Annotated in this window: 9 protein-coding genes (2 of these 9 only partly in view); all 9 read left to right on the top strand. The window is 50.4% G+C overall.

Going from position 1 to position 57,671, the window contains the following annotated elements:
- On the top strand, positions 1 to 7,764 hold the 3' portion of the coding sequence (locus HAP68_RS11405; protein ID WP_024085571.1) for a type I polyketide synthase. 4,818 nt of this gene lie to the left of the window's left edge; only the last 7,764 of its 12,582 coding nucleotides appear in the window; its start codon lies beyond the left edge, outside the window; the stop codon is at positions 7,762 to 7,764.
- Positions 7,765 to 7,782: 18 nt separating this feature from the next.
- Positions 7,783 to 14,079, top strand: coding sequence for a type I polyketide synthase (locus tag HAP68_RS11400; RefSeq protein ID WP_024085570.1), 6,297 nt, complete (start codon positions 7,783 to 7,785; stop codon positions 14,077 to 14,079).
- A gap of 39 nt (positions 14,080 to 14,118) precedes the next feature.
- A complete protein-coding gene (locus HAP68_RS11395; protein ID WP_024085569.1) occupies positions 14,119 to 19,845 on the top strand; it encodes a type I polyketide synthase in 5,727 nt (1,908 codons plus the stop codon).
- Positions 19,846 to 19,896: 51 nt separating this feature from the next.
- Positions 19,897 to 35,508 (top strand): SDR family NAD(P)-dependent oxidoreductase, encoded by a 15,612-nt coding sequence (locus HAP68_RS11390; RefSeq protein ID WP_192580580.1) that lies wholly within the window; start codon positions 19,897 to 19,899, stop codon positions 35,506 to 35,508.
- A gap of 4 nt (positions 35,509 to 35,512) precedes the next feature.
- Positions 35,513 to 43,231 carry an SDR family NAD(P)-dependent oxidoreductase gene (locus HAP68_RS11385; protein ID WP_024085565.1) on the top strand — a complete coding sequence of 2,573 codons (7,719 nt, stop codon included), beginning with the start codon at positions 35,513 to 35,515 and terminating at the stop codon, positions 43,229 to 43,231.
- A gap of 22 nt (positions 43,232 to 43,253) precedes the next feature.
- Positions 43,254 to 49,409, top strand: a complete 6,156-nt coding sequence (locus HAP68_RS11380) for a type I polyketide synthase (RefSeq protein ID WP_041482375.1) — start codon at positions 43,254 to 43,256, stop codon at positions 49,407 to 49,409.
- Positions 49,406 to 55,621, top strand: a complete 6,216-nt coding sequence (locus tag HAP68_RS11375; protein WP_024085563.1) for a beta-ketoacyl synthase N-terminal-like domain-containing protein — start codon at positions 49,406 to 49,408, stop codon at positions 55,619 to 55,621. Before HAP68_RS11380 ends, HAP68_RS11375 begins: the two co-directional genes overlap by 4 nt.
- 81 nt (positions 55,622 to 55,702) lie before the next feature.
- On the top strand, positions 55,703 to 56,857 hold the full coding sequence (locus tag HAP68_RS11370; protein ID WP_024085562.1) for a cytochrome P450: 1,155 nt from the start codon (positions 55,703 to 55,705) through the stop codon (positions 56,855 to 56,857).
- Positions 56,858 to 56,913: 56 nt separating this feature from the next.
- Positions 56,914 to 57,671: the 5' portion of a hydroxymethylglutaryl-CoA synthase family protein gene (locus HAP68_RS11365; RefSeq protein ID WP_024085561.1), read on the top strand. The gene runs 490 nt beyond the window's last position; only the first 758 of its 1,248 coding nucleotides appear in the window; its start codon is at positions 56,914 to 56,916; its stop codon lies beyond the right edge, outside the window.

Below are 57,671 nucleotides of genomic sequence, written 5' to 3'. Positions count from 1 at the left end.
TTCCCTGACTCCTCCTTCCGTCTTGTGGAAGGCATTTACCGCAATAATATCATTTCTGATTTTTTCAATGACAAGCTTGCTGACACATTGATTGCAGTTTTGCGGGAGCGTCTGGAAAAAGACCCGCAGGCGAAAATCCGCATTTTAGAAATCGGAGCCGGAACGGGCGGGACGAGCGCCGCGGTCATGAGAAAATTGAAACCGTATGAAGCGCATATTGCCGAATATTGTTTCACGGATATTTCTAAAGCATTTCTTTTACATGCAGAAGACATATTCGGTCCGGAATATCCTTATGTCACTTATAAAATATTCAACGCTGAGCAGCCGGTATCAACAGAAGCGCCGGACATCGGCACGTATGACGCAGTGATCGCGACCAATGTGCTTCATGCGACAAAAAATATCCGCTCTGCGCTGCGCCATGCGAAAGCAATGCTGCAAAAAAACGGCCAGCTGTTTATAAATGAGATCAACAGCCGCACCGTATTCAACCATGTGACGTTCGGCCTTCTTGAAGGCTGGTGGCTGTATGAGGATCATGATTTACGGATTCCGGGCTGTCCGGGGGTTGAGCCGGCCGGTTGGTCGGAAGCGCTTTCACTTGAAGGGTTCGTCCATCCTCTGTTTCCGGCTGAAGCCGCACACGACTTAGGCCAGCAGATTATAGCGGCTGAAAGTGACGGAACGGTCAGGCTTGCCCTCCCGCAGGCGTCAGAAGAAAAACCGGAGCGCCGTCCGTATGACGCAGATGGTCTTTCGGATGATACATTGCATTTCAGCTTGAGAGAAAAAAGCGTTGAACTGATGAAGAAGGTAATCGGTGAAGCGCTTAAAGTGCCGGCGCATCGTCTTTTATCCCATGAACCTTTAACCGCATACGGATTGGATTCCATACTCGTCGTCAGACTGACCAACGCGTTAAAAGACGTCTTCGGTTCTGTCAGCAGCACTTTGTTTTTTGAATATCAAACCATTGATGAGCTTGCTGATTACTTTCTGTCTTCCCGTAAAGAAGCGCTCGAGCGGCAATTCGGGAATGGACGGGCTCATTCCGAAAACGCCGGACGGATGCAGGCTCCCGCAGAAAGCGCCGCGCCGATTTCAAACGTAAGGGAACGGGGCATCACATATCTGACGGAATTAATAGGAAAAACGCTGAAGATTCCGAGCGGGAGAATGGATCCGTCGGTTTCCTTAACCGCATACGGTTTGGATTCTATTCTGGTCGTCAGGCTCACAAATGCTTTTCGTAACGTGTTTGACCAAATGACCAGCACCCTCTTTTTTGAATATCAGACGATAGAAGAAATCGCGGATTACCTGCTTCTTTCTCAGCGGGGAGCATTTATGAAAGCGATGGGTGTGCGTGAGGAGCAGCTGTCTGATCACACAGATAACCTGAATGTAATTCCTCAAAACGAGGAAGAAAGCAGGACAAACGGAGATCCCTATATCCAGGATATCGCTGTCATCGGTCTGTCAGGCCGGTATCCGGGCGCCGATCACGTTGATGAGCTGTGGGAAAATGTAAAAGCCGGCAGGCATTCTATTACAGAAGTGCCGAAAGATCGCTGGGACTGGAAAACGTTTTATAACGAGGAACGCGGAAAATGGGGGGCCATTTATTCAAAATGGGGCGGTTTCCTCGATGACATTGATAAATTTGATCCGCTGTTTTTCCGTATATCTCCCGCGGAAGCTGAAAGGATGGACCCGCAGGAAAGGTTGTTTCTGCAGACTGCTTATTCAAGCATTGAAGATGCGGGGTACACCCCGGCCACGCTTTGTGACAGCCGGAAAATCGGAGTCTTTGTCGGTGTGATGAACAGCAATTACCCGACAGTTCCCAGCGACTGGTCTATCGCAAACAGAGTATCGTTTTTGTTCAATTTTCAAGGGCCGAGTATGGCTGTGGATACAGCCTGTTCTTCTTCTTTAACAGCTGTCCATCTCGCTGCAGAAAGCCTGCGGAGCGGAATGAGTGAAACAGCGATTGCCGGCGGAGTCAATCTTATCGTTGATCCGGCTCACTATGAGCGGCTGTCCGCTTTTTCAATGCTGTCTCCCGGTGATAAATGCAAATCTTTCGGAGACAGGGCGGACGGTTTTGTTGACGGTGAAGGAGTAGGGGCGATTGTGTTAAAGCCGCTTGCTCAAGCGGAGAAAGACGGCGATCATATTTACGGCGTTATCAAAGGAAGCATGCTGAACGCAGCAGGCAGGACAAACGCTTATATGGTGCCGAATCCGAAAGCGCAGTTTGATCTGATCGCAGAGACGTTGAAACGGACAGACATTCACCCGAGAACGGTCAGTTACTTGGAAGCCCACGGAACGGGCACTGCGCTCGGTGATCCGATTGAAATCGACGGGTTAACGAAAGCTTTTCGCATGACAACAGAAGACCGGCAGTTTTGTTCCATCGGTTCAATTAAATCAAATATCGGACATTTAGAAAGCGCTGCCGGGATTGCGGGAATCACCAAACTGCTTCTCCAATTGAAACATAAGAGGATTGCCCCTTCATTGCATGCGGCGGAATTGAATCCGAATATTGAGTTTGAGCACACTCCGTTTTTCGTACAGCAAAAAGAAACGGAATGGAAACGACCTGTCTTGAATATCACGGGTGAAATGAAGGAATATCCGAGAATTGCCGGTATTTCCTCTTTTGGAGCAGGAGGGGCAAACGCGCATATCATCATTCAGGAATATGTGCCGTCTGACAGCCTGAAACCAAGGGAAAACGCGTCTGTTTCTCCGCAAAAACCGGCTGTTATTATTTTATCAGCGCGAAATGAGCAGCAATTGACAGAGCGCGCCCGCCAGCTTCTGGATGATGTCATAAGAAAAAAACGTTCTGACGGGGATTTGGCCAAAATCGCTTACACGCTTCAGGCGGGAAGAGAACCGATGGCTGAGCGGCTTGCATTTACGGCCGAGTCGATAGAAGAACTGAAAATGAAGCTTATGAGTTTCTCAAACGATCATATCGAACATGCTCATATCTGGCGGGGCAGGACAGCCAAACATCATTCATTGGCGGCTTCGCTCACTTCTGATGAAGATATGGCGCTTACCATAAATGCCTGGCTGAAAAAAGGGAAATACGGAAAGCTGCTTGACCTTTGGGTTAAAGGACTTGACGTCGATTGGTCAGCTCTTTATCAGCGCAACCCGGGCCGCATCAGTCTCCCGGCTTATCCTTTTGCCAAAGACCGATATTGGGTCACAAAAGCTGATGTGTCACTTGACAAAACAGGCTCAGCGGAAAGTGAGAAAGCAGCCAGACTTCACCCGCTGCTCCACGCGAATACATCGACCTTTACCGCCCAGCGCTTTACTTCTGTTTTTTCAGGGCGTGAACCGTTTTTTGCCGATCACATCGTCAATGGAAAACCGGTGCTTCCGGGCGCGGCTGCTTTAGAAATGGCCCGGGCCGCCGTTACACTTGCCGCTGAGGGCTTGCCGGGCGGGAAAGCGGGTGTCCGGCTCAAACAGATCGTTTGGCTCCGTCCGGTGACGGCGCTTTCTGAAGGCGTGACGCTTCATGTAAAGCTTCAGCCGGAAGAAAACGGAGACATCGCTTTTGAAGCGTATGCCGAAGGAGAAGAGCCGCTTGTCTTTTTCCAGGGAAAGGCCGTGCTCGAAGAGACGGAGCGTGCTCCGGTACTCGATGTGGAGGCGGTTCAGGCGCGCTGCGGCGGCCGGCGCATGTCAAAGGCTGAGTGCTATGAAGCATTCGACAGTCTCGGCATCACCTACGGACCGTCTCATCAGGCGCTTGACGCCGTCTATGCCGGAAGCGGAGAAGTGCTCGCGAAGCTCACTCTTCCGCCGTACGCCCGCGAAGAAAAGGAGCCGTTCATCCTGCATCCGAGCATGCTGGACGCCGCCCTCCAGGCTTCTATCGGTCTCGTGCACTCAGACGGTTCCGCGTCCGGACGGCCGTTTCTGCCGTTTGCCCTCCAAGATATGCAGGTGTTTTCTGCGTGCCGGGAGACGATGTGGGCGGTGCTTTCCTCAGCGGACGGCGCCTATCATATTGAGCTGTGTGATGAAAACGGCGAGGTATGTGTCCGATTGACGGGGCTCACCGCCCGTTTTCTGGAAGAGGAAACGGAGGGAAAACCGCTCTTGCTTCAGCCAAAGTGGCAGGAATCACCGCCGGGTGAAGGCGGCGGACAAGCAGAGTCTTTCAGATACGTGACGCTGTATGGCGGAATGAACGCTGAGGACATAAACGGCGCCGTATGTGCGGCTGACGGGGAAGGTCCGATTGAAGACCGTTATGACGCCTGCGCGGCGGAGCTGTCAGCGATCGTCAAGCGTCTTATCAAAGAAAAACAGAAGGGAAAAACGCTGATCCAGCTTCTTGTCCCCGACAGGGGGGAAGACAATGTATTGGCGGGGCTGGCCGCTTTCCTGAAAACGGCTCACCTTGAACATCCGAAGCTGTACGGCCAAGTCATCCAAGCCGATCCGGACGAGCCAGCATCATCGCTTCTTGCCAAGCTGAAAGAAAACCGGACGCACCCTGAACAAGCGGAAATCCGTTATCAAGCCGGCAAACGTCTCGTCAGAAACTGGCGTCACCTGCCTGCGCTTCAAAGCGGCGCCGTTCCGTGGAAAGACGAAGGGGTTTACCTCCTCACCGGGGGAGCGGGCGGCATCGGGCTGATTTTCGCTGAAGAAATAGCCTCCCGCGTCAAAAACGCCGTCCTCATATTAACGGGAAGGGCGGAAGCGCTTGATAAAGACCGCTCCGCCCGCTTACGGCGCTTGGAAGCGTCGGGTGCCCGCGTATTGTATCAACCGGTTGATGTGACAGACAGGGCGGCGGTCATCGCCCTCGTCCGCGGCATACAGGAGGAGCACGGAACACTCGACGGGATCATTCACGGCGCCGGCGTGATCGCCGACAATTACATTCTGAACCAGACAGAAAACGAACGGAAGACCGTCATGGCGCCGAAGGTGAAAGGGCTTATCAATCTTGATGAAGCAGCGAAAGATGCGCGGCTGGACTTTTTCATTCTGTTTTCTTCCTTGGCGGGAGGTATGGGAAACCCGGGGCAGGCCGGTTATGCGGCAGCCAACGCATTTATGGACGTATATGCAGCCCGCCGAAATCGTCTCGTGCGGGACAACAAGCGGAGCGGGCAGACCCTGTCCGTCAACTGGCCGCTTTGGGAAGAAGGCGGTATGCGCGTGGACAAAGAGACAGAACGGCTGATGTATGAACAGACCGGAATGAAAGCCATGCGATCGGCTTCAGGCATCCAGGCGCTGTACGCCGCTTTTGCCTCCGGAGCACACCAGGTCATGGTGGCAGAAGGCGACGAGAAACGGATTCGAAAAAACCTGATGCCTGAAGCGCCGGAACCGTCACGCAGCATTCATGTGTCAAGGAAGACCCACGTCCATCTGCCAAATAAAGTACAAGCGGAACTCAAACATATGATATCAGGCATTCTGAAGGTGAAAGAAGAAGAAATAGATGCTGAATCAGAGATGAGAGATTATGGATTTGATTCAGTTTCATTCACGCAGTTTGCAAATGAACTAAATAAAATGTATGGGCTTGAACTGACGCCAGCCGTGTTTTTTGAATATCCGACAGTCTTTAGTTTTGCCCAATACTTGCTGACGGAACATCCGGATACATTCGGCCCACAGGAAGAAACAGAAACGGAGAAACCGGTTGAGCGTAAAAAAATGAAGACGGAGCCATTCTCGATTCCGTCCCGCCTTCCTAAAACAAAAACCGCAGCTGCACCTGAAGAGCCCGTGGCGATAATCGGAATCAGCTGTGCATTTCCAATGGCTGAAAATCCGGAAATGTTTTGGGAGAATTTAGCCGGAGAAAAGGACTGCATTTCTGAAATACCGCCGGAGCGCTGGGACTGGAGACAGTATTACGGAGATCCGCAGAAAGGTAAAAATGCGAGCAATGTAAAGTGGGGCGGCTTCATTGATGAAACCGCTCAATTTGATCCTTTATTTTTCGGTATTTCTCCGCATGAAGCCGAAATGATGGATCCTCAGCAAAGACTTTTAATGATGCATGTATGGAAAGCGATTGAAGATGCCGGCTGCTCTGCAAAAAGCCTGTCAGGTACAAATACAGGCATTTTTGCAGGCACGACAAACAGCGGTTACGCTCAGGAAGCTTCAAAGTTCCATATAGAGATTGAGGGTTCTTCCGCTGCCGGAACGGTTCCGTCAATCGGTCCGAACCGCATGAGCTATTTTCTGAATATACATGGGCCGAGCGAACCGATTGAAACCGCCTGTTCAAGCTCATTGGTCGCTGTTCACCGTGCGGTCAGGGCAATTCAGGCCGGAGACTGCGGCATCGCGATTGCAGGAGGCGTCAATGCTATTGTGTCGCCGGACATGCATATCAGCTTTAATAAAGCAGGAATGCTCAGTGAAGACGGGCGCTGCAAAACATTTTCCGATCAAGCGGACGGCTATGTCAGAGCTGAAGGTGCCGGCATGATTGTTTTGAAAACATTATCTGATGCGGAACGTGACGGCGACCGTATTTATGCCGTTATCCGCGGAACGGCGGAAAATCATGGCGGAAGGGCGGCTTCCCTTACATCGCCGAATCCGAAAGCGCAGACAGAAGTCATGATAAAAGCGTATCAGCAAGCGAACATCGACCCCCGTACAGTGAGTTATATTGAAGCCCACGGCACGGGAACGGCGCTCGGAGATCCGATAGAAATCAACGGACTCAAAGCGGCTTTTGCAGCGCTTTATCAGAAAGCCGGAGTAACGGCACCCGATCAGCCTCATTGCGGCCTCGGTTCCGTCAAAACGAATATCGGCCACACAGAGCTTGCCGCCGGCATGGCCGGACTTTTAAAAATTATTTTGCAGATGCAGCACAAAACGCTCGTTAAAAGTCTGCATTGTGAAACCGTTAATCCGTATATCAGCCTCGACGGCAGCCCGTTTTATTTCGTCCGCGAAACTCAGCCGTGGAAAGCGGCGACTGATGATAGCGGAAATGAACTGCCGCGGAGAGCGGGTGTCAGCTCGTTCGGATTTGGCGGTGTCAATGCTCATGTCGTGCTCGAAGAATATGTTTCTCCTGTTGAAGAGAAACAATGGACGGCCGGTGAACTTCAGCCGTCCTTATTCATTATCTCGGCAAAGACGGCGGAACAGCTGAAGGAACGTGCGGAACAGCTGCGCAGATATTTGGAAAAGTCACATTCAGCTGACGGAGCTCTTGCGGATATCGCTTATACGCTTCAGCTTGGCCGGGATGAAATGGAAGAGCGCCTTGCCGTCATTGCTGAAACAAAAGAAGAGCTTACGAACGCGCTGAATGATTTCCTCAGCGGCAAGGAGACGGGGCAGAATTTCTTTACAGGCCGGAACAAAGCGATGAAACAGCTGTTTACAGAGATGACGGACAATGCAGAAATGAGCGGGGCCGTAGATCAATGGATTGAAGCAGGAAAGTATGCAATGCTTGCAAAATTATGGGTGCAAGGCTTGCATGTTGATTGGAGTAAATTGTATCAGGACGAAAGACCGAAAAAAGTCAGCCTGCCTGTCTATCCTTTTGCGAAAACACATTGCTGGATACCGCACAGTGCGCAGCATATAAGGCACCGGGAGACTTACGGGACTGATACGTCCCCGCTTGAGACTTATGAACGCCTGCTTGATGAATTGGAGAAAAACGAAATAAGCATAGAAGCCGCTGTAAAAAGAACGATCGGTTTTTACAGGGATTAGCGTAATGGAGGAAACCATATGAAAGAGTTTCTGCACCGGGTTTTTTCTGACGTCAAAAATAAAAAAATGACAAAACAGGATGCGATCGGCATTTTGCGTGATTATGATATGCGGATGGGACTTCGCCAAGCGGATTCCCTTCATCCGCTTGCTCAGCAGCATATTTCCGATGAAACGGGACAGGGATTCTCGGCAGCTTTCAGCGGCCGGGAATTTTTTCTCGCTGATATTTCTTTACAGCATAAAAAGCTTATGCCTGGAGAACTTCTTTTGGAAATGGCGAGAGCTGCGGCTGTTTTGACAGTAAAGGAGACTGCGGCTGTCCGGCTGACGCATATCGTGTGGTCAAAGCCCATTCTGACTGAGGCTGAGCCGTTCCATATCGAAATCAGGCTGATACCCGCAGAGGGTGAAGCCAAAAGGTTTGAGATTTATAATCCATTTTCTGCTGATTCCAGTCATTATGATGTGTACAGCCAAGGGACGATTCAGCCAGTTGATGCTGCGCCCGGCATGCTGGATATCAGCCGCTTGAAGGAAAACAGCGGTTCCCTGATGGATAAGCAGCAAATTGAAGCCATCACTCAGAACGATACCGTTCAATACAGTGAGCACATGAAAGGAATTGAGCGTATTTACGCTTCATCAGGACGGATGCTGGCAGACATATCAATTCCATTGACAAACCAAAAAGAATCCGCCCGATTCGGCCTCCCTCCCTGTGTGATGCAAAGTGTGACAGAGGCATGCGCGCTGCTTGGCGGCAAAGAATATAAAACGCTCGCTCCGGTTTCATTGGACGAGCTTTTGTTTTATGAATCTTGTCCTGACAAGGTATGGGCCGAGATACAAGAGAAGGCGGGGAGCTTTTATATTGATTTATGTGACGGAGAAGGAAAAATATGGGCTTCTCTGTCGGGGTTGAAGCTGCAGCCTGTCATCAAGACGGGCGCTTCCGGAAAAACCAATGCCGAACACCGCAGTGAACGTTTGTATGAACAAACGCTTCTTCAGCTCAAAACGCTTTTTGGCCTGACTGCAAAAATTGCTGTTTCCAACATAGATACTGAAGAGCCGCTGGAAACTTACGGAATCGACTCAGTCACTGTGACGAAATTGAACCGCGAATTGTCTCTGCTTTTCGGTGACCTTTCCAAAACGGTTTTTTACGAATATAAGACACTGGGCTCTTTGGCAGCTCACTTTGTCACGGATTATCCGAATGAATGCCGAAAATGGACAAATGATGATGAGCACCGTTCAGGCATATCAGAACAGGTTTTGGCAAATGAAGATTTTCCGGTGCTTCCGTCGTTTACCAAGCGAAGAAAACGGCCTGCTTTTTCCAATGAGAAACAGACAAAAGAAGGGATTGCGATTATCGGAGTCAGCGGACGTTATCCGCAAGCTGAAACACTTGAAGAGTACTGGGATAACTTAGCGGCCGGAAAAGACTGTGTGACCGAAATTCCCGAAGAGCGCTGGGAAAAGGACAGGTACTACAACCCAGATCCCGAAGCGGCCGTGAAAGCAGGGAAAAGTTACAGTAAGCGGGGCGGGTTTCTGAAAGATGCCGCTTTCTTTGATCCGCTGTTTTTTCAAATTTCACCCCGTGATGCTTTGAATATGGACCCGCAGGAGCGTCTCTTTATTGAAATGTGCTGGCAGGTGCTGGAGGATGCCGGTTATACGAAGGAACAGCTTGAGAATCTGTATAACGGCCGGGTCGGCGTTTTTGCTGGCATTACGAAAAACGGGTACGGAATGTACTGGAAAAACGGCGGCACCCTGCAGCCGAAAACGTCGTTCAGTTCAGCGGCCAACAGAGTTTCCTATTTTCTTAATCTGAAAGGGCCGAGCATGCCGATCGACACGATGTGCTCGTCTTCGCTGACTGCAATTCATGAAGCGTGTGAAAACATCCTTCGCGGCGCATGTGACATGGCGATTGCCGGCGGTGTGAATGTGTATACGCATCCTTCGGCTTATGCGGAGCTCAGCGCCTATCGAATGCTTTCAAAAGACGGAACGTGCAAAAGTTTCGGTGAAGGCGGGGACGGATTTGTTCCCGGTGAAGGCGTCGGGGCCGTGCTGTTAAAGCCGCTGTCAAAAGCGATGGCTGATAAGGACCATATTTACGGGGTGATTCGCGGCACTCATATCAATCACGGCGGCAGAACAAACGGGTATACAGTGCCGAGTCCGAGCGCCCAGGCTGACGTGATTTCCGGCGCGCTTGAAAAATCAGGAATACATCCGCGGATGATCAGCTGTATCGAAGCCCACGGCACGGGCACTGAACTCGGAGATCCGATCGAAATTGACGGTTTGACCCGCGCATTTCAAACGAAAACGTCAGATAAAGGCTTTTGCGCCATCAGCTCAGTTAAATCCAATATCGGGCATTTGGAAGCCGCGGCAGGCATTGCCGGTGTAACAAAACTGCTGCTCCAGTTTCAAAAACGAAAGCTGGCCCCTTCATTACATTGCCGAAGTTTGAATCCGAATATTGCATTTGACCGGACGCCGTTTGCGGTGCAGCGTGAATTGGCAGACTGGAAACGGCCGGTCATTGAGGAAAACGGAGCGCAAAAAGAGATTCCGAGAATCGCGGGAATCTCTTCTTTTGGCGCGGGCGGGGCAAATGCCCACATATTGATAGAAGAATATATTGAACCTGATAGGGAGATTTCTGAGCCATTCACAGATGAAGATCCCGCAGTCATTTTATTATCCGCCAAACAGGAGGCCAGCCTGAAGCAGCGGGCGCAGCAGCTTCTTCAAGCGATCAGAAAAAATGACGTCACAGACCGCAGCCTCCGGGATGCGGCTTACACCCTTCAAACCGGAAGAGAAGCGATGGAAGAACGTGCGGCGTTTATCGTGACGTCGACAGAGCAGTTAGCGGAAAAACTGCAGCGTTTTATTGACGGCGGAACAGACGGCTGCTTCAGGGGAAAAAGCAAACAGTATAAAGATATTCTAGCCGTTTTTAAGGATGAAGATATGCAGGAAGCCGTCCGTAAATGGATGAAAAGAAAAAAATTCGCGAAGCTTCTGGAACTTTGGGTAAAAGGGCTGAAGATTGATTGGTCAGAGCTTTATAACGGCAGCCTGCCGCATCGCGTCAGCCTTCCCGGTTATCCATTTATAAAGGATCGTTATTGGCCGGACGATGCAGCGCCGGACAATGTTCGCGGTGCTGAAACACATTCTGAAACATTTCGTGAATTCCGCTTTTTACAGAAAAGCTGGGCAGAAAGCAGCCGTGTTCCGGCTAAGGAAGTGCGGGGCGTCATCGGAATAGCCGCTGATCACCAGACAGGAAATTTGGCCGTTGAGCTGTCCCGTTATTTCCCCGAGTCTGAAATCATTGACGCTGCATCACCGGAAATATCCGGGGACGCGGCCCGATTTGGCGGTCTGATTGATGTGACGGGATGCGGGACGGAAATCAATCATGATGACGGCTGGATTCATCGTCTGCAGTCTCTCATCGACAACAGAAACCGCGGCCGAAAGCTTCAGCTGCTTTGTGTGACAAAGGGGCTTGAACCTTTTGCGAATGAAACGATAAATCTCTCAGGTGCAAAAAAGGCCGGATTGTACCGGATGCTCCAAAGTGAGTATAAGGATATCCGCTCGCGGCATATGGATGCAGAACGGACTGCTGAAGATTCCGAGCTCGCAAACCAGATCGCAGAGGAGTTTTTTCGCGATTCTGAAGACATCGAAGTGTGTTACCGAAACGGTGTGCGCTATCACGCGCGGTTAAAGGAAACAAACGGCTTAGCTGAAAAAGAATTTTCATTTCCGAAAGACCATGCGCTCTGGATCACCGGAGGGACCCGGGGACTCGGATATTTATTCGCCCGGCATTTTGCCGAACGTTACGGAGTCACGAAACTCGTGCTTACCGGAAAAGAAACAATGCCTCCGAAAGCGGAGTGGGATGATCATATCAAACGGAATTCCCCGTTTTCCGATAAAGTGAGAAGAATCAGAGAGCTCGAACAAAAAGGTGTCCGAACGGAAGTGCTGTCTGTATCTTCCGGCCCTGAATATGAGCAGGCCGTCAGCCGGGTGAAAGAGAAGATGGGACCGATTGGAGGCGTGATACACGCAGCGGGAGCCGTAGATCTCGATCATCCCGCCTTTATCCGCAAAACAAGAGAACAGATGATGACTGTGCTTGAACCTAAAACTGACGGACTGGACCTGTTGTATCAAGCGCTGCACAAGGAGCCTCTCCGATTTTTTGCGCTGTTTTCTTCAGTGTCCGGCGTGATGCCGGAATTAGGAGCGGGCCAAAGCGATTATGCCATGGCTAACGCCTATATGGATTATTTTGCGGCCGCAAAAGGTTTTCCGGTGCTGAGCATCCAATGGCCGAGCTGGAAAGAAACGGGTATGGGCGAATCAAAAAGCCGGGCGTATCTGAAAAGCGGTTTAAAAAGCATCACTGACAGAGAAGGGCTGAGCCTGTTTGATGCCGTTATGGCAGGCGATTGCGGATCTGTTATTATGCCGGCCGTCATTCAGCCGGAAAAATGGGAGCCCGACCGTCTGATGCTTTCAACCGGCCTTACCGAAACAAAGCAGCATGTACAGGGTGAGACAGAAAGCGTAGAGGAGTGGCTGACGGGCATTTGCTGCCGGGAATTAAGACTGGAGCCGTCAAGATTTGAATCTGATACACCGTTTCAAGATTACGGAGCCGATTCCATCATGCTTGCCCAAGTGTCCAGAGCGATCGGAAAGAGGATCAAAGCTGACCTTGACCCGGCGGTGCTGTATGAATACCCTACGGTTGCTGCGCTGGCGGGATGGCTTGAAACGGCATATCCGGAAATCAAAGCTGCCGTTTCAAAACCGGTTCAGCCTGTAATCCCGGACGTTCCCAAACAAACAGCAGCCGCTGTCATTCAGCCTTCTGGCGCTGCAGCGGCGCAAGACATCGCTGTTGTCGGAATGTCCTGCCGTTTTCCGGGAGCTGAATCAATTGAAGCTTATTGGAAGCTGCTGTCTGAAGGGACGTCGGCTATTCAAAGGGTGCCGAAAGAACGCTGGAAAACGGAGAAGGCGGATTATGCGGGCCTTTTAAAAAATGTAACGCATTTTGACCCGGAGTTTTTCCTTATTCCCGAAGAAGACATCAAGGCGATGGATATCCAGTCCTTTCTTATATTAGAAGAAGCGCTTCATCTGTTCAGAGACAGCGGTTACTCTTTACAAGAAATGAAAGGCAGGTCAGCCGGTGTCTATTTAGGAGGACGCGGCGGCAGTATGCCTGACGAAAACCGTCTGAAGCATGCAAAAAATCCGATAGTCGCCGCCGGCCCGAATTACTTGGCGGCCAATCTTTCTCAGTTCTTTGATTTGAAGGGGCCGAGTCTCGTTTTGGATACGGCCTGTTCTTCAGCGCTTGTCGGTATGAATATGGCGATACAGGCGCTTTCTTGCGGTGAAATCGACTCAGCGGTGGTTGGGGGAGTCAGTCTGCTGGAATCCGGTCAAACCCACCGGATGTTCGAACTTCGCAATCTGTTAAGCGAAGAGCCTGCGTTTCATATTTTTGACCGCCGCACCGGAGGCATCGTATTGGGAGAAGGCGTCGGAATGGTGTATTTAAAAACAGCGGCCCAGGCTGTAAAAGACGGGGACCGGATTCATGCGGTCATTAAAGGCATTTCCGTAAACAATGACGGCAGAACCGCGGGGCCTGCCACACCGAATATACAGGCGCAGAAAGAAGTGATGGCCAAGGCGCTTGCCAAAAGCGGCAGAAAAGCGGAGGATATCAGCTACATTGAAGCAAACGGTTCAGGCTCTGAAGTAACCGACCTTTTGGAACTGAGGGCGATTGAAGCGGTGTACCGTATGCAAAACAGCGCGCCTTGCGAATTGGGGTCGATGAAGCCGAATATCGGACACCCGTTATGCGCTGAAGGGATTGCCGGATTCATTAAAACAGTGCTTATGCTCTCGCGCCGAATGCGTGTGCCTTTCCTTTCGGGCAAAGAGCCGATGACGCATTACGATCTGTCCGCCTCGCCGTTTTATTTTTCGCACGTTCTGCGTGAATGGACGGATTCACCGCGGATTGCCGCCGTCAGCAGTTTCGCCGACGGAGGGACGAATGCCCATGTCATAGTGGAAGCCTGGGAGCAAGAGGCGTATACCCCGGTTAGAAAGCCTTTGCCGAGACAGGAATTAAAACGCCGGCCCATCCGTCCGGACAAAGCTGAAAGCCTGCATGAAAACGCACATGAATCCCGCCCGAATACGTTTTGGAAACAAATGAAGACTTACTGATTGCGCTGAAAATTGAACGTCGATATGGAGGAAGTTCATATGCAAGAGCAGCTTCTTATTAACAATCAGCATCCCGTTCTGAAACATCATAAAGCCTATGGAAAGGAACTGCTGCCGGGTCTGGCTTATATTGACCTGATCTATCAGACTTTCAGAGAAAACGGTTTTTTTCATGCCGGCCTTGAACTCAGGCACTTATCGATTTTTCACCCTTTAGCTCCTGAACAGGGAGAAACAATCCTGCTTTCCGTTGACTGTACAGAGAACGGCGAAGGGCAGTGGAAGGTAGAGGTGAAAGGGCAAAAACAAGGTGACGAAGCAGCAGAGACAAAGATATATGCCGCGGCGCAAATGCATTCCGTAAAGCCCGCCGGCTTCCAAGAGAGCGTCCGGATGGATGCCGTAAAACAAACGGCGGCAGAAATACCGCTTGAGGATATTTACGCGGAATGCAGGGATCAAGAATTGGTTCATTCAGGAATAATGAAAGGCTGCGGAAGCGTCTACCAGACTGAAAAATCGATTTATATTGATCTGTCGGTGCAAAAGGATCAGCTGGACCATGCAGAAGAGGCGATGTTTCATCCCGCATTGATAGATGCGAGCAGCATCGGCTCCAATGTATATCTCGCGCCTTTGACGAGGGAGGAGGGGCAATTATTTCTGCCGCTGTTTTATGAATCGTTTTATTGCGCCGAATTGCTGCAGACGACATGTATCACCAAGATAAAAAAAGAATCCGTCACCCGTAAGAAAGATCTCGTTTACGTGACAATGGAGTTTTTCAATGAGGAAGGCAGAAAAGTCGGCGAACTGAAAAACTTCGCCAATAAACGGGTGAGGGACCCGGAACTGATCAATCAGAAACGGCAAAAGAAAGAACCTGACGGGCGGAATGCCGTCCCGGCTCCGCAAGCGGAACCGGCGCCTTCTGAGCCCCGCCGTGCGGAGGCTTCCGCCGGCCTTACTGAACAGTGCATCCTTTATTTAAAAGAATTGCTTGCCGCCCGATTGAACAAACCTGTGAAAGAGATTGACCCGGATATCGGCTACTATGAAATGGGGCTGGATTCTCCGGGGCTGTTGGACATGGTAAAGGAAATTGAACGAAAAATCGGAACGCAGCTTCTGCCGACGCTGTTATTTGAATACACGACAATCGCGGAATTGGCGGGATATTTGTGCGAACATTACGGAGCCGGCTTCGGCCATGCTCAAAGCGGGCATCCAAATGCTGAACCTTTGCGCCGGGAAAAAAAGAGGACGACCCAAAACCGCGTGAAAAAATCGGCGTCAGCCGGAACGCAGAATGGAGATATTGCGATCGTCGGGATGGCGGGACGGTACCCCGGCGCCAAAAATCTTCGTGAATTCTGGGCAAATTTAAAAAATGGAGAAAACAGCGTAACGGAAGTGCCTCGTTCCCGCTGGGATACGAGGAAATATGAGCATTTGCGATCGCCGTCCGGCAAGCCGATTTCCAAATGGGGCGGTTTTATAGACGATCCGGATTGTTTTGATGCGAAATTTTTCCGGATTTCTCCGCGGGAGGCAGAAGCTAAAGATCCGCAAGAACGATTGTTTTTAGAAACATGCTGGGAAACGATTGAGGATGCAGGCTATACCCCGGAAACAATCGTTCAGCCGAAAGGGCCGAATAAGAGAATGAACGTCGGTGTGTTTGCCGGGGTGATGCATATGGATTATTCTCTCGCCGGCGCTGAAGCTGCGGCCAAAGGGCTGGTCTTTCCTTATCCCTTGAACTATGCGCCGATCGCAAACCGGGTTTCATATTTCTGCAATTTTCACGGGCCGAGCATGGCGGTTGACACGGTGTGTTCGTCATCTCTGACGGCCGTCCATATGGCGGCGGAAAGTCTGAGACGCGGTGAATGTGAAGCAGCTCTTGCCGGAGGCGTCAATTTATCATTGCACCCGACAAAATATATCACATACGGCTTGATGGATATGCATTCGAGTGACGGGCTGTGCCGCACGTTCGGCGAAGGCGGCACAGGCTATGTCTCAGCTGACGGCATCGGGGCCGTGCTGCTGAAGCCGCTTCACAAAGCCGAAGAAGATAAGGATCATATTTATGCGGTGATAAAAGGCAGCGCCGTCAATCACGTGGGAACCGTCAGCGGGATTACCGTGCCGAGCCCAGTGGCGCAGGGGGATATGATAGCTGAATGTCTTGAAAAGACGGGGATCGATCCCAGGACGATTTCTTATGTGGAAGCGCATGGAACCGGAACTTCTTTAGGAGATCCGATTGAAATACAAGGTCTTGTTAAAGCTTACCGCACGTTTACGGAGGATCGGCAATTTTGTGCGATCGGTTCCGTTAAATCGAATATCGGACATGCGGAGTCAGCCGCCGGAATCAGCGGGCTTCATAAAACGGTTTTGCAGCTGTTTCACAAAACGCTTGTCCCTTCTTTGCACTCAGAGACGATTAATCCGTATCTCCGTTTAGAGGACTCGCCATTTTACGTGCAGCAAAAAACCGAGTCATGGAAAAAGCCGGCGTATACAGAGAACGGCAGAGAACATTCCTGTCCGAGACGCGCAGGCATCAGTTCATTCGGGGCGACGGGTTCAAACGTTCATCTCATTTTAGAAGAGTACAGGCCCAAAAACCCCGGCATTACGGAGAATCAAGAGAGACCGTATATCGTGCCTCTATCAGCGAAAAATCCGGAGCGGCTGAAGGAATACGCTGCCCGCCTGCTGATGTTTCTCAAAGATAAAGCGCTTGAAGGAAGCGGGCCGCGTCATGACAAAACAGATACAATGCAAAATCAGCTGGAAAATGCGCTGCGCGGTGCTCTGGCCGAAGTTCTGCATGTAGAGGCCGGCTCGGTAGATGGTGAACAGGATTGGAAGGAATTCGGCTTGGATGTCATGCAGCTGACACAGTTTTCTGAGCGGCTGACGGATCAATACGGGCTGGCAATAGACATGACTGATCTCATACAGCATACTTCCGTCCGGACTTTGGCAGAATGTCTGACAAACGATGAGAAACATAAGAATATTCTTTCCGGTCTTTTCGGTCAGTCCGGCTTAGAGAAGCAGTCTGATGAACCTTTTTCCCTGCGGTCACTGGCGTATACGCTGCAAACGGGACGGCTGGCAATGGAAGAACGGCTTGTTTTTTTAGTGAACGATCAAGCGGACCTGATCAGGAAATTAACCGAATTTACAGAACGAAAACGGCAGATTGACGGCTGCTTTCAAGGCCGGTCTGATAGCGGAACGGAAATCAGGGGTTTCCTGAATGATGATCAGGATACGGAGGAGCTGATCCGAAAATGGACGGACAGCGGCACTTACAAAAAACTTGCGGAGCTGTGGTCAAAAGGATTTGAGATAGACTGGACGCGGCTGTATCGGGAGGAGAAACCGCGCAGGATGAGTCTGCCGACATATCCGTTTGCGAAGGAACGCTATTGGATACCGGAGCCCGATCATCCCGTCACTTCCGTAAATACAGAAAGCAGGCTTCACCCGCTGCTTCACCGCAATACATCAGATTTGTTAGAACAAAAATTCAGCACGGTACTGAACGGAGATGAATTCTTCTTAGCCGATCATATCGTCCGAAACAAGCGTGTTCTCCCCGGGGCGGCTTATCTTGAAATGGCGAGAGCCGCGGCTGAACTGGCTGCCGCGCCGTTAGCCGCTGAATACACGGCTAAAACCGGCATTTCGCTGCGGTATATCAGCTGGATACGCCAGGCCGTTCATAAAAAAGAGCCGCTGCGTATGACGACAGGTCTTTCCTTAGAGGATAACGGCAATATTTCATTTCAAGTGTACAGCAATGAAAACGATTCAGACATTTATTGTGAAGGCAGTGCTGTGATTGAGCCGCTGTCTGAGGCGCCGGTTTTGCATATTGAACAGCTGAAAGCGCGCTGCCGCAAAAAAGTGCTGTCAAAAGAAGACTGCTATGCGGCATTTGCAAAGGCGGAAATTGTATACGGACCTTCACATCAAGGAATTGATCACATTTATTGCGGGGAAAAAGAAGCCTTGGCTAAATTGGTGCTCCCTGCTTCCGTTTGTGATGAGGCCGAACAGTTTGTGCTCCATCCGAGTCTGATTGATTCCGCTTTTCAGGCGGCCATCGGCGTTATGAATGAAGATAAAGCGGGTTATCCGGAGCAGCCGTTAATGCCTTTTGAATTGCATGAACTGACCGTTTTTCATCCGTGCAGTCCAAACATGTGGGCGGCCGTGTTTGTGACGCATGAAACACCGGCCGTGCGAAGAATGGACATTGATATATGTGATGAACGCGGCAATGTGTGTGTAAGAATAAAAGGATTTTCTGCCCGGATGGCCGAAAGTGCGCCGGCTGAAACGGATGACAAGCAATACGATCTGCCGGGTAACCTTACCGGAGCCGTCAAACTGATGCAGGTATGGGACGCGGAACCGATAGACAACCAAACCGGCTTCCCCATTTCTGAAGCAAAAGCTGTCATCATAGGCGGTACAGACGGGCAGGCGGACGCGGTTTTACGATTGTTTCCTAAAGCTGTGCGATTTGATAGCAGCCAAAGTGCTTCCGTTGAAGTGATATCCGATCGGCTCCGCCGTCTCGGTGAGATTCAGCATATGATCTGGTTTGCCCCTCAGCCGGCTGATTCTTACATCCATGATCAAAAAAGCGGGGTGCTGCAAATTTTCAGAGCGGCCAAAGCTCTTATCAGTCTCGGGTATGGAAAAGAGCAGCTCGGGATGACGGTGATTACGCACCAAGCACAGCCTATCACCCAATATGATGAGGTGCGTCCCGCTCATTCCAGTGTGCACGGTTTCGTCGGGTCTCTCGCAAAAGAACATCCGAGCTGGCACATCCGTCTGGTCGATCTTGAAGACGGGGGGGATTTCCCTGCAGAAGACATATTCAGCCTGCCCCGCGACCGTACGGGTAAAGCATGGGTGCGCAGACATCAGGAATGGCACCGGCCTCAATTGCTTCCGGTCCAAAGCGGGCCGTCTGAAAGTGTTCCTTACCGATATGGAGGCGTATATGTCATCATCGGCGGTGCGGGAGGCATCGGCGAGGTTTGGACAGATTATATGGTGACGACGTATAAAGCCCGAGTCGTCTGGATCGGGAGGCGGCCGCTGGACAGCCGGATACGCCAAAAAATAGACCGGTACCGGCCATCAGGCCCGGCTCCCGAATATATAGCAGCAGATGCTTCTGATCTTCCATCGCTTCAGCGCACCTATGAACAGATTAAAAACACATACGGCACCATCAGCGGCGTCGTTCATTCAGCGATGGTATTTGCGAATGAAAGCGTAAAAGATATGGAAGAATCACAGTTTCACGCCGGCCTTTCGGCGAAAGTGGATATTTCCGTCAACATTGCCGAAGTATTTGCGAAAGAGTCTTTGGACTTTATTCTCTTTTTCTCTTCGGTTATTTCATATATTAAGAATCCGAATCAAAGTCATTATGCGGCGGGGTGCGCATTTAAAGACGCATTTGCCCATGAGCTTTCCGGGCGGCTGTCATGCCCGGTCAAAGTGATGAACTGGGGGTATTGGGAGCGGGCTGACAATCACATTTCTGAAGAGTTTGACAGACTGAGTGCAATCGGTCTCGGACTGATCAGCCGGGCGGAAGGGATGCAGGCGCTGGAAACTCTGCTGACGCAGCCGATCTCCCGCATGGGGCTGATGAAGCTGACCAAGCCGATTCCGATCGAGGGAATGAACCCTCATGAATTTGTGACTATCTGATTGCCTGTCAAAATGACGGAGCAAATTTAATTTTCTTAGGAGGATAAGGTTTTGGGTAAGGGAGACAAACAAAAAGACCGTACACAGTTATCCTTAAGAACAGAAATAAGCAATCAAATGAAAGAATTGAATCAGCTTTTGCTGCAAGTGCTGCGGGTGACGCTGCGTTCAATGGGTCTGACCGGCAAAGCGCCGGCGGCTTCCTGTCTGCCTTTATATGAGCGCTGGCTGGAAGAAAGCATCCGTCTTTTAGACAGCGATCTTAAAAGCGGTGAAACGGCCGCGATTTGGGAAGAGTGGCATAAGAAGAAAAACGAATGGCTGAAAGATCCGGATATGAAAGCGCAGGCTCTGCTGGCGGATACCGTCATTCAAGCTTTGCCTGACATTTTAACAGGCAAAATAAAAGCCACTGACGTGATGTTTCCCGATTCTTCAATGGAGCTCGTTGAAGGAATCTATAAGCATAACATTCTCGCTGATTATTACAACGATGTGATGGCAAATGAAGCGTGTATTTATGTGGAAAATGTAATTAAAAACAATCCTGAGGCAAACATCCGTCTGCTGGAGATCGGAGCGGGCACCGGCGGAACGAGCAGCACACTGTTTAAAAAGCTCCGCCCCTATCAAAACCATATTCAGGAATACTGTTATACCGACTTGTCAAAAGCTTTTTTAATGCATGCCGAAAAGGAATACGGCGCGGACAATCCGTATTTGACGTATCAGCTGTTTAATGTGGAGAAGCCTGCGGCGGGCCAGGGATTACATCTGAGAACCTACGATATCGCTATCGCCGCAAACGTGCTGCATGCCACCAAAAATATCCGGAAAACCTTACGGACGGCAAAAGCCGTATTGAAAAAAGACGGTTTGCTGCTCGTTAATGAACTGGGCGGACATACGCCGTTTACACATGTTACATTCGGCTTATTAGAGGGCTGGTGGCTGTACGAAGACGAGGCGCTGCGGATTCCGGGGTGCCCCGGTCTTTATCCGGAAACATGGAAATCGGTTTTAATGGCTGAAGGCTTTCATTCCATTCAATTTCCGGCTGAAAACGAACGTCTGCACACCCAGCAGATTATCACGGCGAAAAGCAACGGAGTCATCAGGCAGAGCAGGGAAGCTTACACCGCGCAAAAGCGCCAATCAAACGTACCGCGAACATCCTCTGATCGTCAGCTCCCCATCAAACAAGCGGGAGAAGGGCTTTCGGAAAAGACAGCTGCTTTTCTGATAAGGGCTGCGGCAAAAGTATTAAAAATGCCGGCAGAAGAGATAAATCCGCTGGCTCCTCTGGATGAATACGGCATTGACTCTATTCTGATCGTTCAGCTGACGAACGAGCTGCGGGATCTCGTCCCTGATATCAGCAGCACGCTGTTTTTTGAACACCGAACGATAGAAGAGCTTGCCGCATACTTGGCTGAAACGAAGGAGCGCGAACTGCTTGCGCGATTTTCTGAAGAAGTCCGTCATACTGAAGCGGTATCATCAGGCTCTTTGCTTGAAAAAAGCACAGAGTATCTGAAACAGATCGTCAGCGTCATCTTAAAGATGCCGATTGAGGACGTTCAAGCCCATACGCCCCTTGAAGAATACGGAATTGATTCCATCTTAATCGTACAGCTGACCAACCGCGTGCGGGAAGACGTCCCTGATATCAGCAGCACATTGTTCTTCGAGTATCCGACAATCGGCGGATTAGCGGAATATCTCGTCAGCTCAAGACAGGAAGATATGGCTGGGATTTTCAAGACAAATAAAGAAGCCGAAAAGGTGCCGCACACTCTACAGAAAAAGCAAAGCCGCAAAAAAAGCGCCGGATTGACGAAGCGCCAAGCGGCATCTTTTTCTGAAAAAGCGCCGCCCGCCTCCGAACCGCCGTCAAAACACCTTGAAGTGGCAATTGTCGGTCTTGCCGGGAAGTATCCCGGAGCTGAAAATGTTAATGAGTTCTGGGAACGGTTAAAAACCGGTGAACACGGAATCACCGAAATTCCGAAAGACCGCTGGGATTGGCGGGACTACTATGATGAGACAAAAGGTAAGGAAGGCCGGATGTATACAAAGTGGGGCGGCTTTTTAACAGACATTGATAAATTTGATCCGCTGTTTTTTAAAATCTCCCCGAAAGAAGCGGAGCGCATGGACCCGCAGGAGAGACTGTTTCTGGAAACCGCTTATGCGGCCCTTGAGGATGCCGGATATACCCCTGATTCACTATGCGCCGGTAAAAAGGTTGGTGTTTTTGCAGGTGTCATGAACGGCAACTATCCGACAGGGGCCCACTACCACTTTATCCCGAACCGCGTATCCTATGTGTTTGATTTTCACGGTCCGAGCATCGCGGTCGATACCGCATGCTCCTCATCCTTAACCGCCATTCATCTCGCCGCAGAAAGCATCAGAACAGGTGCATCTGAATGCGCGATTGCCGGCGGCGTAAACCTGATTACAGATCCGGTTCATTATATCGGACTGTCTTCTATGAGAATGCTGTCGCCGTCAAACGCGTGCAAAGCGTTCGGTGATAAGGCTGACGGGTTTGTTGACGGAGAGGGCGTCGGCTGTATCGTGTTAAAGCCGTTGAAGAAGGCTGTTGAAGATCATGATCATATATACGGTGTCATTAAAGGAAGCGCTCTGAACGCCGGCGGCAAAACGAACGGGTTCACCGTTCCGAATCCGAATGCACAAGGGGAAGTGATCGCAGACGCGATGGAGCGGGCAGGAATTGACCCGAGAGCGATCAGCTATCTGGAAGCCCACGGCACCGGCACTTCCTTGGGAGATCCGATTGAAGTCGCGGGGTTAACCAAGGCTTTCCGCCGCTATACGGATGCAAAGCAATTTTGTTCCATCGGTTCTGTTAAATCCAATATCGGACACCTGGAAAGTGCGGCGGGCATTGCTGCCGTCACCAAAATTCTTCTTCAGATGAAACACGGATATCTGGTGCCGTCGCTGCATTCAAAGCAGCTGAACCCGGAAATTGATTTTGAAACTTCTCCTTTTATCGTGCAGCAGGAAACGGAGGAATGGAGACGGCCGGTCATAGAATCTGAAGGAGTAACACGGGAATATCCGAGAATCGCGGGTACATCTTCTTTCGGAGCGGGCGGTGCAAATGCCCACCTGCTGATAGAAGAGTATGAACCGGCTGAAATGACTTCGGCGGACACCGGCCGTCCGGCGCTTTTTGTTTTATCGGCAAAAGATAAAGACCGCTTGCGCGAGCGGGCTCTGTTGCTGTCGGATGCCGCCGGAAACGGAACAATTACAGATGCGAACCTGCTTGACGCGGCATTTACCCTTCAAGTCGGCAGGGTTCCGATGGAAGAACGGCTGGCGATGACAGCGGACTCTGTTTCTGAATTGGAACAGAAGCTGACTGCTTTTCTGAATAATGCCGGTTCCGTAAGCGGGGTGTTTACGGGCCGGAGTGATAGTGCTGTCACAGAGACGGAAGGCACAGTCGATGATTGGATGGAAAAACGTCAATTTGGCAGTCTTTTGAATGCCTGGGTCCACGGGGCGCCCGTCGATTGGGCATCTTTATATAAAGGCGCGCTGCCGCATCGTATCAGTCTGCCGTCTTATCCATTTGCAAAAGAAAGCTACTGGATGAAGCGGGAAGAACCAAAAACAGGAACAACTGAATATGTGCATCCTTTCCTGCATGAAAATACGTCAACCTTGGCGGAGCAAAGCTATCATACATCTTTTAAAGGCCGGGAACACGTTTTCCAGGATGTGAGAGGAGAGCGGGTTCTGTCGGCAGCCGTTTATTTAGAAATGGCGCTTGCGGCTTATCATCATGCGGCAGACAGCTCTGAAGAAAAAGAGATATGGATCCGAACGGCGGCATGGACTGACCCGATTACCGGCGGACATCACGGTGCGGGCGTCAATCTCTCCCTTCTGTCTGAAGACGAGGAAGGCATCCGTTATGAAATATACAGTGACGAAGAGAAGCTGCATCATTATGGAATCATCGGTCAAGGGAGCATACAGCCATCCCGCATGCTTGATATTGCCTCCTTACAAAAAGACTGCCGCCCGCTGTCATTCGATTATGAAACACCAGGCACATCAGGTGTAACGATCAGTAAGGAGTTCCGCACCATTGAAAAGCTTTATGCGGGAGAAAATGCGATTTGGGCGAAGCTTGCTCTTACAGATGAAAGCGGCCGTAATCCGGGATATCATCTACCGCCGGAATTTCTGGACGCAGCTTTTCATGTCTTGGCAAAAACGGAGCCGTCAGTCCATATCGTGCCTGAAGCGGTTGAAGAACTGCGCGTCATGCGTCCGTGTTCATCCGGCATGTGGATGTATATGAATAAAAAGAATCAAACCGGCTGTGACATTCAATTTTGTGACGAAACCGGCATTGTATGCGCAGAAATCAAAGGGGTGAGAATGAGACAGCCGTCTCAGCAGGATCACGGGCAAGAGGAACACTCCGAGATGATGATATTTGAAGAAAGGTGGACGCAGCAGCCTCTGAAGAAATCCATTCATGAAGAGTTGAAAACGGTCATCTGTTTTCTTACGGGAGAAGCTGCCAGAAAACATGCTTATCGGTCTTTACAATCCCTTTATCCGGGAGCCGGCGTGTTTTTTATTTCACAGGGTGAGGAAACTCAAAAGCTTTCAAACACGCATTATCAAATTAAAATCACTGACGGACAAGCATATCAAGAAACGTTTCGGCATATTGAAACGGCTGCAGGCAAGGCGGATGCCGTTTTGTATGGATGGCCGCTTGAAGATGAAAAGGCCGTGAAAGACTATTCCATTCTGTATCATGTGATCCGTGCAGCTGCTTCTTTGCGTTCTAAACCGAGGCGGATCCTTCTTTCCGCTCAGTGCGGGACCGATACCGATATCAGTTACGCCGAGTCATGGATCGGGCTGGAACGGTCGCTGAAACTAATCCTGCCGGAGACGGATACGGCCGCGGTTTATTTTGGACAAAAAGGACCGTTTGAAAAGCTGATCCATAATGTATGTGAAGAGCTTCACAGCGGGTCGTTCCGCAGTGTCATGTACAGTGGGGAAATCCGTCACGTCATGGAAATGAAGCAGACGGATATTGCCCCTGTTGAGAAGCGTGTGATAAAAAGCGGAAAAACGTACTTGATTACCGGCGGATGCGGAGGTTTGGGCTTGTTATTTGCCGGATATTTTGCTGAAAAAGGACCGGTTACGCTCATTTTGACGGGGAGATCAGCGGCAGGCGGCCCGGTGCTGCACAAGATAAAGAGATTGGAAGAATCAGGCGCCAAGGTGTTTTACGTGCAGGCGGATGCCGCAGATCAGGCTCAGATGGAGAAAGGTTTGCAAGAAGCGAAAGAGAAAGGATGCGGGCCGATTCACGGTGTCATTCACGCTGCGGGTCTTCAAGGCACTGAAAGCATTCTGGAGAAAGATCTGCAAACCTTTCAGCAAGTCTTATCGCCAAAAGCGGACGGCACCGCGGTGTTAGATCAGGTTCTGTCACGGGAGCCGCTTGACTTCTTCTGTTGTTTCTCTTCTTCTTCAGCGATTTTAGGAGACTTCGGTTCTTGTGACTACGCGATGGGGAACCGCTTCCAAATGGCTTTTGTCCGCCACCGGGATAAACTTGTGAGCCTCGGACTCAGAAGCGGCAAGTCACTTGCAATCAATTGGCCGCTTTGGAAAGAAGGGGGGATGCATGTCGGCACGGCGGAAAGCACCGATATGTATTTAAAATCCAGCGGACAGCGTTATTTATACACAGAGGAAGGACTCGAAGCTTTTGAAACATTGTTAGTCCAGCCGTCCAGCCAGTATCTCGTCCTGGCCGGTTTTCCGTCGAGGGCCAAACGCTTCCTGCAGATAGATCAAGGCGAACGGCCGAATTCGGGTTCTGTAAACAGGAACGTCCCATTTTCAGGAAGGCGGAGTGAAATGAAAGGCTTTACACTGGAAGAATGCGTAAGCTGGGATGTGAAGGAACTGGCGGCGGGGCTTTTGAAAATAGACAAGAACAGACTGACGGATGCTGACAATCTGGCTGATTTCGGCTTTGATTCTATCAGTTTGGCGGAATTCGCCTCTTCTTTGTCCGCTCACTACGGAATTGAAGTGACCCCGGCCCTGTTTTTCGGACATTCCACACTGGAGAAGGTCGTCCGCTATTTTCTGACGGAACACAAGTCCGTCATAGAGCATGTCTATGAAGAAAAGAAACCTGAATCCGCAGATCAATCTGTCTTTGAAAAGGCAGGAACGGAAAAGCGAAAGAAGCAGAGGGGAAGAAATAAGCTGAACGCCGGAACCGAGGGCAGTCAGGCAGCTGATTCCATTGCCATTATCGGCATGAGCGGCCGCTTTCCTCAGGCGCGCACGGCGGACGAGCTGTGGGACATTCTGTTTCAGGAAAAGGACGTTGTCGCACCGGTCGCAAAAAAAGGCTTCACAAGTTCAAAATGGAAACTCGGCGCTGTACCGGGGGCGGACGAATTCGACCCTTTATTTTTTGAAATATCGCCGAGGGAAGCTGAAACGATGGATCCGAAGCAGCGGCTGCTACTTCAGGAAGCGTGGAGGGCCCTTGAGGACGCCGGCTACGGCGCCAGTCACATCAGGCAGCAGACGATCGGTATGTTTGTGGGGGCGGAAGAAGGAGATTATCACCTTTTAACACGGGACAAAGACAATGTCACGTCTCATCATAACGGTATTTTGGCGGCGCGGCTGGCTTATCACTTGAATTTATCAGGTCCTGTGATGGCGATAAATACAGCATGTTCTTCGGGGCTCGTTTCTGTCCATCAGGCGGTATTAAGCCTGCAGAATAAAGAGTGTACAACAGCTGTTGCGGCCGGGGTGAATATCATGAATACCCCGGACTTTTTTGAAACGATAGATAAAGCCGGAATGCTGTCGGAAAACGGGAAATGCTTCGCGTTTGATAAAAGGGCTGACGGCATGGTTCCCGGGGAAGCGGCTGCGGCGGTTGTTCTTAAGCCGCTGAGAGAGGCGGAAGAAGATGGCGATCCGATTTACGGGGTGATTCGGGCGAGCGGCATCAATTATGACGGGAAAACAAACGGAATTACCGCTCCTAGCGGCGTCGCGCAGACCCGGCTGCTTACTTCCGTTTATGACCGGGGCCGTATCAACCCTGAAGATATCGAATATATCGTCACACACGGCACGGGTACAAAACTCGGTGATCCGGTGGAAATTAACGCGCTTTATGACGCATTTTCTGCCTATACAAACGAAGAAGCATTTTGCGCGCTCACATCAATTAAAACCAATATCGGCCACACGTTTGCCGCGTCAGGCATTGTCAGTTTGATCAGTCTTTTACAGGCATTCTCCCGTGAAATGATTCCCGCCAGTCTGCATTGCAGCGGGGAAAACCGCTATATCAACTGGGAGAAAAGTCCTTTTTATGTGAATAAAACGGCTAAAGCGTGGCCTTCTCTGCCGGGTAAAAACCGAATGGGGGCAGTCAGCGCATTCGGGATGAGCGGAACAAACGCCCATGTCGTTATGGAAAGCTATAAGCGCAGCGCTTCACCTCATCCGGATGCCCCTGCTAATTTACTGACTTTATCAGCAAAAACAAAGGAGGCCCTTCAGGAAAAAATCGAAGATATGATCACTTGGGCGGAAAATGGCGGACTGAAAGAAAATGATCTAGCCCAGCTCAGCTATACGTTGCTAAAAGGACGGCATCACTTTAACCATCGCGCCGCCATCGTGGTTCAAGATGCTGATGACGCAGTGTATGTATGGAAGCAGGCAAAGCTTAATGAACATCATCCTTATGTGTTTTCGGGAAAAGTACCGCAGCACTTTGCAGGCCGACAGCATATTCAAGAGCACATAATAGAAGTGCTCGGCAAGTGCAGCGCTTCATATTCTGACCATAGAAAATATCAGGAACTGTTATGTGTGCTGGCAGATTTTTATTGTCAAGGTTATGAAATCGAAGGGGACTTGCTTTATGGCGGACCTTTGCCGCGAATCGGCAATCTGCCGGGCTACCCGTTTGCCAGGCAGACGTATTGGGCGTCCGATCGTCTTCAGGGAGAGCTTGAAAGCCGGAATTCAGCTGAACGTGAAAAGCTTCACCCGCTGCTCCACGCGAATACATCGACCTTTACCGCCCAGCGCTTTACTTCTGTTTTTTCAGGGCGTGAACCGTTTTTTGCCGATCACATCGTCAATGGAAAACCGGTGCTTCCGGGCGCGGCTGCTTTAGAAATGGCCCGGGCCGCCGTTACACTTGCCGCTGAGGGCTTGCCGGGCGGGAAAGCGGGTGTCCGGCTCAAACAGATCGTTTGGCTCCGTCCGGTGACGGCGCTTTCTGAAGGCGTGACGCTTCATGTAAAGCTTCAGCCGGAAGAAAACGGAGACATCGCTTTTGAAGCGTATGCCGAAGGAGAAGAGCCGCTTGTCTTTTTCCAGGGAAAGGCCGTGCTCGAAGAGACGGAGCGTGCTCCGGTACTCGATGTGGAGGCGGTTCAGGCGCGCTGCGGCGGCCGGCGCATGTCAAAGGCTGAGTGCTATGAAGCATTCGACAGTCTCGGCATCACCTACGGACCGTCTCATCAGGCGCTTGACGCCGTCTATGCCGGAAGCGGAGAAGTGCTCGCGAAGCTCACTCTTCCGCCGTACGCCCGCGAAGAAAAGGAGCCGTTCATCCTGCATCCGAGCATGCTGGACGCCGCCCTCCAGGCTTCTATCGGTCTCGTGCACTCAGACGGTTCCGCGTCCGGACGGCCGTTTCTGCCGTTTGCCCTCCAAGATATGCAGGTGTTTTCTGCGTGCCGGGAGACGATGTGGGCGGTGCTTTCCTCAGCGGACGGCGCCTATCATATTGAGCTGTGTGATGAAAACGGCGAGGTATGTGTCCGATTGACGGGGCTCACCGCCCGTTTTCTGGAAGAGGAAACGGAGGGAAAACCGCTCTTGCTTCAGCCAAAGTGGCAGGAATCACCGCCGGGTGAAGGCGGCGGACAAGCAGAGTCTTTCAGATACGTGACGCTGTATGGCGGAATGAACGCTGAGGACATAAACGGCGCCGTATGTGCGGCTGACGGGGAAGGTCCGATTGAAGACCGTTATGACGCCTGCGCGGCGGAGCTGTCAGCGATCGTCAAGCGTCTTATCAAAGAAAAACAGAAGGGAAAAACGCTGATCCAGCTTCTTGTCCCCGACAGGGGGGAAGACAATGTATTGGCGGGGCTGGCCGCTTTCCTGAAAACGGCTCACCTTGAACATCCGAAGCTGTACGGCCAAGTCATCCAAGCCGATCCGGACGAGCCAGCATCATCGCTTCTTGCCAAGCTGAAAGAAAACCGGACGCACCCTGAACAAGCGGAAATCCGTTATCAAGCCGGCAAACGTCTCGTCAGAAACTGGCGTCACCTGCCTGCGCTTCAAAGCGGCGCCGTTCCGTGGAAAGACGAAGGGGTTTACCTCCTCACCGGGGGAGCGGGCGGCATCGGGCTGATTTTCGCTGAAGAAATAGCCTCCCGCGTCAAAAACGCCGTCCTCATATTAACGGGAAGGGCGGAAGCGCTTGATAAAGACCGCTCCGCCCGCTTACGGCGCTTGGAAGCGTCGGGTGCCCGCGTATTGTATCAACCGGTTGATGTGACAGACAGGGCGGCGGTCATCGCCCTCGTCCGCGGCATACAGGAGGAGCACGGAACACTCGACGGGATCATTCACGGCGCCGGCGTGATCGCCGACAATTACATTCTGAACCAGACAGAAAACGAACGGAAGACCGTCATGGCGCCGAAGGTGAAAGGGCTTATCAATCTTGATGAAGCAGCGAAAGATGCGCGGCTGGACTTTTTCATTCTGTTTTCTTCCTTGGCGGGAGGTATGGGAAACCCGGGGCAGGCCGGTTATGCGGCAGCCAACGCATTTATGGACGTATATGCAGCCCGCCGAAATCGTCTCGTGCGGGACAACAAGCGGAGCGGGCAGACCCTGTCCGTCAACTGGCCGCTTTGGGAAGAGGGCGGTATGCGCGTGGACAAAGAGACCGAACGGCTGATGTATGAACAGACCGGAATGAAAGCCATGCGATCGGCTTCAGGCATCCAGGCGCTTTACGCCGCTTTTGCCTCCGGAGAACACCAGATCATGGTGGCAGAAGGAGATGAAAAACGGATTCGCAGCCATATTTTCGATCTGCGTGAAGAACAAAGCGCCGCCGCAAAAGCTCCGGCAGAGACAGATGCAGGAGATCTGAAAGATCGGGTTCAAGAGAAACTAAAGCGTCATGTATCAGATCTTTTAAAGGTAAGCATGAAAGATATTGAGGCTGACAGCGAACTGACGGAATACGGATTTGATTCGATCATCTTCACTGAATTTACAAATCTATTAAATCGGTCTTATCAGCTTGAGCTCAGCCCGACTATCTTCTTTGAATTTCCGACATTGCGCAAACTGAGCGGCCATTTGATATCTGAATGGAAAGAAGCATTCAGCGGCTTAGAAAGAGAGAATTTTAAAACCGCCCCAAAAGCCGGAATAAGAAAAGCTGAAGCTCCGGCGGCCGTTCATGTCAAACGGGAAACGCCCGTATCCGTAAAAGGAAAATCAGAAGAAAAAACCGAACCGATAGCCATTATCGGAATCAGCGGTATTTTTCCGCAAGCGAAAGACATAGATGAATTCTGGACACGTTTATCAAAAGGAGAGCATTGCATCACAGAAATTCCCCGGGATCGCTGGGATTGGCGCGAATATTACGGCGATCCGGCAGCGGATGCAAATAAAACGTCAATTAAATGGGGCGGTTTTATAGATGGAATCGCCGGGTTTGACCCGCTGTTTTTCGGGATATCTCCGAAAGAAGCTGAAATGATGGATCCTCAGCAGCGCCTATTAATGATGTATGTGTGGAAAGCCATTGAAGACGCGGGGTACTCGGCAAAACGGATTGCCGGAACAAAAACCGGCATTTTCACCGGCACATTGGGAAGCGGATATCAAACCTTAATCAATAAGGCGGGTCTTCCTGTCGAGGGGTATACGATGACCGGAATCGTGCCGTCCGTCGGGCCGAACCGAATGAGTTATTTTCTTGATATCCACGGGCCGAGCGAGCCGATAGAAACCGCTTGTTCAAGCTCTTTAGTCGCCATTCACCGCGCGGTAAAAGCCATTGAAACGGGAGATTGTGATATGGCGGTCGCAGGAGGCGTCAACACGATCGTCACGCCAGAAGGGCATATCGGTTTTCAAAAAGCAGGCATGCTCAGTGAAGACGGGCGCTGCAAAACATTTTCTGATCAGGCTGACGGTTATGTCAGAGGAGAGGGTGCCGGCATGATTGTCTTGAAAAAGCTTTCAGAGGCTGAGCATGACAGGGATCACATCTACGGCCTCATCCGCGGTACAGCGGAAAATCACGGCGGACGCTCAGCGTCACTTACCGCGCCGAACCCGCAGGCTCAGACGGATGTGCTGAAAAGCGCTTATCAAAAAGCCGGTATTCAGCCGTCAACGATCACTTATATAGAAGCGCACGGAACAGGTACGGCGCTCGGAGATCCGATTGAAATCAATGCATTGAAAAAAGCTTTCCAAACAGACGGGGCTCCGGGCGGATATTGCGGGATAGGCTCAGTGAAGACAAATATCGGACATTTGGAGCTCGCAGCAGGCATTGTGGGCGTTATCAAAGTATTGATGCAGCTGAAACATCGGACGCTCGCCAAAAGTCTGCATTGCGAGAACATCAATCCCCATATCAAATTGAAGGACAGCCCGTTTTACATTGTGACAGAAACAAAGGAGTGGGAAGCGCTGCGTGATGAAAACGGCCGGGTCCTGCCCCGCCGGGCGGGTGTAAGCTCATTCGGTTTCGGAGGCGTCAATGCGCATATCGTTATTGAAGAATACATGGGTAAAAGTGAGACGGAACAGCCGGAAACCCGTGAGAAAGCGTCATCTCTTTTTGTTTTGTCGGCTAAAAATGAAGAGCGGCTGAAAGAAAGAGCGCGTCTCCTTCGCGATTTTATCCAAAACGGATCATCCCGCCATATCGATCTTGCAGATGTTGCATACACACTGCAGACCGGACGGGACGCAATGGAAGCGAGGCTGGGAATCATTGCAGGCTCCGCAGAGGAAATGACTGAAAAACTGAACGCGTTTCTGACGGGAAAAAACAGCGAAGATATCATCAGCGGCCGTAAAAAACGCGAGAATAACACGATCTCCATGTTCTCAGACGATGAAGACGCAGCTGACCTCGTCAGCGCCTGGATTGAGAAAAAGAAATACAAGAAAGTGCTGCGGCTCTGGGTAAACGGATTTGACACAGATTGGGAGCAGCTGTATACGGACAGTAAGCCGCGCCGCATCAGCCTGCCCTCCTATCCGTTCAGAGCAGACCGCTATTGGGTGCCGAAACGGGAGCAGCTGCCGCTTTCGAACCAAAAAACAGTAGTATTGCAGAAAACATGGGAGCCTTGCGAGGCAGTGTCTTCATCCGAGCCATTCAGCAAAATAGCGCTCATCGTCTCCGAGGATACAAAAGACCTTGCCGCCGAGGTGAAAAAACAGCTGAATGATGCTGACATTGTGCAGGAAAATCAGCTCATCTCTTTCTTACAGGATGCGAATGCGGCCATCTATTCCGGGTTTATTGACTTCACCGGCTGCGGCTCCCGACCAAAGCGGCAGGACATCAGCTGGGTGGCATCGCTGCAGCAGCTGATTGAATACGGCCGCGGACAAGAAAACATGAAAATGCTTTATCTTACAAAAGGCCTTGAATCCTTCAAAAATAAGGCGGCCGCTATGCATGGTATTGAAAAAGCGGGGCTTTATCGCATGCTGCGGCATGAATACAGCCATATTCTCACCTGTCACGCCGATATTGATCCTGAAGAGCCGCTGGAGCAGACAGCCGCTTTTATTAAACAAGAAATTGAATCAGACTTAACGGAATCTGCTGTTTGCTACAGGGACGGCATGCGCTTCAGCTATGTTCTTCGGCAGACTGATCAGATTGAACCAGAAGCCGTGCAAACAGACCGGACTGTGTTTCCAAAAGACGCCGTCCTGATGATAACCGGAGGAACGCGCGGACTCGGCGCTTTATGCGCCAAGCATTTCGTTTCCGCATACGGTGTGAAGAAACTGCTTCTGACAGGCAGAAAGGAGCTGCCGCCGAAAACCGAGTGGGATCTTGAGCAAACAGACCCTGTCGTTTCGGAAAAAATACAGCTTATCCGAAAGCTGGAATCACAGGGCGTAAAAGTGTGCGTCTCAGCAGTTGATCTGACGGATAAGCAGGCCGTCGGACGGCTTATAAAAGAGGTAACCACAACGCTCGGACCTGTCGGAGGCATTCTGCATTGCGCAGGAATTGCGGACCGTGAAAACCCTGCTTTTCTCCGCAAATCCAAAAACAGTATCGCGCGGGTGCTCGCCCCGAAAGCAGACGGCCTTCACAGTCTGTATGAGAGTGTAAAGGATGATGCGCCGGCATTTTTCGTCCTGTTTTCATCTGTCTCGGCAGCCGTCCCGATTCTTGCGGCGGGACAGAGCGATTATGCGATGGCTAATTCTTATATGGACTATTTTGCAGAAAACAATGAGGGCGGCATCATGAGCATACAATGGCCGGCATGGGATGAGACGGGCATGAGCAGGGATACAAAAAGCGGGATGTATCAGCAAACGGGATTGCTGCGCCACTCTGACGCGGAAGGTCTCAAGATGCTTGATTACATTTTAAGAGAAAGACCCGGAACTGTCGTGCTGCCGGCACAAGTGAAATATGATTGGGACATCAAAGCGCTTGAAAACGCTAAGCCAGCCGCCCATAAAGGAATGAAAACAGCTTCCAAACCTCCAGAAACAAAAAAACGGGTCCATAGCCGGACTGATATTCAATCTTGGCTGAAGTCGCTTTTGGCAAAAGAGCTGAGTATCGATGAAACGCATATGGATATCGATGTGCCTTTTCAGGAATACGGAATGGATTCTATCTTTCTGGCGCAAGTGCTGACAAAGATCGATCAAAAACTGCCGTCCGTTTCAATTGATCCGACTGTCCTTCTGGAACACCCTACCATAGAACAGCTCGCGGATTATTTAGCCGCACATTGTCCGGAAGCTTTTTCGGCAGATGCAGCGGTTCCCGCGGAGAAGGTCCCTTTGCAGAAAACGCCGAAACAGAGCAAAAAAACGGCAGATAAGCCCGGGAAACGGGGAAAGGTTGCGATCATCGGCATGGCCTGTCATTTTCCGGAAGCGGGGGATATAAAAGAATTTTGGAAGAATCTCCGCAGCGGAACGGATGCCGTCACTGAAGTTCCGCCGGACAGATGGAACGCCGGGGAACACTATCAGCCGGGTGAATATCAAGAAGGAAAAAGCATCAGTAAATGGGGCGGTTTTATTCACGATATTGATCAATTTGACCCGGAGTATTTTAATATTTCAGAAACGCTGGCACCGATGATAGACCCGCTGCAAAGGCAGTGGCTCGAAGTGAGCGCGGAAGCTTTGGCCGATGCCGGTTATCAAAAAGAGGATCTCTGGGGCCGCCGTATCGGCGTTTTTGCTGGTGCAAGGGCAGGTGCGTTTCATCAGAAATTTCAATATTTGCAAAAAGACGCGATTATTGGCGCGGGGCAAAATTTTATTACCGCACATATGGCGCACATTTATAACTTTACAGGGCCCAATCTGGTCGTGGATACGGCCTGCTCCAGTTCGCTTACGGCAATTCATTTGGCCGTGCAGGCAATTCAAAATGGAGAAGCGGAGGCGGCCTTTGCGGGCGGGGTTGACATTTTGCTTGATGAAAAACCTTTTCTCACAATGAGCGCGGCGAGAATCTTATCGCCAAATGGCCGTTCAAAATCTTTCGATGCCGATGCGGACGGAACAGGAATCGGAGAGGGCTGCGGTGTGCTGATGCTGAAGCCGCTCGAAAAAGCGATAGAAGACGAAGATAAAATATACGGCGTTATTGACGGCTCTGCGATAAATAATGACGGCAGCACAATGGGGGTGACGACGCCGAATCCCCGGGCGCAGCAGGACTTGATTGAGCAGGCGGTTCAATCAGCGGAAATCGAGCCGGACACCATGACATACGTAGAGACGCACGGAACCGGTACTTTGATCGGCGACCCGATTGAATTAAAAGGATTAACCAATGTCTTGTCTGCTTATTCCGATGAAAAACAATTTTGCGGTGTAGGGAGCGTCAAAAGCAATATCGGCCACTTGCTGAGTGCGGCGGGCGCGGCGGGAATCATCAAAGTTTTGCTGGCGATTGCCAATGAAGAACTGCCGCCGACTTTGCATTGCCATAAACCGAACCCCCGCTTTCAATTTCATGATTCGCCGCTTTATCCTGTGCTTGAGCTGAAGCGGTGGGACGGAAAAAAAGAGATACTCAGGGCCGGGGTCAGCGCGTTCGGTTTGGGCGGGAATAACGCCCATATCATTGTCAGCAACGAAGGAATTCCGAAAGAACGAAAAGCGACCATGGAACCGAAAGGCGGCCAGACAGTATACCGAAAACAGCGATATTGGCCTGAAAAAGCACAGTTGTCCGAAGCGGAAGAAAATGAGGCGGGCACAGAAGCAATGTTTGAAATAAGCGAGGTGTGATAGATTGGCAGTTGCCACCGATCAAGTCAAAACGTTCCTGCAGAAAATCAGCCATATGAATTATATCGTCCGGGATCATCGCGTTCATCAAATCCGCGTCCTCCCGGGCGTGACTTTAATAGATATGCTGTATCGGCTCGCCGCCGGGTATCTCGGTGAAAGGCCTATAGAATTAAGACAGATTATTTTTAAGCAGCCTGTTGTAACATCTGAAGAGTTTGATAAACACCTGTATGTCACCTTTACGCCGGCGCGTGACAGCTGGAAAGTTGAGATTACAAGCGAAAAAGCAAAAAACGGCACACCGCTTGGCGGAAAACGGGATGAGAATATGGAATGTCAGCTTTATTTGCAAAAAGACACGCCCCGGGCAAAAGAGCTGAATATTGAAGCATTCATGAAAAACGCAAGCCGAAAATGGGACATGCATGACATTTACGGAATTGCAAGAAGAAGCCATATTGAGCATGGCGAGTTTATGAAAAATGAAGGGGCCGTTTATCAGCTTCAGGATAAAGAAGAATTAATGGAGCTCACTCTGAGTGATTTGGCTGAAGGATTCCGGGAGAAATTCAAGGCGCATCCGGCTTTTTTAGATGCGTCCACCCTTGCCGGCTCTTCCTTTGCATTGTCGGCCCAAAAGCAGAATGACACACCGTATATTCCTTTTATGATTAATCGTTTTTGCATATATCAGCCGTTTCCGAAAACGATTTACACTTATTCTGCGGAAAACAGCCGCACTGAAAGCGGCGCATCAGATAGCGAACCTGATTTTTATTCGGCCGACTTCACGATTTACGACAGGGAAGGGAACGTATTGGCCGAATGTGAGAAACTGACAGTAAAAAGGGTCAGACAAGCGAATATGATTACCCATCTGATAGACAAAGAGAAGCCGCCTCAGCAGAACAAAAACGGCCGTGGAGAGCCCGAAAGTCCTGTGGCCGCAGAAGACGTGTCTGAACAGCAAACGCCGGAACAAAACATGGTGACTTACATAAAGTCGGAAATCGCCAGGCTGATCAATCGTCCGGCACAGGATATTGATGTGCGGAAAGGCTTTTATGATATGGGGCTTGACTCGACGCATTTGCTGAAGCTTGTAAAGATATTAGAGCAGACTTTTCAGCAGCAGTTTTATCCGACACTGCTTTTTGAATATTCATCTGTCCGCCGCCTTGCGGATTACCTTATCAATGAAGCGGGCTGTGTGCTGAAAGATTCGGCCGAAGAACGGCATACATCAGACGCTGACATTGCTGATGAGGTTCTGTTTTTTGAACCCGCCTGGAAAGATCATCCGCTGGAAACGGCGGTGCAGAACGGGCAAAAACACACCCGTCATCTTATTATCGCTGCCGATGCAGGACCCCGTCTCACCGGTGAACTCGGCACACATTGCCCGGAAGCGGAAGTGATAGAACTGAAAAGGGAGCATGAGGTTGCAGATGAGCAGTTTGGAGCAGATGCCGAGCTTATATTTCGTATGCTTAAACGGGAACTGACAGACCATCCGAAAGAACATACATTGATTCAGCTTGTATGCGCCGTTGAGAATGGAGCGGCATTGTCTTCAGCTCTCGGGGCTATGCTGAAAACGGCACATCTGGAAAATCCGGCTCTTCGCACTCAGGTGATCACCTTCTGTGACAAGAATGAGAGATTGCCAAGTGAGACGGCCGCAATCATTAGAACAGAAGCAGACTGCTCTCATGCAGGCTGCACAGACATTCGGTATAAAGACGATATGCGGCAGATCAGATTGTTCGAACGTATTGAGAAACCGGGCGGACAGACACAGTCTCCTTGGAAACAAAACGGCGTATATGTCATTACAGGAGGTCTCGGCGGTCTTGGATTTCTGCTTGCCCGTCACCTTGCAGAAAAAGAAAAGGTGAAGCTCGCACTCATCGGGCGTTCGCCGGAACAGTCTGAGAAGATCAGCAGACTGAAAGCATTGGGAGCGGAAGTTCTTTACGTTCAAGCGGACATCGGCAGCAAAGCCGAAACAGAGCGGGCATTTGCTCAGATTACAGAAACTTTCGGCCGTCTGACGGGCATTTTTCATTGCGCCGGTGTTTTAAAAGATCAATTTATCATCCAAAAAGACAGTTCTGACTTGAAGAGGGTGTTCCTGCCGAAAATCAGCGGCCTGATTCATGCGGACGAAGCTTCACGGCATGAACCGCTTGAATTTTTCGCCGCATTTTCCTCATTCTCGGCGTTGACCGGAAATGCGGGCCAGACAGATTATGCCGCAGCGAACGCTTTTATGGATGAATATATGAAATATCGCGATTGCAAAGCGGAAAAAGGCGAACGGACCGGGGCTTCTATGACGATCAACTGGCCGCTTTGGGAAGATGGCGGCATGCAGGTTGACAGTTTGATGAAAGAGATCATGAATGATGCAACCGGCACCAGACCGCTTCCGGCCGGGGAAGGGATGGCTTCACTAGAATATATGCTGCGTCTCGGCAAGCTGCAATCCGTTATTTTATACGGGAAGGAGCCTGCTGTAACTGAAAGCATGGCCCGATTGGTTCCGATGGCAGACAAGAACCGCTCTTCATTATCCCATGCAGCTGTCAAGAGAAGGAGCCGAAAACAAGAGAGACATACAGAAGAGCACGATATTGCCGTAATCGGATTGGCGGGAAGATATCCGCAGGCGGGAAGCATCGATGAATTTTACCAAAATCTGCGCTCAGGTAAAGACTGTATCACAACAATGCCGAAAGACAGATGGAAAGGTTATCCTTTCTCATATGAAGCAGATCAGTTCTACCGTTACGGAGGATTTTTAGATCGCATAGACAGCTTTGATCCGCTGTTTTTCAATCTGACTCCGCGCCAGGCTGAAATGATGGACCCGCAGGCGCGGCTGTTTTTAGAGACGGCTTGGGAAGCTTGTGAAGATGCCGGTTTTTATCAGGACAGAACGGCGCGCGGGCCATCTTCACAAAAAAGAAAACGCGTCGGGGTATTCGCAGGTGTGTTTTGGAGCCATTATGAGCTGTTCGGCGCTGAAATCACACAGCGGGGCACACCGCTGTCTATGGGCGTGACGCCTGCCTCCGTTCCGAATATCGTGTCTCACTGCCTGAACTTTACAGGGCCGTCAATGGCTGTTGATACGATGTGCTCTTCTTCGCTCACATCCATACATTTGGCATGTGAAAGCATTAAAAGGGGGGAGTGCGAATTCGCCATTGCCGGCGGTGTTAATGCGGTCACACATCCGCATAAATATGCGTTTTTGGCGAATGCCGGATTTCTGTCTTCAGAAGGCGTCTGCAAAAGCTTCGCCGACGGCGGTGACGGCTATGTGCCGGGAGAAGGCGTCGGCGCGGTGTTGCTGACAACCGTTCAAGAAGCGGAAAAGATGGGCTGTCCGATATATGGCGTCATAAAAGGCTCCGCTTTAAACCATGTCGGAAAAACATCCGGTTTGACCGTGCCTGATCCGGCATCACAGGCGGAAGTCATTACAGATTCCTTTCAGAGTGCCGGCATTGATCCGGAGACATTGAGCTATATTGAAGCTCACGGAACGGGGACGTCTCTGGGTGATCCGATTGAAATTGAAGGGCTGAGCCGCGCTTTCCGTAATTGGACAAACAAGAAGCGGTTTTGCGCCATCGGCTCTGCCAAATCAAATATCGGCCATTTAGAAGGAGCCGCCGGAATCGCCGGATTAACAAAGGTGCTTTTGCAGCTGAAGCATGGAGAAATCTTTCCGTCATTGCACGCGGACACGCTGAATCCCCATATTCCATTTCCGGATACGCCGTTTTATGTGGCGGACCGGCTGGAAGAATGGGAACGGCCGTCACATCCTGACCAGCCGAGAAGAGCGGGTTTAAGTTCTTTTGGCGCCAGCGGGAGCAATGCCCATTTTGTCATAGAAGAATATCTGCCGCCGCAGGCTGAAAAGAAATCGCTGAGTATACGGGAAGACGAGCCGGTTCTGTTTCTGCTTTCGGCAAAAAATGAAGAACGGCTATTGGAATATGTCAAACGGTATGACCGCTTTTTACGGGAAAAAGAAGTCAATCTTAATGACCTGGCCTACACGCTTCAAGCGGGCAGAGAAGCGATGCCTGAACGGCTGGCATTGATCGTTACATCCGTTTGCGGCCTGCAAGCGAAACTGAAGGATGTGCTTGAACGGAAAACGGAAATTGAAGGGTGTTTCCGCGGACGTGCTCAAGATGATATTTCAACAAGTGGAATGGCCGAACTTTTGAAAAACAAGCAATATTCCAGATTGCTCACTGAGTGGGCAAAAGGAGCCGCCGTTGACTGGATCCAGTTATACGAAGGAGAGAAGCCGAAACGGGTCAGCCTTCCTGTATATCCGTTCGCGAAGGAGCGGTATTGGGTGCCTGTGCCTGCGGATATCCGGAAACAGACAGACGAACCGGCGGAAAACCAAAAGATCATTCTTCAAAAAGACTGGAAGCAGCAAGATCCGGCGGAGTCTGAAGCATTATCAGGAACAGTAATGATACTTGCAACTGATAAGACGAGCCGATTGGCCGATGCTCTATTTAAAGGAAACGGCCATATTGAAACGATCTGTTTCATCCATCAGGCAAAAGACGGCGCCGATTATTACGCTGCCGCATCGGGGCGAAACCTTTACGGCAGAGTGCGGGAGTCTCTTCAAAACAAACAGATACTCGGGGTCGTCGACATAACCGCATATGATGCGGAATATGAACGGCGGGAAGATATAGAATACGGAAAGCTTGCCTTTTTACAGCAGGTTCTGGAATCATTCCGTCATAGCGGCGCTGTGCTCAGCCAAGTGACACACCGCCTCCAGCCTTTCAAGGAAAGTAAACCTCTGATGCAGGGGGCGAAAACGGCGGGGCTGTACCGGATGCTGGGCGCTGAGTATGCCAACATTCATTCTTTTACGATAGATAGCGATTGTGCGATTGAGCATACAGAAGAATTAAGCAGACAGATTGAAACTGAATTTTTACAGCCGCGGGCCAAAAGCGGCAGTGAATGCTGCTACAGGCTGAATCGCCGTTATGTGCCGTTTCTGAAGCCGGGTACGAATGTGTCTGCGGCGCCTGAGCTTTCCTATTCGTCTGATGATGTGCTGTTAATAACGGGCGGATCGCGCGGGATCGGCGCAATTGCGGCGGAGCATGCCGTTTCACGCGGGTGCAGAAAACTGGTCATCATGGGGCGGGAGCCGCTTCCCGATTCCTCGGAGTGGGCAGACATGAAAAAGGACGGCATTCTCCCGGAAAAAGCCGAGCGGATGCAGAGGTTAGCCGAGCGGGGCGCGGAGATCCGTTATTACAGCGTTTCTCTTACGGATCAAAAGGGGCTCCGGAACATGACGGACAGCATCCGCGGCACGATGGGACCGATTACCGGTGTTTTTCATTGCGCGGGTGCAATGGGAGAACACCCCGCTTTTTATAACAAAACCGAAACTGAGATCGAAAGCGTTTGCACACCGAAAGTAACTGGGCTTTGCGGTCTCTATGAAGCCGTTCGGAATGAGCCGCTGTCGTTTTTTATTTTGTTCTCATCCGTTTCGGGTCTGATCCCTTCGCTTGCTGCGGGGCAAAGTGACTACGCGATGGCTAATTCATTTATGGACTCTTTTGCAAATCATCAGGCAGGCAAAGGAAACGTGTTTGTTAAAGCCGTTCAATGGCCCGTCTGGAAAGAAACCGGCATGGCTGAAGGCCTGCCGGAAACACCTGCTTATCAAAAATCAGGACTTTCCAGGCTGTCTGCCGAAGACGGACTGAAGTTTTTAGATTACATCATATTAAACGGACAAAGCTGCGGAATTCCTTGTGTTCCCGAAGACAGTAAGGCTGATTTTGGTGATCTTCTGAAGGTGAAGAAAACTGAAGCTCCCATGAAAAAAAGCAGTGCCGGTGACCAAAAGGTGAAGGATATGATTCGTCAATGGGTGCGCACCGTTTTCAGCGAAGAACTGAAAATGACGGATGAGCAGATAAAAGATGATATGCCGTTTGATGAATACGGGATTGACTCAATACTCTTTGCGGAATTGGTTCAATCATTGCAAAAACGGATCAGCATCAAGTTAACACCGTCCTTAATGCTTCAATATCAAACGATTACAGAAATGGTTGACTATTTCGCAGCGCATCATGAAGCCGATTTTGTGACAAAAGAAAATGGTTTCGTTCAAGACGGGGACGTTCAGCCTGATGTAACCGCCGCCGCTGAAGAGAGAACATCCATGAAGCCGAAAGTGGATACCGAAGACGATATTGCCGTCGTCGGCATCTCCTGCCGTTTTCCGGGGGCGGGCGGAACGGATGCTTTTTGGGAGCTGCTGATGAAAGGGAATACTGCCATCCGGCCTGTCCCCGCATCGCGCTGGTATGCAACAGCAAATGCAAAGGATTATGCGGGGTGGATTGATGATATCGACATGTTTGATGCGGGCTTTTTCGGCATCTCTGAAAAAGACGCGGCAATTATGGACCCGCAGGCGCGGATCATATTAGAAGAAGCGGTTCATTCCGTTTATGATGCCGGGTACGGCCAAAAGGATTTGTCGGGCCGGAAAGTCGGCGTGTACATCGGCGGCAGGGCGCAGCCTTCAGCCGGTATGGAACATATCCTGCAGGCGCCTAACCCGATTTTGGGGGCGGGGCAAAACTATTTGGCGGCCAACATTTCACGATTTTTGAATGTCACAGGGCCGAGCCTTGTCGTGGATACAGCATGTTCCTCAGGGCTGATCGGGCTGTCCTTTGCAAAAGACGCCCTTTTGGCCGGAAGGATTGACGCGGCCTTAGTCGGTTCGGTGAGTCTGCTCTTATCTCCGTCCGCGCACCGGTTATTCGGAGCGCGCCATATTTTAAATGAGAACGGCGTGTTTCATATATTCGACCGTGAATCAGCGGGAGAAGTGCTCGGAGAAGGAGCGGGGGCGGTTTTTATCAAGCGATTGAGCGATGCGGTGCGGGACGGAGACCGCATTTACGGCGTCATAAAAGCCGTCTCGGTAAACAATGACGGCCGGACGCTCGGGCCCGGTTCACCGAATATAAGAGCGCAGAGAGACGTCATTCAAACTGCGCTTAATATGGCGGAAAAGTCGCCTGAAGACATCGGATATATAGAAGTGAACGGAGGCGGTTCCCCAATCGTTGATTCGGTGGAAATCAAGGCGCTCTCAGATGTCTATCAGCTGAACCGGAAAACGCTTCTGCCCTGCCGGATCGGATCGGTGAAACCGAATGTAGGGCATTTGCTTCTGTCTTCAGGTCTTGCGGGCTTCATCCGATGTGTGCTGAGCGTCTATCATAAGCGGATTCCGCCTTTCTTATCAGCGCGAGACCCATTTGAACATTATGACTTTGAAGCGTCGCGTATTCATTTTAATCGTGAACCCGTTGATTGGCATTCAGAGAAGCAACCCCGCGTCGCAGCTCAGAGTTCATTTCCTGACGGCGGGACAAATGCTCATATCCTTGTTGAAGAATACAGAGGTGAAAGACAGCGGGAACATCACCGGTCGCCTCAGCCGCCGGAATTCAGAAAAAAACACTACCCGCTTTTGGGCGGCTGGAACAGCACGGAAAGTGAACCGGAAAAAACAAGTAATGCAAAAACAGACATTGCGGATCTTTTAAAGAAATATGAGAAAAAAGCAGAGACAAGCACTGCACCTGCAGACTCGTTTTGGCAGGTGACAACGTGACGTTTTTAAAAGGGGACTAACCATGAAAAAAACAGTGAATCTGCGCCTGACGGCAGAACATCCCATTATGAAAAACCATCTTGTTCACGGAGAATCTGTCATGCCCGGTCTGGCCTATATTGATATGCTGTATCAGCTGGCAAAGCAAAGCCTTGATCTTTCATTCCGTTCCATCTGTCTGAAACGGGTGACCATTTATCATCCTTTATCAGTGAAGCGGTCAGAGCGGCTTAATGTGAGTGTCATATTCAGTAAAGAAAAGGAGTTCTGGACTGCCTCGATTTGCGGGGCGGATTCCGGGACGGTTTTCTTATCAGCGGAGGTGCATGAAGAAGTCTTCTCATCACACAGGCGTCTTGACGCAGGGGAGAAAAAACAACAAGCCGCACTTCCATCAGTCTCTTTGCATACGGTTTACGAAGCCGCGAGAAGCCGCGGACTGTCGCATGACGGGCTGATGAAGCCGGAGGGAGAGATCTATGCTTATGAAGAGGCATGTTTCCTTGATATTCGGCAGTCTGATTCATGCCGGGAAAATCTCCCCGGCGCTCTCTTTCATCCCGCGCTGATGGACGGTGCCGCCATGGCCTCCGGCGTATTGCAGACAGCTGCAGGCGCCGAGTTGTTTTTACCGATTTATTATGAGTCGTTTATTGCCGCTGAGACTGTTACGGAGCGCTGTTACGCGGTGATTTCGAAAAAGTCCGGCACGCCTTCTGAAATGGTGAAAATGGATATTGACTTTTACAACCTCAGCGGTGCGCATATTGCTTCACTGCTCGGCCTGACAGCCAAAAAGGTGCGGACAGACCGGCAGCTCACACCAGGCGTTCAGCAGATGGAGGAAACCTTATACCGCATTTTCTCGACATACGTAGGCCGTCCAGTCACAAGAAATGATGCGCACACCGTGTTTTTTGAATTAGGTCTTGAATCGTCACAGCTTCTGGCCATTATTAAAGACATCGAAGGGGCGTTTGATCTGCGTCTGAATCCGACTCTTTTATTTGAGTGCAGCAGCATGTCCGAACTGCTCGAAGACATAAAAACAAAAGGAACAGATGAATCTTCCGGCCTTGTCGCGGATGCAGCACCGGTCTCTGAAACACAATCAGGCAGTCAGACATTTACTTTCTATGAACATGAAGCATTCCTTCAGGATCATCTGGTTTTCGGCAAACCGGCACTGATGGGCGTAGTGTATCCGTGTCTGGTGTTTGAAGCCTCCGGAGCGTCTCATTCCGGCACGCATCCCGCCGAGCTGAAAGATATCCGCTTTACGGGCGGGCCTGTCACGCTGGAGCCTGGAGAGGCCGCGCAGATTGACATTTCATTTGCGGCAGAAAAGAGTGCCGAACGCTTTACCGCAAGCTGCACTGTCTCCGGTAAAGAAAGCCGGAAGACATGTGCCGAAGGAGAAATAAGCAGATATACAGAGGCACCCATAAAAAAATCATATGACGTTGAGCAAATGAAGTCGCATGCACAAAAGGTGGCGCCGGATGTCATTTCCCGTCTGTACGATTCGGTTGCCGACTTCACGATAGGCCCGATGCTGAAAACGGTAACGGCGGGATACAAAATGAGTGAGAGCTCCTTTTTATTGCAGCTGGACTTATCAGGAAAAAAAGAAAAAGGCGATCTGCATCACTTTGCATTTGACCCGCTTATTTTGAATTCATGTTATATGTCGCTCGGTGAAGAAGAATTGCAGCTGAAAAAGCGGATTCACGTCCCGCTCATGATTGAGAGGCTGACGCTTTACGGACCTGTCATGTCTGATACCGTCTATGTGGTGAATACAATCAAACATAAAAAAGACGGGTTTCTCTCATTTGATGCCGCAATCCTCAGTCATACCGGGGAACAGCTGGCGGAATTGAAAAATGCGTCTGTGAAAGAAGTGCTTCAGCCAAATCGGCTTGAAAATGCGTCTTTTGCCCCGTCCGGGAATCAAAGCCGTCAGGAAACGAAAGGAAAACCGCTGGATATTGCCATTGTCGGGATTTCCGGCAAGTATCCGCAGGCCGATGATATCGATGCGTTTTGGGATAATCTCAAACAAGGCAAGGATTGTATTACCGAAATTCCGAAAGACCGCTGGAAATGGGAACATTACTTTTCCGAGGACCGTACGGCGCCGGGAGCGATCTACAGCAAATGGGGCGGGTTCATTGACGGGATCGCCGATTTTGATCCTGAGTTTTTTAAGATTTCCCCCCGGGAAGCGGAACACCTTGATCCCCAGGAGCGGCTGTTTTTAATGCATGCTTGGATGGCCATGGAGGATGCGGGATATACGAGGACATCACCTGAACTGGGGCGTCAGGTAGGCGTGTATGCCGGTGTCATGTATCAGGAATACCCGCTATTCGCGGCTGAAGCGGGAGTGAAAGGACGGCATATCGGGCTCCCCGGCGGGATTTCATCCATTGCTAACCGTGTCTCCTATTTTTGTGACTTTCAAGGGCCGAGCATTTCGGTCGATACGATGTGTTCGGGTTCGCTGACTTCATTGTACATGGCGTGCCGGGATCTGCGGGATCATCGGATTCGCGCGGCGCTTGCCGGCGGAGTGAATCTCACCGTTCATCCTAACAAGTACTTCATGCTGAGCCAGGGGCAGTTCATCTCATCTAAAGGACACTGCGGAAGTTTCGGCGCGGGAGGTGACGGCTATATTCCGGCAGAAGGGGTCGGGGTGCTGCTTCTTAAACGTTTAGAAGACGCCGTACAAGACGGAGATCGGATTTACGGCGTCATTAAAGGAGCTGCCATTAATCACGGCGGGAGAGCGAGCGGTTACACCGTCCCGAACCCCAAGGCGCAAAGCGAAGTCATTTCTCAAGCTTTACAGGAAGCGGGGGTATCTCCGGGCCGGATCAGCTATGTGGAAGCGCACGGGACAGGGACGAAATTAGGCGATCCGATTGAAATCCGGGCTTTAACCGATGCATTCGGTGATGTTCCTGAAACATGTCTTGTCGGGTCTGTCAAATCAAATATCGGACATGGGGAATCGGCAGCAGGCATCGCCGCAGTTACAAAAGTGCTGCTGCAGATGAAGCACAAACAAATCGCCCCATCCTTGCATGCTGATGTTTTAAATCCGAATATTCAATTTGATGAAGGGCCGTTTTCCGTCTGCCGTGAATTAACAGATTGGAAACGGATTTCAGCAGACGGAGAAGAACAGCCGCTCAGGGCGGGAATCAGCAGCTTTGGTGCGGGCGGTTCTAACGCGCATATCATTATTGAAGAATATGAGGCTCCTGTCAAACAAGCAATCAGCAGCCAAGAGCCGGCGGTCATTCTGCTGTCTGCGAAAAATGGCGAGCGTCTGACAGAATATGCGGAGCGCCTTCTTGCTTTTCTTCAAAAGAAGCATATTGATAAGCCGGACTTATTTGATGTCGCGTACACTTTACAAGCGGGGCGCGAAGCGATGGATGAGCGGCTGGCTCTCATTGCGGACTCCCTTAAGGAGCTGGAGGACAAGCTCAGATCGTACTTGGAAAATGAAAACGCACCGCATCTTTACAGGGGACGGGCGAAGCGAAATCATGAGACAGTGGCTGTGTTTGAATCTGATGAAGATTTGCAGGAAGCGATGGTTAAATGGCTGAAAAAGAGAAAGTACGGTCATTTGCTGAAAATGTGGGTGCAGGGAGTCGATGTGGACTGGAACTTGTTATATTCGGAACAAAAACCCCGGAGAATCAGTCTTCCCGTCTATCCGTTTGCAAAAGTCAGATGCTGGATTCAAGATGAAGCCGAGGCGGTTTCAAAAAGGGATGACGGCAAAACGGTGATCCATCCGCTGCTCCATGAAAACACATCCGATCTTTGGGAGCTGAAATTCACCTCTGTTTTTACCGGACGGGAATTCTTTTTCACTGATCACACAGTTAATGGACAGAAGGTGCTCCCGGGAGCCGCCGTGATCGAAATGGCCAGAGCGGCCATTGAGCGTGCCGCATACGCTGTGCCGGACGGACGTAAAGGAATGTATTTGAAAGATCTCATATGGATGAGGCCTGTCATTCATAAAGGGACGGATGTAGAAGTCCATATCAGCCTTATTCTTAAGGAAAATGAAGACATTGAATTTACGATTTACAGCCTATCGGAAGAACCTGGGGGAGAACGGATTTTATACAGTAAAGGCACTGCGGTATCGGGAGAGATAGCAGCGGTTCCGTCTGTTCATTTAGAGGGCTGGCTGTCCGGCTGCAGTCAATCGGTTATGACGTCTGATGAGGTTTATCAGGCTTTCCGGCATGCGGGTATGATCTACGGGCCGAGCCATCAAGGCATTGATCAGCTGATGATCGGAGAGAGGGGGGCTGCAGCCCGGCTGTCGCTGCCGGAAACGGCAGACAGTACCGCCGATCAGTTTGTCATCCATCCGAGTCTTCTGGATGCCGCGTTTCAGGCGTCACTGGGGGCCGGTTCAGATACTGCCGGAGACACTCCGATGCTGCCGTTTTCCCTGCGGCAGGCAGAAATATTTCAGCCGACTCAGAAAACGATGTGGGCGCTTGTCCGCAAACAGAGCGATCGGTCAGATAACGGAGCGCTGACACTGGATATTGATTTATGTGATGAAAACGGCGCTGTTTGTATGAGATTGACGGGCTTCTCCTGCCGGGCTGTCCGGCAGACAAACCAAACCGAAAGCAAACGGCAGGAAGTTCAGACGGCGATGCTTACCCCTGTTTGGGACAAAACTTTCTTTTCCCTGGAAGAAAATCGAGCGGTTGATCAGGAACAATTGCTGATCATCGGAAAGCCGGGAAATACCATAAAGGCCGCGGCAAAAATGTGGCCCCGCGCCCATCTGGCGGAGACGCCGGATCATTCAAGCGAGCAAACATTACGTGAATTGACAGCCGGTTATCAAGATATCCGCCATTTCTTATGGATTGCGCCGGATCGTTTCGCACCCGCATCCGCCAGTCAGGAAATGCTTGATGAGCAGGAGAATGGGGTGATTCAATGTTTCCGTTTCATCAAAGCGCTGCTGTCACTCGGGTATGGAAACCGAAACATCAGCTTTACGGCGGTCACCCGGCAGACACAGTCCGTGTATCCGGGTGATCTCCCGCAGCCTGAGCATGCAGGCGTACACGGTTTGATCGGTTCATTGGCAAAAGAATATCCGAACTGGGACATCAGGCTGATTGATGCAGAAGAAGGCAGTGATTCGTCTGAGATGAAAAACATCTGGCGCCTTCCTCCAGATCCGGACGGAAATGCTGCCGCGTACCGTAACGGAGCTTGGCACAAGCAAAAAACAGTCCGGGTGCTGACAAGTTCCGCTCCGCGTATGTCGTACAGAGAAGGCGGCGTTTATGCTGTCATCGGCGGAGCGGGCGGCATCGGAGAAGCATGGAGCAAATACATGATCACCCGTTACAAAGCACGGATGATATGGATCGGCAGGCGGCCGAAGGATCAGGAGATTCAGAGCAAAATAGACAGGCTGGCCCTATCAGGCCCCGCGCCGCATTATATACAGGCTGATGCTCAAGATGCCGCAGCGCTTAAAGCGGCCGTCCGTTCCATAAGAGAGCGATACGGCAATATAACGGGAGTCATCCATTCCGCGATAACGCTTGCCGACAAAAGTATGGCGAATATGGATGAAGCTTCTTTCAGAAACGCTTTTTCAGCTAAGGTGAATACGAGCGTCCGAATGATCGAAGCTTTTAAGGGAGAACCGCTTGATTTTGTGCTGTTTTTCTCATCCGTTAATTCTTTCACAAAAAATGCCGGGCAAAGCAACTATGCGGCAGGGTGTACATTTCAAGACGCCTTTGCCCGCCATATCGCTTCCTTGCTTGATTGTGAAGTGAAAGTCATGAATTGGGGATATTGGGGCAGTCTGGGCGTTGTATCAGACCCGTCTTACAGAAAACGGATGGAGGCGTCAGGGATCGGTTCTATTGAACCCGATGAAGCAATGGAGGCGCTGGAAGTCTTACTATCAGAACCGTTCAGCCAAGCGGCATTCATCAAAGCTGCTCCGCACGGCTTAGCCGCACTGACGGATCAAGATGCAATATCGGTTGTATCCGGCCCGGAGCCTTCATTTATGGAAAGCGTCAAGCGGCAAAATCCGGATCGGAATGAACGGCTTGAGACTTTAAAACGAGAAATGGAGTTGCGCATATGAACAGCCTTCTTTGCAAACTGCTCTTTTACCAATTACAGTCAATCGGGTTTTTCAGCGAGCCTGTCACCACACCTGCAGCATCCATGCGGAGCGCCGGCGTGATCGGCACATACGGCAGATGGCTGGAAGAAAGCCTGAATCTATTAAAAGAAAACGGATATATCGCGTATGACGGATACACGATCACTCTTCTCGCGGATCAGCGCCCGGACGGCCGCACAGTCTGGAATGAGTGGAATGCCCATAAACGCCTGCTTCCCAAGGGGGAGCTTGCGCAAGCTGAATTGGCCGAGGCGACGATAAAAGCGATGCCTTCAATTTTAAAAGGAGAACGTCCGGCTACGGATATCGTATTTCCCGATTCATCAATGCGGCTCGTTGAAGGTGTTTATAAGCATAATCCCGTTGCGGATTATTTTAATGAAGTGTTAGCAGATTCCGCGGCCGCTTACCTGAAAGCCTACCTTACAGAACATCCCGATGCCCGTATCAGGCTGATAGAAGTAGGGGCCGGGACGGGCGGAACGAGCGCCATGCTGTTTACAAAACTGAAACCATTTGCAAAACAGATTGCGGAATATTGTTATACGGATGTTTCTAAAGCTTTTTTAATGCATGCCGAACAGGAATACGGACCTGATGTGCCGTATTTGACAACAGCCTTGTTTAATGCAGAGGAGCCTTGCGAATCACAAAATATCAAAACGGGTGTTTACGATATTGTCATCGCCGCCAATGTGCTTCACGCCACAAAAAATATCGGTTTGACGCTGCGCCGTCTGAAAGCGCTCCTGAAATACAACGGGATGATTTTGATAAACGAAATCAGCGATCGTTCTGTTTTTACCCATTTAACCTTCGGGCTGCTTGACGGCTGGTGGTCCTATGAGGATGCTGAGCTTCGGATTCCGGGAAGTCCCGGCCTATATCCAAAATCGTGGGAGCGTGTGCTGCATTCGGAAGGATACAGAGCGGTTTGTTTCCCTGCTGAAACGGCTCATGATTTAGGTCAGCAGATTATCGCAGCTGAGAGTGACGGACTCGTCCGGATGCAAGGGATCAGAGACGGCAGAAAGCCATACGCCGCCCCGGCCGAAGTTTTCCGAAAGCCCGCACAGCCTGTTTCCCGCAGCCGCGCGCCAGAGGAGCATCAAGCTGTTAAGGCTGATGGGGAATCGGTCGCTTCCCATGTCCGCTCTGTCATCAAAACAAGTATTGCCGATGTATTAAAAATGAAAGAAGAGGATATTCAGGAAGAACTGAATTTCTCTGAATACGGTATTGATTCCATTTTGGCCGTCAATGTGATTAACGAGATTAATAAGCGATTGAATCTTACACTGCAGACAACGATTTTATTTGATTACTATCATGTGAAACTGCTGACCGGTTATATCTCGGCAGAATATGAAACCATCATAGCCTCATCTCTGGAGACCGAAAGAGCGAAAATCCGCCCGGTGCTTCAGGAAGAACGGCCTGCTGAAAAACCTTTGAAGACGGATAGAAAGGAAAACGGTTATCAGAAACCGAAACAAGAACGGATGCCGCTTTCTTTCGCAAAGTCCGATGACTCGGGAATGTTCCGGGTTGTGATTGACCGTCCGGGCGGCATTGAAGATCTGACGATTGCCCGCAGTGAAGTGCCCGAGACAAAAGATGACGAAGTTCAAATAGCCGTCCGCGCCTTTTCTTTGAACTTCGGAGACTTGCTTTGTGTCAGAGGGCTGTATCCGACGATGCCGCCTTATCCGTTCACTCCGGGATTCGAAGCAAGCGGCGTCGTGATCAAGACAGGGAGGCATGTAACATCCGTCATTCCGGGTGATGAAGTGATTGTCGGTATGGGAGAGGAATTTGGCTCTCAGGCGAATCTCATCACATGTAAAGAACATCAAGTCTATCATAAACCGGCCCGGCTGACCTTTGAAGAAGCATGCGCTCTTCCTACCGTGGCAGTGACAATGATAGACGCCTTCCGGAAAGCCGGACTTAAAAAAGGCGAAAAAATATTAATTCAGACCGCGACGGGAGGAACGGGGCTGATCGCGGTGCAAATGGCCCGGCATATCGGCGCGGAAATATATGCAACGGCCGGATCACAGAAAAAAATTGAGTATCTGCATTCGCTCGGGATCCACAATACCATTTGCTATTTGGAAGAAGATTTTGAAACGGAAATCATGCGAATGACCGGCGGCCGTGGGGTGGATGTTGTCATTAATACCCTGGCCGGTGATGCCATGCAAAAAGGAATGAATTGCCTGGCGCCGGGCGGAAGATATATCGAAATTGCCATGACTGCGCTGAAATCCGCTAAATCAGTCGACTTGTCCGTCCTTCATAACAATCAATCGTTTCACAGCGTGGATTTGCGGAAGCTGTCTCTTCAAAATCCGGATCAGGTCAAGGACTATCAATTGGAACTGCAGCGGCTGGCGGAAGAGGGAGTCATTCAGCCTGTCATCTCAAAAATCTTTTCCTTTGAAGACATAAAAGAAGCGTATCACTGTCTGGATGACCGCGGAAATATCGGGAAAATCGTCATCAGCGTTTCTGAGCCGTATCAAATGACGTACCGCCCCGAACAAAAGGATCCGGCCGAAACGGTAAAATCAGCAGCTGTGTTACCTGAAAAAGAACCGATCGCGATTATCGGGATGAGCGGGCGGTTTGCTGAATCGGAGAATGTCCATGAGTTTTGGGAAAACTTAGCCGCCGGACGGGATCTGATTAAAAAAGTAGACAGATGGGATGTCTCTGACAGTCAATGCCAGTATGGCAGTTTTATAGAGGGCATTGAATGTTTTGATCCCGTTTTCTTTCATATATCGGGACGTGAAGCAACCTATATGGACCCGCAGCAGAGGCTGTTTCTGGAAGAATCATGGAAAGCGCTTGAAGATGCGGGATATGCGGGAGACTCGGTAAGAGGCCGGGAATGCGGCGTGTATGCCGGCTCCTGCGGCGGAGATTACCAGGCCATTTTTAAACAGCAGGGGCCCGCGCAGGCTTTTTGGGGCAACCACAATTCCGTCACTCCGGCAAGGATCGCCTATCACCTTAATTTACAAGGGCCGGCGATCACTGTTGATACAGCATGTTCCAGTTCGCTGACAGCCATTCATTTGGCATGTCAGGGGCTCTGGACGAAAGAAACCGAAATGGCGGTGGCGGGCGGGGTTTTCATTCAATCCACTCCCGCTTTTTATCAGTCGTCAAATAAGGCGAATATGCTGTCACCGACCGGGCGCTGCCATACGTTTGATCAAAGCGCGGACGGCTTCGTGCCGGGTGAAGGCGTGGGAGCGGTGGTGCTGAAACGTCTTAGCGACGCCGTCAGTGACGGAGATCATGTGTACGGCGTCATAAAAGGCTCTGCAATGAATCAGGACGGCGCTACAAACGGAATAACCGCTCCAAGCGCGCTTTCTCAAGAACGATTGGAACGGCATGTCTATGATACTTTTCACATTAATCCGGAAACCATTCAAATGGTGGAAGCTCACGGAACGGGCACTGCACTGGGCGACCCGATCGAATTCAGCGCCTTAACGCGCGCTTTCCGCCGCTATACGGATAAAAAAGGATATTGCGCCATCGGCTCTGTGAAAACCAATCTCGGACATGCCGCTGCGGCCGCGGGGATGGCCGGATTGTTTAAAATCCTGCTGTCGCTGAAGCATCGGCAGATTCCGGCTTCCCTGCATTTTCATCAAGCCAATCAGCATATTCAATTTGCGGACAGCCCGTTTTTTGTGAATGAAAAGCTGATACCGTGGGAACGGAATCCGGATGCACCGCGCAGAGCCGCGATCAGTTCATTCGGATTCAGCGGAACAAATGCCCATCTTGTTATTGAAGAGGCGCCGCAAACCGTGCGCCGGTCACCGGCAAAACCGGCCTGCCTCATTCCTTTATCTGCGCGGACGGAGCGTCAGCTGGAAATTCAGGCAGAACGCCTGCTGGATTCACTCAGCAAGAACAAAGACAGCGATCTGGGAAATATAAGTTATACGCTCCTGCTCGGCAGAAAGCATCTGCATCACCGGTTTGCCTGTATCGTAAGCAGTGCGGACGAACTGAAGCGGGTATTATCGGAGTGGCTTGTAAAAAGAGAGCTTCCGGGTGTGTTTGTGTCCAATTTGAAGGACCAGAAGCCGGCAGACGAAGCCGGAATGAAAACATTCGGAATGGAATGCATTGAACAGTGCCGCTCGGCGGCTTCGCCCGCACAGTACAGAGAAAGCCTGGCACATATCGCTGACCTTTTTTGCAGAGGATATGATCTTCCTTTCACACGGCTTTTTGACGGAGGGCAATATTATAAAACGCCGCTTCCTGCCTATCCGTTTTTAAAAGAAAGGTATTGGGCGGCTGATGTAAACAGTTCTTTACCAGGCCAAGCCATGAAAAAGTCTGAAACGCAAACCGTTCCCCTGTCTCCGCCACAGCCTGAACATGAAGGGCTGATTTCTCTGAGTCCTTTAACTGAGATCGAAATGACAGCGTTTGAACCGGAGACATTGCAAAAACCGATCGTCTTACAGCCTTTGGATTGTACTGTTTCTGTCCAGCAGCCGGAAAACGCCGTTTCCGAAGACAATAGAACATTGCTTGAAGAATTGAGGATAAGCCTGGCAGATATTTTATTTTTGTCACCGGAAGATATTGATGCTGATGAGCCTTTCATCGACATGGGGCTTGACTCCATTATCGGGGTTGAATGGATACAAACAGTAAATAAAACGTACCACACTGAGATTACTGCCAATAAGGTGTATGAACACCCGACGCTTGAGGAGCTTGCGGAATATATAGCGGGACAAATAAAGAAACCCGAGTATGCTGAAGCGGAGGAAACAGCGGTACGTCCGCAAATCCCGGAAGCAGAAATTCTCCTTGCCGGCATCTCTGACGGCACTTTGCGCAAAGAGCTTAAAGAAAGCCTTGCGGACATCCTGTTTCTGAAGCCGGAAGATATTGATGAGCATGAGGCATTCATTGACATGGGGCTGGATTCTATTATCGGTGTGGAATGGGTTCAGTCTATTAATAAAACGTATCAAGCGTCTATTACGGCAAATCTGGTCTATGAATATCCGACAATCGCAAAATTAGCCGGGTATCTGACCGGTTCTGTCCAAAAAGACACTGATGAAGTACATGAGGAACATACGAAACAAAACGATATATCAGAAGAGACAGATGATCAAGAACCGCCCGAACTGATCTGTCTTAACCCGGGGGAAAAGGGAAGACCGATTTTCTGGTTTCATTCCGCGCTGGGGGCAGTGGAGCTGTACCAGCCTGTTGCCGAACGGACCGGGCGTCCTTTTTACGGAATTCAGGCAAGAGGATGGATGACAGACCGGGAACCGATCCGCGGCATTAAAAACATGGCGGAATATTACGTTAAGCTCATACGTACCGTGCAGCCCCGGGGTCCTTACGATGTAGGCGGCTATTCATTAGGGGGCATGCTCGCTTATGAAGTCACCCGGCAATTGCAGCTGGCTGGAGAAACCGTTGAGTCAATCGTCATGCTCGACTCCTTTGACTCGGCGGGTGCGCGGGAAATAAACATTCCTGATGAATTATTTGATAAAAATATGATGCTGCAGACGGTGAACATGGCTTTATTTGCACCGATCTATCAACATCCGGAACGCATTTCTGAAACCTTGATTCACCGTGATGAACTAGATGCCGATCTTCATGAAGACATATTTTTAGAGCAATTAATAGCAAAAGCCAAACAGCGGGGGTTAACGAAGACGGACGCGTTGGTGAAAAATCTGATCAGGCAGAATATAAACGTTCAGGACGCTTACGAAATCACTGATTACGAACTCCTGCCGCTTCCGGATCCGAACGGGGTGACATGCTATTATTTCCGAAATAAAAACGGTATTTTCTTGGGTGAGCTTGATCCGTATTTTACGATCAGGGCAGATATTTTATCCGCTGATTTCGTCAACTACTGGAGCCAGTGGCAAGAGCATATGACAAACATCGCCATCATGGATGTGGCGGTATCCAACCATATGACGTTATTGGCTGAAGACAGCGCAGCCGAAACGATTTCTGAATTTTGCGGCGTTTTATATTCGGCAGACGGAATGACAGAACACAGCTTTCTGAAACTGCAGGAAAAGATACTGAACGTGCATGGTGAGATGCTGAAGCAGCCCGCCAAAATAAGACCGTAAATTCACATATCCGCCCGCCGGGTTTACTCGTAAGCTTTGGCGGGTCATTTCAAATCTTGGACACATCTTGGAGGAATGAAAATGACCAGTTTAACAAAAATCAGACAGCAGCAGCCGTACAAGTGGTACCAAACGATGAGAGAAACCTCTCCCGTTCATTACAATGAAAAGGAAGATTGCTGGGAAATCTTCACCTATGATGAAGTGAAGCGGGTGATTTCTGACTACAGTCATTTTTCTTCCGATCATAAATACTTAAGTGCGGACAAGCAGGAAAAAATGATCCGGCATATTAACAAAGACAGCCTTTTGAAAATGGACCCGCCTGAACACACCGTCTTCAGAAAATTGGTCAATCAGCCGTTCATGCCGAAATCGGTTGAGTCTCTTGCACCGCGTATAGCCGCGATCGCTGATGACCTGCTTCAGGCCGTCCGTTCAAAAGGCAGGATGGACATTATTGAAGATTACGCATTTCCGCTTCCGATTATCGTGATCGCAGAGCTTTTAGGATTTCCTCCGAAAGACAGGGATATCTTTAAAAGCTGGGTCGACCAAAGCCAGAATGTAAAAGATGAAAAGAAAATGAATGAAGTGCAAAAGCAGATGATCGGATACTTTATGCAGTTTATTTTACAGCGGAGAAAACAGCCGCAAAATGATTTAATCAGCCATTTAATTTCAGCTGATTTAGACGGAGAGCCGCTGTCAGACAAGCAATTAATCGGTTTTTGCGGCTTGTTGATCGTCGCGGGGCACGTAACGACGGAAAATGTGATCGGAAATTCATTTCTCAGTCTCAAGGAGTTCCCGCATATTCTGCCCCGGCTGCTTGAAAATAAGGCGCTCCTTCCTGACTTTATTGAGGAAGTCATCCGCCTCAGACCTTCCATTCAGCGGGTAACCCGCTACACCGCGGTTGAGAGCGAGATTGGCGGAAAAACGATTCCGGCCGGAGAAAAAGTATATGCGTGGATTGGATCGGCGAACAGAGATGAAAAGAAGTTTGAAAATCCCGATGAGATTGACTTGGGACGAAAGCCGAATCAGCACCTGTCATTCGGTCAGGGCAGCCATTATTGCTTAGGAGCGCCGCTGGCCCGGCTTGAAGCGAAAATCGCGCTTTCCCACTTTTTTGAACAGATGCCCGCATGGCGTTTTACTGAGGATCAAGAGCCGAATCTGGTTCCGAGCCCTGTATTTCACGGCGTTGACAGGCTGCTTGTTGAGTTTTGAACGAAAAAATAAAAGAGGCTTCACGGGAAGCCTCTTTACTCTGGGGGCTTGGAGAAATGAATGTAGGAATCGAAGCAATGAACGTGTTTGGCGGAACCGCGTATGTAGACGTCATGGAGCTTGCGGAACATCGGAACCTGGATAAAAAAAGGTTTGAGAACCTGCTGATGAAAGAAAAAGTGGTGGCGCTTCCGTTTGAAGATCCGATTACGTTCGCCGTAAATGCCGCAAAACCGATTATCGATTCTCTGTCAGATGAGGAACGGAATCAGATTGAAATGGTCATTACCTGTACGGAATCCGGGATTGATTTTGGCAAATCCATCAGTACCTATGTCCATGATTATTTGCAGCTGAAGCGGAATTGCCGGTTATTTGAGGTGAAGCAGGCTTGCTATTCTTTAACGGCCGGGTTTCAAATGGGCGTGAATTTCATCTTGTCGCAAACATCGCCGGGAGCGAAAGCGCTCATCATCGGAACGGATATTTCCCGCTTTTTAGTGGCTGAAGGCGGTGACGCGTTGACGGAGGAATGGTCCTATGCCGAACCGAGTGCGGGGGCGGGAGCTGTCGCGCTTTTAGTCAGCAGCACCCCTCATGTCTTTTTGCTTGATCAAGGTGCAAGCGGGTATTACGGGTATGAAGTCATGGATACCTGCCGCCCGATTCCGGATAGTGAAGCGGGGGATGCTGATCTGTCGCTCATGTCTTATTTGGATTGCTGTGAAAATTCATTTCAGGAATACCGAAAGCGTGTGAGCGGGGCGGATTATAAGAATACATTTCAATACCTTTCTTTTCATACTCCGTTTGG

Source organism: Bacillus sp. Bvel1, assembly GCF_014872755.1.
GTDB classification, from domain to species: domain Bacteria; phylum Bacillota; class Bacilli; order Bacillales; family Bacillaceae; genus Bacillus; species Bacillus velezensis.
Note: the sequence above shows the minus strand (reverse complement) of the source record. Positions and strands in the feature narration are given on the sequence as shown.

Excerpts from the sequence above, each read along its gene's own strand:
- HAP68_RS11370 (WP_024085562.1), top strand. The coding sequence starts at position 55,703 with ATGACCAGTTTAACAAAAATCAGACAGCAGCAGCCGTACAAGTGGTAC.
- HAP68_RS11400 (WP_024085570.1), top strand. The coding sequence starts at position 7,783 with ATGAAAGAGTTTCTGCACCGGGTTTTTTCTGACGTCAAAAATAAAAAA.
- HAP68_RS11375 (WP_024085563.1), top strand. The coding sequence starts at position 49,406 with ATGAACAGCCTTCTTTGCAAACTGCTCTTTTACCAATTACAGTCAATC.
- HAP68_RS11395 (WP_024085569.1), top strand. The coding sequence starts at position 14,119 with ATGCAAGAGCAGCTTCTTATTAACAATCAGCATCCCGTTCTGAAACAT.
- HAP68_RS11380 (WP_041482375.1), top strand. The coding sequence starts at position 43,254 with ATGAAAAAAACAGTGAATCTGCGCCTGACGGCAGAACATCCCATTATG.